A 47627-nucleotide genomic window follows, 5' to 3' on the forward strand; every position below is an offset into this window, starting at 1 on the left:
CAGCGTGGCTCCTCCCTCGACCATGAGTTTTTGAACCCCGAGTTTTGCCAGTTCATCTAAGACGATTACCAGATCTACCGAATCCGCACCCGCAGAGATCACCGTGGCTTTTTCTTTCAAGGCGTCACATCTTTCCTTCGGGGCTTTTTCCGAGACGAAGATGACCACGCGGCCAAGTCCTTTTTTGAACATGTCCCCGTCTGCAGGCATTCGTGCCATGCTGTCGATCACGACCCGCATGGGATGAGGATCTTTGCCGCCGGCTTTTCGGACCGCGGCATACTCCTCGCTTTTCAGCCGCAGCGAAGGGTCGTCGGAGAGGACTGTTCCTATGCCCACCATCACTGCGTCGGACTCGGCGCGGAGCGTGTCAACTCTGAGAAAATCGTCAGGACCGGAGATCTTGGTCTGTTTTCGTTCCCGGGTGGCAAGTTTTCCGTCAGCACTCATTGCTGCGTTGATTATCACATACGGACGCATACATACACCCGTTGGATACGTGAACGTAGACTGGTCATGGAAAATAGAATGGGGCGAAAGTCTTATACCTTCTTATAAACGTTCACACCAACGCGGACATCGGGGTGTTTGCGGTCGATGGGTTTATTTCCCATGCTGGAGCCGATGATGATCGTTTTTCCAGAGGATGAAGGTCCGACTTCCTGGGAAAGATCGACCGTAATTGTAAGAATATCTCCATCAACTGACGTTTTCACATTTTTCATATCTGTTAATGTGTATGATGAAGAGATAAATCTTGCGGGATTTTTGGAGAGATTTTCGTCTTTTTCTACAGAGTGTACTGAGTGGGCAGGGGAGGCGGACCCATAAAACCCATAAATATAATCATCCGCAAACACCAATGAGTATAACCATGCCGAACTTAACAGTCGCCGTACTTGCCCCGAATGGATATGCCCGGGATCTCGGGAAGAAGGGGACCAGTACCGATATCACATTCTATAATCTGAAAAAAGGTCACGACACCGTGACGCTTCTGGAACCGACGAGGTATCCGGACAGACTTGCTCCGTTATTTTATGTCGTTTCCATGTCTCATGAGGCGATCGTGGTGATCTCTGAGATCACGCCGATGGTCGCCGAGTGGATCCTGATGCTTGATTGTGCAGGGGTGAAGAACGGGACGATCATTCTGAAGAATTATATCCAGCCGAATCAGATCGCCCCGCTGATCAAAGGAACGGTGCTTGAGAATTATACGATAATGGAAGAGGATTTCATCGGCCTTTCCGTCGGACTTCTTGAGCGTGCGGCAAATCAGCCGGATATCGAGCCGAAGGAGGGGGCAGTCGGATCGGTTCCGATCGATCACCACTTCAATGTGCGGGGTATTGGAACGGTGATCCTCGGATGCGTCGCGGACGGGTGGATCAAGAAGCATGATAAGATGCGGGTCGAACCGCTGGATAAGACCGCTCAGATCAGGTCGGTCCAGAAGCATGATGATGATTTTGCCTGGGCGTATGCGGGCGACCGTGTGGGCTGCGCTTTGAAGGATATCGATGCTGAGGAGCTGGATCGGGGTTTCGTTCTTACGACCGATCCGAAAGTGACCCACACGACGACGGTGACGGGCGACGCACGCCTGGTGAAGTACTGGCCGGGAGAGATCAAGGAGCAGATGGTCGTGTCTGTCGGACACTGGATGCAGTTTTTGTCTGCACGGGTGACGAAGGTGGAGAACGGATCGGACTGGCACGCGCCGAAGCTGACGCTCGAACTGGATACGCCGCTTGTGTATAAGCCGGGTGATTCAGCGGTGATCCATTATCTGGACGGGGGCAAGCTGCGTATCGTCGGGACGATCAGACTTCCCTGATCTTTTTTTTACAGGGCATTTTCAGGTGTCCTCTGGCTGATTTTGCTGGAGGGCGTGTTTTGGCGATCGGATACCCGCCATTCTTTTTAATGTACCAAACCAATATCCTATCACGCAGATGACAGCATTTCACCATGGTCTCCTGAATGAGCAGCCGGTTTCCCTGACGGTGAACGGACGGGGTCTTTCGACCGTGATGATGCTGAATGAGATGGCCGAAGAGTTTGCCGCGGGGTATCTGACGACGGAGGGGATCGTGCCGTATGCGGATATCGAGTCGGTGATGCTGACGGAAACGGGCGTGAGTGTGCTGACGAAAAATCCGTTCAAGGTGCTTCTTCCAAAAAAAAGTGTGCTCTCCGGATGCGGGGGCACGGCGTCGTATCTGGATCCGGAGAAGATGCCGGTCCTTGAGTCATGCATCCCGGTGCCGAAAAATATTCTGAATCATGCATTTTCCAGCGACGTGATCAAGGCAGGCGGGTTTGGGGCGAAGGCGTTTGTCGGCGGAACGATCGCGGCATCAGCCGAGGATCTTGGTCAGTTTACTGCGCTGGACAAGGTCGTCGGTCGATTACTCATAGAGGGTATCCCGCCGGAAAGCACCGCGGTCCTTGTCTCAGGCAAGGTGACGGCGGAACTCGTCAGGAAATGCCTGCATGCAAAGATCTCGGTGCTGGCATCAAAGCAGCCGCCAACCTATCTGGCGGCCGAAGTGGCGAAGAACGGCAAGCTGACTCTTGTCTATTGAATGAACAGGGACTTGCTGATTCGCTGGATAGGACTTAAGCGGTGTTGGTGTGGATCCAATTCGAGAGAGATAGCTAGATGTGGTCGCAAGAGAAAAACCAACCGCGAATCGGCGCGAATCCCGCAAGCCTTTGGCTTGCTCCCAGAATCGGATTTGCTGATCCTCACTCTCGCTCGTCGTGTCTTTCAGCCACGACGGCTCGTCCCTTCATCGGGACCGTTCGGGCAAATCCTGTCGGTGCCCCGGCACCTCCTGAAGGAAATATTTAGGGAGTATTTTAATGAAAAAGAGGGGGAGAAATTACTATCGGGAGCCGCTGGGGCGGCGACAGGATTTGCCCGAACGATCCCGATGAGGGATGAGCAAGACAGCGAAGCTGTATTGCGAAAGTGAGGAATAGCAAATCCGATTCTTCTCGCCCGAAGGGCGGATTCGCGCCGATTCGCGGTTGGTTATTTTTATGTTTCCACACCCAAAAAACTCCTTTACGAATTAGAGTTACACAAACACCGCGTAAGTCCTATTTGAAAAAAAGGGTTAGTAGATATTCTCTGAATTATTTTCTCAGCTGCAGGATGAGTCCCGCCACATTATCGCCGAACTTCTCCAGCGTCGCCATGCCCTCTGCATCATTTGCGACATCGCCCGGTCCATGGCCGAACGCGATGTTCCAGTAAGTTGAACCGCAGACGATCATATCCGAAATGAAAAAGGACATCAGCATCTCCTGCAGCGTCGAGGTCAGACCCCCGCGTCGTGCCACGACCACCGGACCGCCGACTTTCCCTGAAAGCCAGTTCCCGTTCGACCGGGCGATCATCGAAACACGCTGGATTAAGTTCATCACATCCCCGCGTGCCGTTCCGAAATACACCGGCGCTCCGATGATAAACCCGTCTGCCGCCTTGATATCATCAAGCATATCATTCAGTCCGTCTTTCAAACTGCATTTTCCGTTTTTCTTACACTCACCGCAGGCGATACAACCCTGGATCGGATTTCCCCGAAGCGAGATGATCTTTGCCGAGAGCCCCCTCTTCTCGATCGCGTCCTTGCATACATTCAGTGCATACTCAGTATTTCCTTTCGCCCGCGGGCTTCCGGAGATCAAAACGACATCTGTCATACGTATATCTTGTAGTGCAGATGTAAAAAAGATGGATGTTAGTTCGTAACAACACGGGTGTTCTTGCCCATCAGCTTCCCGCACTGGATCTTGCCCATCACTAAAATATTGACCCCCCTCACCTCGGCGGAAATGACGCCCGGCCGAAGCAGAACGTTCCCGTCAGACCGGATCACCCGGACTTTTGCATTATCACACACAGTCAGCTGCTCTGTTCCCGCGTTCAGCTCCCCCTCGATCACCGAATCACGGCAGACGACCGCACCATTACAGGTCACATTCCCGGCAACGTGGGACTCGGGGCACAAAAAGAGTTTTCCGGTAACCACAAGATCACGCCAGAAGTACGTCCGGGGCGGAACAAGAAAGTCTCCCTCGATCAGTACAGAGCCCCGGAAGTAGGATCCTGCCTCCGCCATGTGCAGATTATCTTTTACTAATACTTTCATGCTACCCCAAGTATGCTTATTAATCCTTCAACCTCACGGATATTAATATGTTCTGAATTATCAGGCTCTTCACAGGAAAACCGCAAAGATTTCCATCAGCAGAAACACAAAGAGGGCCGCAAACATCCCGTACTTCAGATACGCCGTGCAGTTCGAAGCAGAAAGTTCGTCGGGCCGCGTAAATCCCAGCGCCCGGATCGTCACCAGAATGATGAACGCATCCACGACGCCGATCAGCACCAGATAGACGATCCCCCAGGTCAGGAACGGAACAAAGCTGAAGAGCACGGCGCACAGAACAAAAATCACGGCGAGGACTGCGGTTCCCCGGACCCCGATTCGCATCGGAAGGGTCCGTGCCCCGCCGATCCGATCCCCCTCGATGTCCTCGGCATCCTTGAGCAGTTCGCGTGCGAGCGTCCCGAAGAACGTGATGGCAAACAGAGGCAGCATCACGAGGAAGGACTCCGGCCCGACCAGAAACCCGCCGAAGAGGAAGATGCTCCCCGAAAGATAGGCTACGCTCAGATTGCCCATCAGAGGGACACCCTTGAACTTTGCCGCATAGATGATCAATAGGATCGTATTCACCAGAGCGATACCAAGACACCAGAAGTTCGTGAAACAGGCGGCGATGATCCCCGCACCAAAAAGGACACCTGCCCATACGACAGCGCCCCGCGGCGTGACCGCTCCCGACGGGATCGGACGATCCGGCCGGTTCACTTTGTCGATCTCTTTATCAAACACGTCGTTCAGTACGTTTCCTGCACCGCAGATCACAAGCACGATAAAAAACAGCAGCGCCGCAAAAAGCGGCTGCGTGCCGCTAGCGATAAAGTAGGCGATGCCTGCGGTGATACCCGAGACGCCCGCGTTCATCGGACGGATGATCTTTCCATACCCAGCCAGACTCATGTATCGTATTTGTGGGTGTGCCGCTTCGAAAAAGATATCCCCGTGAAGCCCGAATAATTATGAGAATCAGGGCATGTAGCCAAGCCAGGATATGGCGTCAGCCTCCTAAGCTGAATATCTAGGGTTCGAATCCCTACATGCCCGTTTACATTTTTTGGGGTCAATCATGGAATGCAGGGAGATCACGGAAGGGAGCACGACTTTTACCGCCCCGGTCCAGGACGAAAACACTCAGTTTCCGCCGGGCTCGGCTCCGGTCTTTTACAACACCAAAATGGAGTTCAACCGCGATATGACGGTACTCCTCACGAAGATCATACAGCCGGCTGATTATCTGGACGCGATGGCGGCAACGGGCGTTCGCGGCCTTCGGATCGCCAACGAGGCAAAAATACCGGTCACGATCAATGACCGGGACGAGCAGGCGGTCAGGATAATCCGGGCGAATGCGGAGAAACTGGGCGGCGATATCAGCGTGACCTGCGATGATGCGAACCGGCTGATGTGCACGGCCCGGTTCGATTCGATCGATCTCGATCCGTTCGGCACGCCGGTACCTTTTCTCGATGCAGCTTCACGGGCCGCAAAACATTTTCTCTTTGTCACGGCGACGGACACGGCCCCTCTCTGCGGAGCGCATTTCAAGGCAGGCTGCCGCAGATATTTTGCGACGCCGAGAAACACCGAGTATCATGCGGAAGTGGGTCTTAGGATGATGATGGGGGCGATGGCCCGGGAACTTGTGAAATACGACCGCGGCATGAAGCCGATCCTGAGTTTTGCGAAGTCCCACTACTTCCGCTCGCATGTTCGGGTCATAGGCAAAGTCACGGCCGCCGATGAAACGATCGGTCAGATGGGATTTGTGATGCAGTGCCCGAAGTGTCTCTACCGTGCCGAGCAGAAGGGGAGTCTTCTCCCGAAAACGCATATCTGCCCCCACTGCGGCGTCGAGACCATACCTGTAGGTCCCTTGTGGATGGGGCCTCTGCAGGAAAAGGAGGTCCTTGCCGACATGCAGGAAATCCTGCCCGAACTGCAGTTCGGCACAAAAAGACAGATGGAAAAGCTGCTGACATATCTCCTCGCAGAGCCGGAAACATGCACATACTATGATTATCACATCGTTTCCCGGAACATGAAGGTCTCGCCGCCGAATATGGAAGAACTGATCGCGAGCTTAAATGACGCAGGATACTACACGACCCGCACGCATTTCTGCGATACCGGGATAAAAACGACGGCGCCTCTTCATGTCATAGAAGAGATGATCCGTCTCTGGAATAAAGAAAATCTTCAGATATAATCGCCGATGTCCATCTCGCAGGAGATGAGAGAGTCGCAATACTGACAGCGGAATCCTCTGGGGTGGACGACGAAGCGGCTCTGGACCGGCTCTTTTGTGTTGGTGATACAGTTCGGATTTGGGCATTTGATGACGCCGATGATCTTTTTTGGGACCTCAACGGTTTTTTTCACCGAGACTTTGAAGTTTCTGATGATACTGATGGTCGCGTCCGGGGCGACGAGAGCGATTTTATCCACTTCATCTTTGAGGAGTTCGCGGTTTTCGATCTTGACCATGTCCTTTCGCCCGCCGCGTGAACTGGGAACATTGGATGCGACGATGACGGTGACGTTCGTTCCGTCGCGGATCCCGAGGATCCGGAGAACGGTCAGCCCTTCTCCCGGGGTGATGTGGTCGATGACAGTGCCGTTTTTGATCGGCGAGATGACGATCCCGTCTGAGATAGTGCGCACCATCAGTTCATCACCTCGCTCAGCATGGCCATTCTGATAGGAACGCCGTTGTGCGCCTGTTCGAAGTATTTGGCGCACGGGAGAGCGTCGACTGCCGGATCGATCTCGTCAACGCGGGGGAGAGGATGAAGAACGATCATGCCGGGTTTGGCAAGTTCCAGGAGTTCGGGAGTGATCCGGTAGGTGGATGCATAGTTTGCAAAAGCGACCGGGTCAGGGAACCGCTCGCGCTGGAGGCGGGTCACATACAGCACGTCGAGCTCGGAAACTGCCTCTTCTATATTGTCATGGCCGATGAGTTCTATACCGGCATCCAGCAGGTCTTCTTTGATATATCGCGGAAAATCGAGTCCGTCGGGAGCTATGGTATGGATACGGACATTATTGTATTTGGCGAGGGCAAAGGCGAGGGAGTGGACGGTCCTTCCGTATCTGAGATCTCCCTGCAGGCCGACGTCGATGTTTTCGATCCGCATGGATTCGCGGATGGTGAACAGGTCGAGCAGGGTCTGGGACGGGTGCTGGCCGGCGCCGTCGCCTCCGTTGATAACAGGGACCGAGGCGACTTCGCTTGCAAGACGGGCGGCGCCTTCTTTGGGGTGACGCAGGACGATCGCATCGCAGTATCCGGAGATGACGCGTATCGTGTCAGACAGGGTCTCGCCTTTGGTGATGGAGGTGGCTTCGACACTGCCGAGGTTGAGGATCTTGCCGCCAAGCCGCATCATTGCAGCGGAGAAGGACATGCGGGTCCGGGTGCTTGGTTCGAAAAAGAGGACGGCGAGGAGTTTGCCGTCGAGTTCGCGGCCGGTATAGTTCCCGCGGTCGAAGGCTGCTGCAGAACAGAGGAGTTTGTCTATTTCTTCACGTTCCATATCCCGTACAGATAGGATGTTTTTTTGTTCGTGTGTCATGAATGGTGCCCGGAAGTTTTCAGTGTTCAATAGTTGGACTGCCCGGGATAAATAACCCGCGGAAAATCAGAAAGGGCAGGGCGTAGCGGGTGAAGAGATGAGGCAAACGGCAGGAGTTGATCATAGACGACGACCTCAGACCTTCTCTCCTCTGCCCGAAGACCCCGACATCTCTCCCAAAACCGCACCTCCGAGAAGAAGCACCGCACCGAAGATCTGCATCGGAAACAGCACCTCGCCAAGAAGCAGGACGGAAAAAACTACCGCTGACAATGGCTCGAGATAGCCGCAGATCGCCACTGTCTGGACATCCAGCCGGCCGATAGAAGAAAAATACAGATAACATCCTATGCCTGTATTGACCGCGCCGAGAAACAGGATCGGCAGGATGTCTTCTCCTGCGATCTCAAATGCAAACCCTTTGACTATCCCGGTAAAAACGGCAACCGTCAGAAAACTGATGAACAGCTGCACCATCGAATTTTCCAGACCTGTGATGTGCGTCGCCTTCTTCGTAAAAATCACCATCACCGCATACATAACAGCCGACATAGCACCGCAGAATAAACCGAAACTGATCGTGCCGGCAAAAAGAGCCTGACCATTCACCAGAATGATGCCAAGAAGAACGGCAAAAAATCCGGCTGTCTTCTGCCGTGTCAGCTTTTCGCGGAACAACAGCGGAGCAAGCACCATTACGATCACCGGTCCGCAGTAATATACCAGAGAGGAAAGACTGACTCCTATCTGCTGATAGGCTTCATACAGGAACATCCACCCGGCTCCCATCGCTATTCCGGAGACGGCAAGATAGGCAAACTGGCGCATATGGTTAAAAACGGTGAGTTTTCCATGCAGGATGAGAAACAGCCCGATCAGCAGAATACTCCCGATAAGCGTCCGTAAAAAGACGATCTCATAACTCGAAAGGGCAATGCTGGCTGCAACGACCCCGTTTGAACCAAATAAAAGCAGTGCTGCAGTATATTTTATAAATTCCCCGTTCATGCCGTCTTTACAGATATGGTTCTATGGATATTTGAAATGATGACATTACCAAATATTTATTATGATTAGCATGACAAAAACAGATGGTTAAAGGAACCTGACGATGGACACAAATATTCTGAAATACCAGGCATTTACAAAAACAGTGGAGTCCGGAAGTTTTACCAGAGCTGCAGAACTCTTAGGATACTCCCAGTCAGGGATAAGCCGGATGATCCGTGATCTGGAAATTGAATGGAACGTATCCCTCCTGCAGAGGGGAAGGTCCGGAGTCAGACTGACCTCAGACGGTGTGATACTTCTGCCGCATGCCAAACGCGTCTTGGAAGAGTATCAAAATCTACTGGTTCAGGTGAATGAACTCCATGGTCTGGAGTCAGGCCTTATTCGGATCGGAACGTTCTCCAGCGTGGCGACCCACTGGCTGCCCAATATCATCAAGGAATTTCAAAAAGATTATCCAAACATCGACTACGAACTGCTTTTGGGAGATTACACGGAGATCGAAACCTGGATCCGCGAAGGCCGGGTGGACTGCGGATTTCTCCGTCTGCCGGCACCTTCGGATCTGGAAACCATCTTTCTGGAACAGGACAAACTGCTTGTTATTCTTCCAAAAGATCACCCACTGGCGGCTCGTGAACGTTTTCCGATCAAAGAACTGGAAAAATATCCTTTCATGCTTCTGGAAAAAGGGGGGAAAGCAGAAATCTCGGAAATTTTTGAACGGTATGACCTTAAGCCCGACGTGCATTTTACGACGTGGGATGATTATGCCATAATGTCGATGGTCGAAAGCGGACTTGGGATCAGTATCCTGCCGCAGCTGATATTAACGCGTATTCCCTACGACATCACGGCAAAAGAACTGGATGTCCCGGCATTCCGCGATATCGGGATCGCATTCCGGGATAAAAATACCGTCTCGCCTGCTGTCAAAAGGTTCCTTTCGTATCTGCAGTACAGAAATCCGCAGGGAATCTGAACCACTTTACGCAGCTTTTTTCTCAGCTCTCTTCTTCAGATACTGAAGGAGGGCAAGGATGCCGGCGCCAAGCAAAAAGAACAGGATGCTGAACGTCTCAAAACTCATCGGGGGTCTTGGCACATCCAGCGTGGTCGCCCCGAGAACGATCGCATACAGTGAGCCGATCAGAAGCCCGATACTGAGATAGATCGTCTGCGAACGGTATTTTTCGAGGCAGTATCTCAGAAGTTTTGCGATGAACACAAGCCCGGTGATCATTCCGAGCCCGAAGACGACGAGCATCGGCACATACGCCAGCTCAAGATGGATGACCGCACTCACAGCCGAGATCAGCGGGACGTACAGTCCCATGATCAGAAGCATCGTCGAGCCTGATATCCCCGGAAGAACCATCACCGAGACCGCTAACACCGCCGCAATAAAAAGAAACAGTGCAAGCTGAGGAGATATCTGCGTCAGATCCACCGAACTTTCGCGGGAGACCGGATTGAAGTACATCATCAGAGGAACCACCGCCACGCCGAGCGCGGTGAAGATGATATGCGGATAATGATTTTTCAGGCTCGAGCGCTCCTCCATCACGACGATCGGGACGGTGCATACGGTCAGACCGATAAAAAGCGAACTTATTTCATAAATATAGGTATCAAAAAGATTTGCGAGGATCACGGCGCAGATGAGAAACGCAGCTGCCCAACCGACGGCGAGTTTGAGCAGGAACGGCAGCGCGGCCTTTCTTCTCTCCATCGTCCCGGTGAGCATATCGTCCACCGAAGAGATGAACTTATCATAAAATCCAAGTAAAAACGCGATCGTTCCGCCGGAAACTCCCGGCACACTGTCGGCGACCGCCATGCACGCCCCTTTCAGAATATCCATATGTCTCTTAATACATAGGAGCCGCCTCACTAATTAGCATTCGGGCTTTGTGTGTCGCAACCATGCAATTTATTCCGATGCCCGCCGGATATATGAGGGAGAGTTTCATGAAATATATCCTTATTCTTGCTGACGGTGCGGCTGACGAGCCTCTTGAAGAGCTTGGGGGAAAGACCCCGCTCGAAGCGGCACACAAACCCAATATGGACAGGATCGCCCGTGAAGGCAGATGCGGCATGCTCAAGACCGTGGACGACTCGCTCTCCCCGGGTTCGGATGTTGCGAACATGTCGATCCTCGGCTACGATCCGCTGAAATATTACACCGGCCGGGGAGCGCTCGAGGCGCTCAGCATGGGGATCCCTTTCAGAGAGGGGGAACTCGCCTACCGGTGCAATCTGGTCACGATCGAAAACGGCAGGATGAAGGATTTTGCGGCCGGCCATATCTCGAGCGCTGAGGGAGCGGAGCTTTTCGAGGCTCTCAAAGAGAAGATCCCTGAAGCCGGCTGGTATTCGGGCGTCTCCTACAGAAATGTGATGATGCTTCCAGACGGCAAAGGTTCAGAGACGACCGCTCCCCACGACATCGTCGGCGAGGTCATCAACGACTACCTCCCGAAAGGAGAGGATGCACAGCGTCTGATGAACTATATCGTGCGGGCCTCCGATGTGTTCGAGAACCACCCGGTAAATAAAAAGCGCATCGCCGCAGGAAAAAATCCGGCGACGACGATCTGGCCGTGGAGCGGAGGACCGAAGCCTGCGATGCCGGCATTCTCTGAAAAATATCATAAGAAGGGAGCGGTCATCTCGGCAGTCGATCTGCTGTTCGGTCTTGCAAAATGTGCGGGAATGGAAGTCGTCAAGGTCCCCGGAGCGACCGGCTATCTCGACACGAACTTCCTTGGAAAAGCTCAGGCGGCAGTCGAGACCGCGAACGGCGATGCGGACTTCGTGTATATGCATGTCGAGGCAACCGATGAGGCAGGTCACCTCGGAAGTCTTGAAGAGAAGATCAAAGCAATCGAAAATCTGGATAAAGCCGTCGGCTATATCCTCGACAACTTCGACGGCTGCATCATGCTGATGCCCGATCACCCGACCCCGATCGCGAAAAAGACCCACACAAATGACCCGGTCCCGTTTGCGATCCGCGGACTCGGCGAACCGGACGAAGTCTCCGTGTACACCGAAAAAGAGGTGCAGGCGAAGGGTTCCTATGGGCTCGTCCAGGCAGTCGATCTTCTGGACATGGTCTTCAAGGAGTAGACGGATGCGGGAGGAGATCACAGCCTTCATCGAAAAGTATGTGAAAGACGCTTCCTACTTGCGAAAACCGCTGGTCGGTTTTGCCGACTGTGATTCTCTGATGTTTCCCGGTTTGAAAACCACCGTGATGCCGGGACATCTGATGCCGGCCGAGATCCTTTCCGATCCGACGGTCGTCATTTCCTATTTTTTGCCGTTTCAAAAGGAGGTCGCCCTTTCGAATGTTTCAGGGAGATACGCTTCGAAGAGGTGGGCCGAGTGTTATGTCGAGACGAATCGGCTGATCGCCTCCTTAAACACCTCTCTGATCGATTACCTCAGGGACCGCGGATTTCGGGCAGCATTTGCAGAAAACGCCGTCCATCTGGACAAACAGATTCTGATGAGCTGCTGGTCGCAGCGGCACGTCGCGGAGATCGCGGGTCTCGGGACGTTTGGTCTGAACAATCTTCTGATAACGCGTGTCGGTTCGTGCGGACGGTTCGGCTCGATCGTAACCGATCTGCCGGTCGTCGCCGATATGCCGGAGACGGAGGAGAGGTGTCTGTATAAACTGACCGGCAAGTGTTTGAAGTGCGTGAAAAACTGCCCGACGGGGGCGCTGAGCGAGGAGGGATTCGATCGCCGGGTCTGCTTTTCGCTGTGTCAGGAGAATGAGAAGAGATACGGGGCGAACGTCTGCGGGAAATGCGCTGTGGATATCCCGTGCGGGTTTTTGAAATAACACATCCGCAGTTTTGGATAAATTCTGTGGGAAAAACCGTTCGCAAATCTGAGATTTGATCTATTCGGCGTCTTTTTTATTTGGGGTGCGGGAGGGTGACTGCGGGTTGGCGACGAAGTCGACGACCTTAGCTGAGCAAATCTTTGATTTGCGATCCGGCGCGGAGCGTCCCGCGGTGGGGATATCCTAATCACAGAGATATGTTAACAATTCATCTCAAAAATTAAGATATTTCCACCGCGTCGGGCTCCGCGCCGGATCGCAAATCAAAGATTTGGTCGCAAGGCAAAGCCTTGCTCGGCTAAGGGATCTAAAGATCCCCGCCTCAGCTAAGATCGCCGTCTGCGCCGTCGACCCGCCTCACCCGAACAAAATACTCTTCGGCTCCGTATACTCATACACGAAGTCCCGCCCGTTCTCCCTGCCGAACCCCGAGTTCCCCACCCCGCCAAACGGCATCTCCGGCGGAAGCGTCAGATGCTTATTCACCCACACCACCCCGCATCGGAGCCCCTCCGCAAACTTCCGCGCCGTGCTGATCTCCGACGTCCACACCGAAGACCCCAGGCCGTACATCGTCGAGTTTGCGATATCCAAAGCCTCATCCGGCGAACCAAACGGGATCACCGACATCACCGGCCCGAAGATCTCCTCAGAAACCGCCAGCGGACTCACATTCTTCAAAAGCGTCGGCGCATAGAAATTCCCCGGCATATCCAGCCGCTTCCCCCCGTAGACAAGCTGCGCCTCGTCCCTATCCAGGACCCCCTCCACAAACGCCTCGATCAGCGCCAGCTGATTCGCATTGTTCAGCGGCCCCATATTCACCTTCTCTAGCCCGTTCCCCACAACATACCCCGAAAGCATCACCTCCGCCTTGTGCACGAACTCCTCCGCGATATGTTCATCCACTAAGATCCGCTTCGCCGACGTGCAGACCTGCCCGCAGTTGTAGAACCGGTTCCTCACCGCCGCTTTCACCGCCGCTTCGATATCCGCCGTTCTCGTCACGATGAAACTGTCGTTCCCCCCAAGTTCCAGCGTCAGCTTTTTCAGATGCGGAGCCGCCTGAAGCGAAACCGCCTTTCCCGACTGGATCGAACCCGTAAACGAGATATGCCGGACATCCGGATGCGTGATCAGGGCAGACCCCGTCTGCTCTCCTGACCCGGTCACGATCTGCAGAGCTTCTTTTGGAAATCCTCCCTCGTGAAGAGCCTCAGCGATCTTTATGATCGTTAAGGGGGCGGTCTTCGAAGGCTTTGCGAGGACCGCGTTCCCGCAGGCGAGCGCCGCTCCCGCCTTCCAGGCAAAGATCATCACCGGCATGTTCCAGGGAATGATCGCGGCGCAGACCCCGAGCGGTTTTCTAACAACGTTCAGATACCCGTATCCCGGCAGATCGCGTGCATCGCCCGGAATGCTCCCGCATACCGAAGCATAATACTCAAACACATGAGCGGATCCAAGGATCTCGTCACGCGCCTCGCGAAGCGGTTTTCCCTGTTCGGTCGTCAGAAGAGCGGCAAGCCCTTCCGCCCGTGAACGGATCAGGGACGCCGCATTAACAAACAGTACAGAACGTTTCGATGCGGCGGTCTTTTCCCAAACGGGAAGGATCTCCTGTGCCGCAGTCACGCACATATCCACATCATCAGGCGTGGTGTTTTTTATTGTGCCGATGACTTCATTCGTGGCAGGATTTCTCACGTCGAGAGATGGTTGCATGCTGGAGTATTATTCCCTGGCCTATATAGTTCTGTTCGTCGAAAGGGGAAAAGCGGAAATCTCTTGTTCCCCAAGAGAGAATCTATTCCCATGCATGAATACGCTGAAAAGATCGCATCGGTCGGCGCAGAGGCAAATCCCACCTTCATGACGCTTGGGATCAGCCCCGTTTCCTGGGGCGGCGGGACGGCCGTTTTGAAAATGACAGCGAAAAAAGAGTTCCACAACGGGATCGGATTTCTTCAGGGCGGCTTTTACGTCATCCTTGCCGACGAGGCTATCGCGCTTGCGATTTTAGCCGAGCTCGATACCGGATCAGGGACCACGACGATCTCGGAAACGACAGAGTTCATACGCGGAACAAAAGACGACGAGATCTTCGCCGTCGCAAAGATCATCCGGAAAGGAAGACGCATCATCTTCGCCGAGGCGGAGGTCAGACGCGGCAGTGTCGACGGCGATCTTCTCTCGAAGACCTCGACCTCCTATCTGATCACCCAGTGCTGAACCGGATGACATCTTCATATCTCCTCACGCCAAAGTATAACGATTATGGAGGAACATGGCAGTTGAACTGGAAGTTGTAGACCGGGTCGAAGAGTGGACCGGGTTTCTCAAGAAAAAATACAAAAGCGAACTCAATAAGATCTCGCGTGAATACCCAAGCGAGCGCTCTCTGGAGATAGACTACGGGGTCCTCGAAAAATACGGAAAGATCGGGGTCGTTCTCGCTGATGAACTGCTCGAACACCCGGGAAAGACCTTAGAGGACGTCAAAGACGCGATCCGGACCTCACGGCTCATCACCGGAAAAGATGTCGAAGGAAACGACATCTCCGATACCATAATCGGAAAAGTCAATATCAGATTCTTCCACCTCCCGCGAAAGACCCAGATCAGGGACATCCGGGCAGAAGACATCAATAAATTCGTCAGCATCGACGGGATCGTCCGCCGGGTGACGGAAGTCCGCCCGCGGCTCGTCACCGGAGCGTTCCGCTGCGTGAACGGGCATATCACCTACAAAAAACAGGAGTACGGCTCCTACTCCGAGCCGGACATGTGCGGGCACGCCGAGTGTACGCTCAAAAAGCTCGAACTCGTGCAGAGCAAATCGACCTTCATCGACTCGCAGAAACTCCGTGTCCAGGAGACCCCCGAAGGACTCCGCGGAGGCGAGCAGCCGCAGAACATCGACATCGACACGATCGACGATCTCTGCGGCAGAGTCTCGCCGGGTGACCGCGTTATCGTGAACGGTATCCTTCGAAGCGTGCAGCGGGTCGTCGGCGGCCAGAAAAGCACCGTCTTCGACCTCTACATCGAGTGCAACTCGATCGAGATCTCCATCAAAGAGTTCGAAGAGGTCAACATCTCCGAAGAGGATGAGAAGGCCATCAAAGAGATGGCCTCTGATCCGGGTGTCTACGGCAAGATCTCGCGGTCTATCGCCCCGACCATCTACGGAAACGACGAGGTCAAGGAAGCTATCGCTCTCCAGATGTTTGGCGGCATCCCGAAAGAAATGCCCGACGGCTCGAATCTTCGAGGCGACATCCATATCCTTTTAGTCGGTGACCCGGGTATCGCCAAGTCCCAGCTGCTTCGGTATGTCATCAAACTTGCTCCCCGCGGTATCTATACGTCCGGAAAATCCGCGTCCTCGGCAGGTCTGACGGCCGCCGCGGTCAAAGATGATCTGGGCGACGGGCGCTGGACGCTTGAAGCCGGAGCGCTCGTTCTCGCGGACAAAGGTATCGCCGCGGTCGATGAGATGGACAAGATGCAAAAAGACGACCGTTCCTCGCTCCACGAAGCGATGGAGCAGCAGTCGGTTTCCATCGCAAAAGCCGGCATCAACGCGACCTTGCGGACCCGCTGTTCGCTTCTTGGCGCCGCGAACCCGAAGCTCGGCCGCTTCGACGAGTATGCAAACATCTCCGAACAGATCAACATGCCCCCGTCCCTTCTCTCCCGTTTCGATCTGATCTTCATCATGAAGGATCAGCCGGACGCGGTGAGAGATCTCAACATCGCCCGCCACATCATCAAGGCCCACTCGGCAGGTGAAAAACTGATGCGGCACAAGAAGTACCCGATCCCGGGAGCGGACGATGAGTACTTCAAACGCGAACTCGCCCCGGTCACGCCGGAGATCGATGCCGCGATGCTTCGAAAGTATCTGGCCTACGCAAAACGAAACTGCTTCCCTCTTCTGAAAGAAGAAGCGAAGGATGTTCTCGTCCAGTATTATCAGAGCCTTCGAAGCGTTGCCTACGAAAACTCCGACAAACCGGTCCCGATCACCGCCCGTCAGCTGGAAGCGCTCGTCCGGCTCGCAGAAGCGAGCGCACGCGTGCGTCTTGCCGATGAGGTCGAGCAGGAGGATGCGGAGCGTGTGGTCAAGATCGTGGATACCTGCCTGAGACAGGTCGCCTACGATGCGAAGACCGGCGCTCTCGATATCGACAAGATCACCACCGGCACGTCCAGATCGGGCCGTGCGATCCGCCGCGAACTTAAAGAGACGATCGAGACGCTGATCCAGGCAAGCGACGACCGGGTCGCGAAGGTGGAGCAGATCATGGAGACGATGGAGAACAAATATCATTATAAGAGGGATGAGGTCGAACACATTCTCGAAAGAATGCGGATGGACGGCGAAGTGTTCCAGCCGAGGAACGGCCTGATCAAGTTCACCGCACCCATGAGGTAATAAAATGGCAACAGACAGAGAAAACGCCGTGTTCGAAGCGGCGATCAAACTCGGGGCGCTCTACCACCAGTTTGTGGGAACGCCCATCTCACGTTCGACCGCAGAGATCGTGGAGGCCGCTATCGAAAGTGCGGTCTCTCTTCAGCCGTATGTGACGAAGATCACGGTCCGGCTGGACAAAAACCTGATGAATGAAAATCCGTTCGGGTACTCGGAACTTACCGGGGCGATGTACGATGCCGTTATCGAAACGAAGTACGGCGACGCGGTCTGCCGTGCAAGCCTGAAGTTCGAAGACGGCTATCCGCTGATGAAGATCCTTGAGTGATGGAAAAATTTCCGATCCTCGACGATCATTTTCATATCAACCGGAGGACAGGCGTCGGCCCGTCGGTCGTCAAAGAGTTCATGCGTTCCGGCGGGACGCACATCGTTTTAGTCTCGCTTCCCTCCTGGTCGTGCGGCGTTACGCCCCATACGCCTGCGGATTACCGTCAGGTATTCGATGAACTGCTGACGGTTTCGACGATGGTGAACGAGCTTGGGTGTATCTGTTATCCGGTCGCGGGCGTTCACCCGGCCGAGATCGGGCGGCTTTCGGAAAGGCTCGGCCTAACGGCTGCCGAGGAGCTGATGTGCGGGGCTCTCGATATCGCCGCCGAGTATGTCAGTGAAGGCAGATGTATCGGGCTGAAGTCGGGCAGGCCGCATTATCCGGTGACGCCGGAGGTGTGGGAGGCGTCAAACCGCATCCTTGAAAGAGCCCTTACGCTTGCAGGCGAGCTTGGTTGTTCACTGCAGATCCATGCGGAGTCCGGACCGTGCGGGGACGTGCCGGCTCTCGCAAAATCCTGCGGGATGGATCCATCAAGGGTCGTGAAGCATTTTGCGACCTGCGAGACGCCGCTTCATCCTTCGATAACGGTCAGAGAGCCGTTTCTGGATCAGTGGTTTGCCGAAAAACGGGAGTTCACGCTCGAGAGTGATTACATGGACGATCTTTCACGGCCGGGTGCGGTGAACGGTCCGCGTTCGGTCCCCAGAAGGATGCAGAAACTTCTCCAGGAGGGCGCAGTGACTTTTGAGGATATGCGGCGTGTTCACGGCTCGGTGCCGAAACGGATATACGGCGTCGATTTTGAAATTTGATTGTCTGAACACAAATGATGATTATTTTTCTCGATTTTTCAGGTATGTATCATATTGTTTGATAATAAATTTTAATTTTGTTCACAAAGGATAGTATTATCTAGTTGTGGGTCTATTAGTCAATTGGAGATAAAATGTTTGGCATGTGCTCTTGAGTTATGCCTAAACGGTTTACGCCCGGAGAAATGCCGGGCGGTCAAAAAGCAATGATGCCCCTTCATTTGTTGTTTGATTGCGATAACCGCGCCTGAAAAGAAGGCGATAGATTCAAAACTTATAACGGATGGATAAAACATTTACGGGTGGGCCAGCCCAATGGGGGGAGGGTAACACCCAATCTCCACGTTTTGCAGATTTATTTACCGTTTCAACGACTATTTTTCTTCACAGTTACGTTTTGTAACACCTGAATCTCCTGGAAGTTACAATTTGTAACAGCCCCGCACTATTCTGTTACGATATGTTACTTATATATTGCCGTGGAGATATACAGTAAAGTATGGCAACGAAAGTCGTTCGCATATCCGAGGATGCGATCGGGATCGCAAATAAATATGCGAAGGATCTCAGCGAAGCGATCAGAATGATGGACCGGCTCATCGAAGAAAAAAGCACGCCGCCAATCGATATGAAAGCTCTGGAAAAGATGATGCGAAACTGCATCGCAGAAGAGTTCGAAAATCTTCAGCGGGGGTACTGAATGCAGCTTACCGGCTGGATAGAAGAGAGCGGCCGGCTGCTCGACCGTGCCGGGATCGAAACGTTTGCAACATCCCGGCTCGCTGAATGCGGCGGCGAGTTCATCATCGAGACGGACGACTGCTTAATCCGGGACAAGTATCATATCATGCCCGGGCTCACCGAAGGAAAACGCGTCATCACGGCCGAGCCGTGTGTCCCTGATATGCCGCTTTGCGAGGCTATCGAAACGGCCGTCTCGCTCCGCACCGCGAAGGATGCCGTCACTACACTTTCCGGAGGCGTGGACTCCTCGCTCGTCGCGGTCCTCGCGGGACTTCCCTGTATCGCGGTCGGCGTGCCGGGTTCGCATGATCTTGCGGCGGCTGAAAAAACCGCGGAGATCCTCGGTCTCCCCCTTACCGTAAAAGAGATCGGCACGGATGATATCAGGGCTGCACTCGAAGAAGTCATCACGGTCATCCCGCGGATCACGCCGCTCGACGTCGAGATCGCGATAACCGGATACTTCATCGCCCAAACTGCCAAAGAGGCCGGCGCGTCACGTGTCCTCACCGGTCAGGCAGCCGATGAACTTTTCGGGGGGTATGCACGCTACGGCCGATCGACCGATCTCCGTGCTGATCTGGCGGCCGACTTTGCCGGCCTTGCTCAGCAAAGGGAAAGGGATGCCGCGGTCGCGGCGCTGTTTGGTGTCTGGTATTCCCTGCCGTTCATGGATGAGCGGGTCGTGCGTGCCTCGCGGAAATTCTCTGCTGAGGAACTGGTCTGCGGCGACCTGCGCAAAATCGCTCTTCGGACCGTTGCCGCCGAGTATCTTCCGGAAGAGATCGCCTGGAAACCCAAAAAAGCCATGCAGTACGGCAGCGGTGTTTCAGCAGCGCTTGAAAAAATCGCAAAACGCGAGGGCTGCCGGCGCTCCGGCGAGCTGATCGAAAAACTCGCCGCCGGCAAAATATAAGAAGGCCGGGTCCAATAGGTATAAGAAATGACAGAAATATCCGGATTCGCACCTGACGGCTGGCTTCTTTTCATTGGCTTCATCCTCCTCTGTTTCATCATCATCATACTCTCGGCCGGACTCGAGAGGAGACTCCGCAGAGCAAAAAAAGAAAAGGAACAGGCAAAAGGCGGGGAAAGTCAGCCGGCTTTTGTTGAGGGGCAGGTGTATCAGATGGAAGACGGCTCCCTTGCCAAGTATGCAGGAAACGGCAAATTCCTCAAGATCAAGCGGGACTGAGATCAGATCCTGCTTTTAACTTTTTCTCGCCGTGGTGTTGTACAGCTCGGCGATGATCCCGTCCTTAAAGACCCCGACGACCGACACCGCATATTTTCCGTCCCCTATATCCGGCGGTATCTTATAGGTCAGCCGTACTCCCGGGGTGTAGACTCCCGGAGGATTCACGGGTTCGGCAGGAACGCCGTTGACATATACCTGAAGTGAAACGATATCATCGAGATCTTTGCCGCTCACGAGTTCCAGCTCGATATGCTGATTGTCTGCGGCGGTCGTCGTGAGGCCGACGATTTTTATGATAAACGAGGGTGTGCCGTACATATCGAGAAAGAAAAGCGCTACGATAAGCGTTATCGTGACCGCTATGGCCAAACCTAGCGTGAATCCGATCAGTGCCGGCGCGGGCAGCGTCTTGCCGGAAAAATACTCCCAGAAGATGTCAAGAAAGGTTGCCACTGATTGGAAATTGGCGTTGATGAGGGATAAATATTCTCTAACAGAATTTTTTTTCTATGGTCCGGCGCCGGAAAAAAAGAGGGGAGATTTTGGATGCTTCACTCGGCCAGAGTCGCCCGGATAGCGCGGCGGACACTCTCCTCAGACGTGATTGCCGGATCCCAGCCGAGTGCTCTGAGTTTGTCGACGCCGAGTCTCATCAGCGGAACATCGCCCACCCATCCGCGGTCGCCGCCGGTGAAGTTGAACCTGACATTTTCCAGCCCCATCTCTTCCACGATCAGCTCGGCGATCCGCTTTACGTTGACCCAGTCTTCCGAGCCGATATTGAAAAAGTTGAAGGTGTCGTTTGAGACTTCAGGTGCAAAGATCATCGCCTTCACGCAGTTTTCGACCGCAAGATAGGATTTGCTCTGCCGCCCGTCGCCGAGGATCTCCAGCTCCTTTGGGTTCGCGCGAAGTTTCTGCACGAAATCATAGATGATCCCGTGCGTGCTGCGTGCGCCGACGATGTTTGCGAACCGGTAGACCCAGGCTTTCCAGCCGTAGGTCGCGGCATAGGATGAGATCATTGCTTCGCAGGCGAGTTTGCTCGCGCCGTAGACCGAGATCGGGATCATGGGTGAGTAGGTCTCGGGCGTCGGGATCACCGAAGCTTCTCCGTATACGGTCGAGGTGGAGGTGAAAACGATCTCTTTTACGCCGTGTTCTTTCATAGCTTCAAGAACCCGGATCGTGGCGGTGACATTGTTTTCATACACCTCAAAGGATTTTCGTGCGGATCCGCGGACATCCGGATCGGCGGCGATATGATAGACCCTGTCTGCGCCGGCAAAATGCTTCTGCCAGCCGTCTTTGAGAAGATCGGCGGAAACAAATGTTATCTTGTCAAGATTTTTTTCGATATTGCTCATCCTTCCGGCAACCATCGAGTCGATCACGGTGACGTTATGCCGGCCGGCAGCAAGAAGATCCACCAAATGCGAGCCGATGAATCCCGCTCCTCCGGTGACGATACAGTTCATACAGTTCTTTTGGTTTTTTTCCATGATAAGGGGAACGGAAATCTCTTCGGCACAGCCGCAGATACCGAATGCCGGATACGAATCGAAAATTGGTAAAACTATAAAATCTTCCCACTCAATAGTATTAACCAATGTTACTGCAGGGACGAAGCATTGCAAAAGGGACCGGAACCGGCCCTCTCCTGATAACCGATACACCCATATCCTTCCTCGGAGGTGTCGATCCGAAAACCGGTATCGTCATCGATGAGTCCCATCCGCTCTTCGGTAAGTCGATCACCGGAAAAGTTCTCGTCTTTCCGTACGGAAAAGGTTCGACCGTCGGCTCCTATGTCTTATATGCCCTCGCGAAAAACCACGCGGCCCCCGCCGCGATCATCAACACCGAGTGTGAAACGATCATCGCGACCGGAGCGATCATCGCGGAGATCCCGACGATCGACCGCCTAAATGGCGATCTTCCAACGGACGGGGTCGTCACCGTTGACGGGACAAGCGGTACGGTCTCTTTCGCATAATGCGGGTAACCTGGCGTTTCATCGCAGCGGCCAGAAACTCCTATGCCGCCCTGTATGCCGCGTCCGAAAAATACGGATACATCCTCGAACCGGTCGATTCACCCGCTGACGGCGGGGATGTGATCTGTTATAGTCTGAATAGTCTTGACTATCCCAAATATGTCGACGAGATCCGCTCCGCAAAGCAGATCACGATCGTCGGCGGGCCGCACCCCTCGGCCTGCCCGGAAGAGGTCTCTCTTATCGCGGACTATGTCGTGGTCGGCGAAGGAGAACGGACCCTCCCTCGGCTTCTTGCCGCTCTCGAGGCGGGAGAGGATGCTTCAAAGATCCCGGGAGTCACCTCCCGGGGTTCCGTTTTCGTTCCAATCGACCATGCGGTCAGACTGGATGCATTCCCCTCGTTTTCGCGGATGAAAGGCTATATCGAACTCTCCCGCGGCTGCCCGTTCTCCTGCGCCTACTGCCAGACGCCATGTCTGCACGGAAGGCGGATGCGTCACCGTTCGAGGGAGGCGATCGTTTCCATGGCAGAAAAATATCAGGATGCCAGGTTCGTAACCCCGAACGCATTCGCCTACGGTTCGGCGAACGGCCGCGTTCCGGATGTGGAAAAACTCCGCCGCCTTCTGTCTTCGATGCCGAAGAACAACATCTATTTCGGGACGTTCCCGTCCGAGGTCAGGCCCGAGTTCGTTATTCAGGAAACGGCCGAACTGGTGACGGAGTTCTGTTCGAACACGAAGCTCCATTTCGGGGCGCAGTCAGGATCGGACTCCGTTCTCTCGAAAATGGGCAGGGGTCATACGGTCGCTGATGTCTATTCGGCGCTCGAGATCTGTAAAAAAGTCGGGCTGACTCCCGTGGTCGACGTGATCTTCGGCTTCCCGTTTGCGTCAGACGAGGACGAAGAGGCGACCCTCTCACTCGTTTCTGACGTGACCAGATACGGAACGGCCCATGTCCATTACCTGACGCCGCTTCCGGGAACGCCGATCGAAGGGGCCACGCCCCGTGACATCCTGCCGGAGGTCGATAAACGACTCGGGCAGCTCGCGTTGAGCGGACGGGTGACAGGTTACTGGCACGACAAATTCTAAGTTGTCCCTGTTTCTAACTTCGAGAATGCCAGCTCATCGGGCGATAAATAGGTCCAATAGGCCTTACCCTTATGCAGGCCGTCTTCATACTGCCCGAGGATCGTCACCTCTTTCATCTCGAATGCGTCCGCGTACTTGGCCGCGTGATATTCTTTGACAGCAGCGAGTGCTTCTTCGCTCTTCGCTTTCCAGTCCTTCTCCGGGATGACTCCTTCGCTAAAATTGATTCCGTAGATTACTTTATCTTCCGTCTCAATGATGTACTCCCACATGACGAAGTCATCGTAGGCGTACATGTTGAAGACCCCGCCGATCTCCGGCGTATTCGATGAGTAAGGTTTTTTGTCCGTGTCGAGATGTATGGCCTGATGTGTGCATCCTGCGGTTGAAATAACGGCAAAAATCAGGATAAGTATCAAGAGAAATGCAGATTTCCTCATACGTGTAGAGTTGCCTGCAGGCACCTTATATGTATCGCGAATCCGGGTTTTCGAAATCCCGCAGTCTAAAAAAGTATTTTGGCTTCAGACCATTTTTTCGGGAGCTGCCTGCATGAACTCTCTCGCAACCGTCGTGGCGTAATGGCCGGGCGGCAGAACGAAGCTCAGCTCCACATTGTTTTCAAAGACCGCGGTCTTAACTTCGGTCGCAAGAGAAATTCTCCTGTGGGCTCCGTCGAAGTTGGTTTTTACAAACTCTGCTGCGTCTGCGAAGCTCTGCATGGAGATGGTGTCCTTGTCCATCTGGGCAGTCATCGTCTCTTCGAGGGGTCCCGGAGCGACCGGGAGGGTCTTTCCGGGCATCCAGCCGACGACGAAGCATCTTCCGCGTTTCATGTGCTGGCGGGCGGTCGCGATGTTTTTCTCGGTGACGGTGTCGATCCGCCCGTTCGTGAACTCGAGATGTTCGCCGATCTGTGGTTCATTGAGCGGAGTTCCGTCTTCGCATCTCCTGGAAAGGGCGATGTTGAAGAGCCAGGACTGGTATGCCGAGACGAACATGGAGAGGAGTTTCGGCGGCATTGCCTGAAGGGCCGCTCCGTAGTCGCCAGGATTCTTGGCAAGAGAGTCGAGCATGATCCTCTCATAAGAGAGCCAGTAGGGGAGTTCATACAGAGCGGTTTTTGCGTCTCCGGTTTCGGCGAATGCTCTGCGGGCATTCTGGACCTGTTCGGATTCGTGCGGGAAGCAGCCTCCGACGTAGAGGTCGACGGCTTCTTTGAACTCGTTTCGAAGGATATGGTATCCCATTTTGTGGGTGACGGGTTTGAGTGCGCCGAATCTCTGGAGTCCGTAGTAGTTGGGGATACCGGCCGCTATTTCGCCTGCGATCGCGGCGGTGGTTTCTGCGAGATTTTCTTCTTCGCAGTCCCGGAGAGTGATCTTGAAGGTATTGCCCAGGAGCTGCCCGAGGCCGAGGGAGAACTGGTGGGTGGCGACCGGTTCAATGATCATGTCTTTGATGTTGAGGTTCTCGAGGATTTCTACCGGGACGTTGTAGAGGGAGATGTACTGGGTGGTGACGGCGTTTTTGTCTTTGGTGCCTGCCCATCCGATGCGTTTCTGGCTGATCCTTAACCGGTCGGTGATCTCGTGCATGGCGTGCTGGTGTTCCCAGGAGCGTTTGGTGAGTTTGCAGATGGTGTAGGGTCCGGTGTTGGTGAAGGTGATGGGCAGTTCTTCGACGACGAAGTCTTCGGGCGTCGTTCGCAGACGTCCGCCGACTCCCGGCTGGCTGGTGGCGTAGTACCGCATGCCGAGGTCGATTTCGAGTGGGTGGGTGGATGGTTTCATGTCAGAGGAGGGGGAGGTGCCCGGTTATTTTATTGATGAGTTCGGCTTTTGCGGGCCCGATGCCAAGCGCCGTGATGGTTCCGGGGGGGATCTCGGTGTAGCCGGCGTCGATGATGAGGGAGGCAGGGACGCCTGCCATTTCTGCAGCGAATTTGAGTTCGTAGAGGGCCCGTTCGCTTGGGGCTTTGAGGGCGACTTTTTTCTGGCCTTCCCGGAGCCATTCTTTTTTGTCAGCAAGGGAGGCTTTTTCGTAGGCGCCGATGGAGGCATGGGCTGCCTGGGCACACATTTTTCCGCAGCTGAGTTTTATGTCGCTGCGTAAGATGAGGCACTGTTTATATTTGAATACTTCTTCTCCGCCGGTCATTGGTGTGGGTACTATTTGGGGTGAAGGGGGATAAAGGAGTTTATTGGCGGACCGCTCCATAGGAGCGGTCTTAGCCGAGCAAGGCTTTGCCTTGCGATCAAATCTCTGATTTGCGATCCGGCGCGGAGGCGGATCGACGGCATAGCCGGCGATCTTAGCTGAGCAAGTCGTTAGACTTGCAAGTCGGCCCGCGGTGGAGATATCCTATTTACTGAGGACCCTATCTGTTTTCAGGTGGTCCGTATTCATTTTGCGGCCCCCCTGGTGAACAGAATCGGATTTGCTCAAGCGAGATTCCTTGTATGATACTTTTCATCACACGAAATTCACGAAAAAATAACGCAAATCAGAGATTTGCTCGCAAGTCTATCGACTTGCTCAGCTGAGGGACCTAAAGGTCCCCGCCTCGGCTGAGGTCGTCGACTTCGTCGCCAACCCGCCAACGAAATTCACGAAAAGGGGAGCAGGGGCGGAAGGACAAAAGTATGGATTGAAGACGGTATCGTCTGTGTCAAACTCAAAAACAACAATTGGTATCACTATACAGATTCATACACTTGGTATTAGAGGAGAGGTGTACTGTGGTATAATTAAATAAAGAGAGATAAAATATTAATTTAATGAGGTCAAGAATATGGATTTGAAGCTAGTTGAAATGCTGCATCTGGATTTAGAACCCGTAGGTATATTCTTTGGAAATACGGATGCAAAAATTGATTTGGAAGCTTCTCCGGAAAAGAGGAATTGTGTAATTCCTTTTGTTCTGGCCGCCGCAAAGGGTAAAGTCACGTCAATGAACGAGGACAGCTGTACCTGTCCGGGAGGAGCAGTCGGTGCCTGCTTTGGAGATGGTTTTACCAGATTGAATCCGAATATCCATAAAATGCTTTCTCAAGGGTTAGGGGAGCGCGCGCCGCAAGGAGCTCCGCCGATGGTGAGAGAAGGCGAGAGATTCTTCTGCGATGAAGAAATTGCAATGAGGTGGAGGCAGAATATGCCTTATTCAGATAAGGCATATCCACGAATTGTTTTTGCACCGCTTAGTAAATGGGCAGAAGTCGGCACTCCGGATTTAGTATTTATCTTTGCAAATGCAGACCAGATGTCAGCACTTGTTACTATGCAGGGCTTCTATAATGGAAAAGCTGTGAATACTCTTGCACCATTTGGAGCAGCGTGCCATTCTATCGTATATGCGGCAGAGCAGATAGATAAAGAAGAACCTTATGCGATCATGGGCCTTTTTGACATTTCCCAGAGAAGTGCCGCTATTAAAGACTACTTGTCAATGACTATACCGTATAGGCTTTGGGAAAACATGACGAAGGATTTAGATAAAAGTTGTCTGAGTACTCATAGCTGGAAGAATATTGAGAAACGGTTATAAGGGACAAATTTCAGTTCGATTGGAGAAGGTACTGTCAAGAGACAACATGAACGAAGCGTAGAAAAGAGTCAAAGCTAATAAAGGCGCTGGCGGGGTGAGCCGGAGGGGGTCTCAGGCACACACAAAAATGTCAGCATCAAAAAATCAATCATTCGTGTAACTCAAGTGCTGTACGCAGGGCAGATATCTGCATATAATACAGCGGGATAATCGTTTACTGCAAGATCCCAGACGTATTTGAGATCGACATTTGCATATGCATGGATCAGACGGTCTCTCATTCCGGCTATTTTTCTCCAGGGGATCTCAGGATATTGCGTGCGGATCTCTTCTGGGATATATTTTGCCGCTTCACCGATGATTTCAATGAAACGGATGATGCCTCCGCTGCAGAGCGGATCGGTTGAGAACTCAGATGATCCATGCGGCCGACAGCAGCCATGATGTCTTCGGATCGTTCACAGATCTCTTTTCAAATAAATCATATCAATCAGCTGCTGTCCGTCTTCATACATAGCATGGTCGTAATTATCTACAAAAAAATTTTTAACAATGTGCGACTTTACAAATCCGCATTTTTCGTAGAAACGAAGTATCGCAGGACTATCGCCCGTTCCAACATATAATTCGCCGCCAGACTTATTGTAGTAATCAACAATAAAGGCAATTAGATTTTGTCCATAGCCTTTACCTTGATATTTGGGAACGGTAACAATATTCTTGAGTTCAAACGTATCTGCCTGCTCTTGTGTAATAACGCAAATTGCCCTAACATCATCATCCTCATCATCATACAAAGCGAACATATCACCGCGATATAAGTATTTTTCTATCATACTTACCTGTTCATCTGCAATAAGCAGCAGGTCCAGATATTTTGTCTTGTCGTTATCGTTGATTTTTACAATGTTCATTTGACATTTTCCCTTTCCATTTTTTCTCCTCTCCGCATATCTATTATATCATTTCCAATTTTAAATAGGTGAACATACATCTTTGTAAAAAATATGTGAGGATATCCGATGTTTTCATACAGCAGCTTGTCCCGGACCGCAGAAGATGACATCTTTTTGTATGCTGGATCGGATCCGCTGCCTGTATTTCCTTATCACGTAAACTCAATGCCATGTCTACACTTCACCACGCTCAATGGTCCATTGTTCGTAACGCTCAAGCATATAGTTTGTTATAAATCAGCAGGAGATCTCATCGCCAAAATTCTACTTTTCAGTCCGTAAATGAAGAATCAGCTATATTAAAAGAAAAAACACAAGAGTGTTTCATCAGCTCATCTCTCCGGGGAAGGATGTGGAGGGAATCTCCCAGCGCAAAAATACGAAAGCCTCCCCTCTGCTCTCTGCAAAGGAATTTCGCTTGTTATTAAAACGGAGATGAATATAGGTGGGGATTTGACCCCCTCCCCGTTCTGTTTCTGAAAAAAGCGGATCAGTTTTCCTTGCCGGGCTGCAGACTCTGCATCAGAGCAAAGAAATGTTCCGGCTTACCGGTACTAAAATATGCATACCAGGATTCCAGCGTGTTTGACTCAAAAACACCTAAATGCTCAATGATCTGTTTTGCCCACAACAAACCTCCGGTGGAACCTGCAGTAATAAGGTTGTTATCCGCTACAGACGGCTCGTCTATATAGAAATTCTGCCCTTTATACCCGGGGGAAAACATCTCAAGAAATCCCGGTCCGTTACTGGTATGCAAACGCGTATCCAACATCCCAACATTGGCAAGAGCCGCAGTAGCTCCGCAGATCGCACACACCAAAGCGCCAGAAGAGAGAAGTTCGCCTGCTTTTTCAATAATAGCGCAATGCTTTGGGTCGTCCCATGTATTTGCGCCCGGCAGGATCAGCACGCTTTTTCCGCTCACAACGATATCATCGATCAGGCAGTCCGGCACTATTTTCATCCCGCCCATTGTAGTGATCGGCTCGTTTGAATAACTAACCGTTTTGAGCGATACACGCTCCGCGCCCTTTTTGAAAAACCGCCCGGAATTCAGCTCTGAAGTAACATGCCCCAGTTCCCAGTCGGCCAAAGTATCAAGAACATAAACATAGATTGTAAACATACATTTCCTCTATTTTCACTGTATCTATATTTGTATGTCCTGAAACTATTTCGCTTTGTTTCATTATATTCTCCAGCCGTTTTGACCTCACCTCCCAAACCTCCTCCCGCGGACAATTGGATACTATGCTCAATATATTTAAGGCACCTCTCATCCTATATGAGATTCATGAAACGGATCGCTGCGTTTCTCCTGATTCTCGCCGTCATCCTCTCCGCCGGCTGCCTCATTCCCCTGGAAAACGACACGCATCCGGAAGAAAATCTCGAGACCCTGATCCTGCCGGCCTCGGTCATGAACGGAAAAATACAGGAAACCCAGACGACCGCATCCTTTCCGGCTTCATCCGTCCTTGTCCCCTACATGACGCTCGAAGGCACCTCCGGGAAATACGACATATCCGTTGCAAAAATACTCAGGCCGCACGACCCAGTCATCCTTCTCAAAATCGACTCCGCCGAATATATCGCCCTCATCACCCACGTTCCTCCCGACCGGGTCATGATCCCGCTGAAAAATATCTGCAACTATGGAGAAGACCTTTCGACAACGCTCGAACGTCTCGTCCCGGCGTATGTCCAGTACACCGGAGATGAAAATCCCGCGATCACCATTCTCTTCCCGGCCGAAGGCGGCGAAGCCTCTTACGGGGATGTCGTCCCGCCCTGGGGAGTCGTCCGGGCGTTCATCACATCCAGGTATCAGATCGCCGATGTCTTCGTCCGGTCGGAAAGTTACGGTGAGGAAAAAATCACGCCTCTCGATCCCTACCCCTGCGTCGCCGGCGAGTATCCGACAACAGCGGGCAATACCAGTATCACTCTCGTCGTCACCGATATTTTTGGAAACACCGCGGAGAAAATGGTGAACTTCACGATGGTCCGCGTGGTCCCGGAGCCGCCGCGCCCAGTGTCCTGATCATGATCATACAGGTATGCCCAGGCAAATACCATTATTCTTCAGATAATTTTCTTCAAATAGATGCAAAATACCCGACCGGGTAAGCACGACCCCTTCAGAAAAAAAAGCACCGGGGAAAATCCCCGAAAAATCCATAATTAATGTCTGAAATGCCGGGTCCCGGTGAAAACCATCGCGATACCCAGCTCATCGGCCTTCTCGAGGACCTCGTTGTCACGGATAGATCCTCCCGGCTGGATAAGCGCCGTTGCTCCGGCTGCGGCCGCCACTTCCAGCGTATCGGCAAACGGCAGGAACGCATCGGACCCGATCACGGTCCCTTTCATCGTCCTGTCGAACTCCGCAGCCTTCTGGATCCCGAGCTTCGCCGAGTCCACGCGGTTCATCTGACCGACGCCGATTCCCACCGTCTCGGTTTTGTTCGCATAGATGATGGCATTGCTTTTCGCGTACTTGACCACTTTCCAGGCGAGTTTGAGTGCCTCGACCTCGTCTGCGGTTGGAGCACGCTTGGAAACGACCTTCCAGTCCTCGGTGTATGCCGGGGTCCTCTGGACGAGAATACCGCCGTCGATCGTGCGGATCTCATCAGCAGGAACAACCGGCGGGAGAATTAAGAGACGCATATTCTGTTTCGTCTTCATCATCTCGCGTGCCTCGTCGCTGAACGACGGAGCGATTAAAACCTCAACAAAGGTCGAACAGATCTCCTTCGCGATCTCGGTATCAACGTGCGTGCTCATCGCAACGACCGAGCCGTAGGCCGAGACCGGGTCGACATCCCGCGCCTTGAGATAGGACTCAAGCTGGTTTTTCCCAAGCGCGACCCCGCAGGGGTTGTTGTGTTTTACGATCACGGTCGCAAATCCGTCAAGTTCTCTGCAGAGACTTACCGCTGCGTGGACATCGAGATAATTGTTGTAGGACATCTCTTTGCCCTGCAGAGCGGTCTGACCGGCGATGCCGGATGTTCCGTAAACGGCGGCCAGCTGGTGGGGGTTTTCTCCGTATCTGAGTTTTCTGCCGTTGCCAAACTGGACGGTGTACACATCAGGGAACTCCTTGTCGATCCCATTGAGATAGTTGGAGATCGCAGCATCGTAGGCGGCCGTACGGGTGAATGCTTTGGCTGCCAGACGAAGTCTCTGCTCTTCAGTGAACCCGCCGGATTTTACCGCTTCGATCGCCAGCGGATAATCAGCCGGATCGGTCAATACAGCAACATCCTTGTAGTTTTTGGATGCCGCGCGGATCATCGCGGGGCCGCCGATATCGACGAACTCGATGAGTTCTTCGAGCGGGAGATCCTTTTTCGACATCTCCTCGAACGGATACAGATTGACACAGAGGATGTCGATTCTCTCGATGCCGTGTTTCATCATAACATCGTCATCGGTGCCTCTGCGGCCGAGAAGACCGCCGTGGACTTTCGGGTGAAGGGTCTTTACGCGGCCGTCCATCATCTCGGGAAAACCGGTGTAGTCTGAAACGTCTTTTGCAGGAATGCCCGCTTCACGCAGAGCTTTGGCAGTCCCTCCGGAACTTAGGATTCCAATGTTGTTTGCAGTCAGGACGCGGGCGAGATCAAGGATCCCGGTCTTATCCCAGACTGAGAGCAATGCGAGAGTCATTATCTATTACTATAGACGCGGGGGTTAATTAAGGGTGGCACTTTCTGTTTTGATCTGGGCGGTGAAAGGCATAAAAAAAGAGTGTGATCGGGAGTACGCTCCCTTGCAAAGAGCACCGGTCCCGGGGTGTTTGTGAATATATTGTGTGGAGGGATTTCGTTTCGGGTGCAGTGAAGGGAAATCCTCACTTGGTCGCAAATCAAAGATTTGCTCCCCGCTTCGGATTTGGTGACGGTTTTATCCTCACTTGGTCGCAAACCTTTGGTTTGCTCAGCTGAGGTCGTCTGCTTCGCATCCGACCCGCAGTCGCAAATCAAAGATTTGCTCCCCGCTTCGGGTGGAGTGAAGGGAACCTTCACTCCACCCTCGCTTACTTAAAGATCCCGCGCTTTTTGCGGCCTTCCTTCTCCTCATCCTTCGACGAAGAAGAGCCGGCGTTTCCTTCAGCCTTCAGAAGCTTTTCATACAGTTCCTTCTCTGCAGAAGAGATCTTCTTTGGCACAGAGATCACGACCCTGACCAGCAGGTTTCCGTAGTTTCCGCGTCTGCGCACGCCCTCTCCCGCGATCCGGAGACGGGTCCCGTAGGCGATACCTGCCGGGATCTTCAGCACGACCTTCTTCTTATCGATCGTCTCGATCTCCACCTCGCATCCGAGAACTGCCTGTGCCGGCGAGATCTCATACTGCGTGATCAGATTATCATCCTCACGGTCGAACTTCGGATTCGACACGACATAGACTTCGATATACAGATCGCCGTTTCTCGCTCCGTAATCTCCTGCCTCGCCGTATCCTTCCATACGCAGACGCATGCCGCTGTCGATACCTGCCGGAACATTGACCGTGACCTTTCTGCGGATCTTGGTCCGTCCCGTTCCGTTGCATTTCTTACACGGAGACTCGGGGATCTTCCCTCTTCCGCCGCAGTTTGGACACGGAGACTGGGTGACCATCTGGCCGAAGATCGAGTTCTTCACCTGTTTGACCTGACCCGTTCCGCCGCATTTGCTGCAGGTCGTGGTCTTCTTCGTTGAACTGCCAGTCCCGTCACAGTCAGGACAGCTCTCCGTATGCATGACCTCGATCTCCTTCTGCGTCCCGAACACCGCCTCTTCCAGCGTGATCTGGATCCGCATCAACAGATCGTCGCCTTCTCTTGGCCCGCTCTGTCTGCGTCCTCCTCCGCCGAAGAAATCGAAGATATCTCCAAATCCTGAGAAGTCCGCATTGAATCCTGCACCTCCTGCACCGGAATAATTACCTTTCGATGCATTCGTGAAATTATCATGTCCGAGCTGATCATACTGCCGGCGTTTGCTCTCGTCAGAAAGAACATCATACGCCTCGTTGATCGACTTGAACTTCTCCTCAGCCCCGGCTTCTTTGCAGACATCCGGGTGATACTTCTTGGCGAGGTTTCGGTAAGCCTTTTTAATGTCTGTCTCCGTAGCGTTACGGGGCAAACCCAAGACATCATAGTACGATTCCGAACCCATTTCTTACATTCCCAAAAAAAGGAGGTTTAGTCCTTTTTGACTTCGTAGTCTGCGTCTACGACATTGTCGTCGGTTTTGCAGGAGTCACAGTTGCCTTCACATCCGGAACCGGCCGCATTGCCTGCCGCCTGCTGTTCTTCCTGGATCTTCTGGTACATCTTGGAGGTCGCCGCGAAGACGACTTCCTGAAGGGCGTCCATCTTCTCTTTGATCTCCTCGGAGGATGCATCCTCTTTTGCAAGGACGTCTTTGAGAGCTGCAGCGCCGGATGAGATCTTTTCCTTGTCTTCGGCGTCGATCTTGTCAGCGGTCTCTTTGTCGTTGACGAGTTTTTCCGCAGCGTAGACGGCGTTGTCGGCGTTGTTTCTGAGTTCGATCTCCTCACGGCGTTTCTTGTCCTCTTCCTCGAACTGTTTTGCGTCGCGGACCATCTTTTCGATCTCGTCATCTTTGAGATCTTTTCTGCCGGAGATGGTCATCGACTGTTCGTGGCCGGTTCCAAGATCCTTTGCGGAGACATGGACGATACCGTTTGCGTCGATATCGAAGGTGACCTCGATCTGCGGCATGCCGCGGGGTGCTGACGGGATGCCGGTGAGCTGGAATCTGCCGAGACTGAAGTTGTCGCGGGCGAACTGACGCTCTCCCTGGACGACATGGATCTCAACAGAGGTCTGGTTGTCTGCCGCGGTCGAGAAGATCTGACTCTTTCTGGTCGGGATGGTGGTGTTTCTCTCGATGAGTTTCGTGGCGATGCCGCCGAGCGTCTCGATACCAAGCGTCAGCGGGGTGACATCGAGTAAGACAACGTCCTTTGCTTCGCCGGTGAGAACTGCTCCCTGAACTGCCGCGCCGAGCGCGACACACTCGTCAGGGTTCAGGGTCTTGTCGGGTTCTTTGCCGAGAAGGTTTTTGACGGTCTCGATGACGGCCGGGACACGGGTCGATCCGCCGACAAGGAGAACATGGTTGATGTCAGAAGCGTTAAGGCCTGCATCCTTTAATGCCTGCTTGACGGGCTCGACGGTCTTCTGGACGAGGTCGCCGATGAGCTGCTCGAACTTTGCACGGGTCAGATCAACATCCAGGTGTTTGGGTCCGTCGGAGGTGGCGGTGATGTACGGGAGGTTGATGTTTGCCTTCTGGAGTGAGGAAAGTTCGATCTTTGCCTTCTCTGCGGCATCCTTCAGTCTCTGGTGGGCGACCGGGTCCTTTCTCAGGTCGACGCCTTCCTTCTTCTTGAACTCGTCGGCAAGGAAGTCAACGACGCGTGCATCGAAGTCGTCTCCGCCGAGACGGTTGTTTCCTGCGGTCGATTTGACTTCGAAGAGTCCGTCGTCAAGAGTGAGGATGGAGACATCGAAGGTTCCTCCGCCAAGGTCGTAGACAAGGACGGTGACTTCGTTTTCTTTGTCGAGGCCGTATGCCAGAGCCGAGGCGGTCGGCTCGTTGATGATACGAAGGACCTCAAGTCCGGCGATCCGTCCTGCGTCTTTGGTTGCCTGACGCTGAGCGTCGTTGAAGTAAGCAGGGACCGTGATGACGGCTTTGTCGACTTTCTCGCCGAGGTATGCTTCTGCATCCATCTTGAGTTTCTGCAGGATCATTGCAGAGATCTCCTGCGGGGAGTATTTTTTGCCGTCGATCTCGGTCGGGTGGTCGGTACCCATGTACCGTTTGATCGAGCTGACGGTTCTGGTGGGGTTGATGATCGCCTGACGTTTTGCAACGTTGCCGACGAGTCTTTCGCCTTCTTTGGAGAAGCCGACAACAGACGGGGTTGTTCTGAATCCTTCTCCGTTTGCGATAACGACCGGACTGCCGCCTTCCATAATAGCAAGGCAGGAGTTGGTGGTTCCAAGGTCGATTCCGATTACTTTGTTTGATGCCATTTTTAGTACCTGTATTATTCTTTTTTCTTCGCTACGGCCACTTTTGCGTGACGGAGCACCTTGTCCCGGATCATGTATCCGGGAACGGCGGTGTCGATGATCGAACCTTCAGGAGCGTCTGCGGGGATGCAGGCGACGGCTTCGTGGAATGCGGGGTCGAACGTCATTCCTTCGATGATCATTGGTTCAATGCCGTTTCTTGAAAGGATGGAGAGATACAGTTTGTGGATCTGCTCGAGTCCGTCACGAAGATGTTCGTCGTCGCTTTTGAGCGCACGTTCGAAGTTGTCGAGGATGTCGATGATGTCGAGAGCAAACTTTTCGTTTGCATATCTGACAGCATTTTCCTGTTCGCGTATCACACGCTTTTTGTAGTTTTCGAATTCGGCTGCGAGACGAAGATGTTTGTCATTGAGTTCATCGTATTTTTTTGTGAGTTCGTCAACAACAGTGGTTTCAGGAACGGGATTTTCATCCTGGTTAGTGGTTTCTGCCTTTGAAGACGCAGTTTTTCTGGCCTCCGCAGGCTCGGTGTGTTTGTCCATGGCTTTTCCTGTTTCGCTTGTTGCACATATTTGTTGTATTGCAGTTCTATATATTGTTTCCTATCGTGGACCACTAAATGCTGATGTCGCTGAATGACGGATTTTTTTTGGGCTGATGTCGCCCTGTCAGGAGAAAAGTATCAGAAAATCCGGCATTTTTTCTGATATGCGCCGGTGAAGGACCGGGCGGTGTCTTTTTATCCTGACGGGTGTCCTGTTTTTGGAGGGAGCAGACTGGAGGGTTTGTATCCGGATGCACAGCAAAAAAGCGCGGAGAGTTCCAGGCGGGATCCGGCAAAAAAAAGATTTGGGGCCGGCAGATCACTCGAAGAGGTTTGCAAGGTACTTGGATGCCCAGAAGTACAAAAACGGCAGGGCGAAGATCAGAACGATCCAGCCGATGATCGGGATCAGCATGCAGATGAAGACGATCACGCAGAAGATGATCCAGAGGAGGATGAGTGAAACGATGTATTTGAGCAAGCCGGCTTTGCCGATCATGCGTACCAGTTCACCGATCCGGAATGCTGCGCAAAATCCTTTGCGGGCAAAGTTGACGACCGCCGGTGTGGCGAGCAGGGAGAACAGGAACGCCACAACGAAACTGAGGATGATCAGACCGGACATGACAGCAAAGCCCGCTATTTCGGACATTCCCGAAACGGAGGGATCTCCCGGGGTCACGGTTACGGAGCCGAAGGTGAACATGCCGACTGAGACAACGATGATCAGGATGATCGGCACGATCATATAGATAAGGCCGATGATGAGGGCGAGAAGCCCGTCGATGAAGGTTTTTCCCAGATTCTCGAGATCAGGTTCCTCGCCGCGCAGAACTTTGACATACACCCCGTAGACGATCCAGTCGACGATCGGGACGAGGTTCAGGATCGAAAGGATGAGCCAGGTGACCGGGCTGCCGCCGAGTTTATCTTTGGCAAACCCGAAGGATGCGGTTAAGTTTTCTCCAATTCCTATTGACATATGATTTTCCTCTCAATGAATGAGACAGATAGTTGAAGGATGCAGAGATATATAAAACGATTCGCTTAAAGGAGGAGGAGGAATTGAGCCGGGGTGGTGAGGTTTGGGGTCACACACATACCGCGTAACTCCCATATGTGTCAAAACGACTCCCATTCACGAAAACGACGTGCAGCCCATAATTACCTCAGTTATCCCGCTTTCCGGCCAGTTGATTTTTTGCACACGCTTTTATATCATGTGAGGTAATTTTGATCCCGCAGCCGGACTGCGTGCCCGGGTTTTTTCCAGAACCATGGGACGGGCAGGAAGTTACCGGGTTGGATCTTTATATTCCTTCAGCAGAGCTTTCTCATACTCTCTTGTCTTTTTTGTGGGAACATAGTTCAGCACCTTTGTCCGTTTGAGCAGTTCTTCGGTGATGGCGGTGTCATCGGTAAGATGTAATTTTTTCACCTCGGCAATGATCCAGTCCAGTTTGTCGATCCCGGTTGCTTTGCCGTCTACGAGGATCTGCCGGATGTGGATCTTGTCCGGAGGGATACCGCCGCAGATGGTGCAGTAATATCCGTCGTTATCATTCCCGCCCATCTGAAGTTACCCCCGGATCATGGTCAGTGTCATTTTGAATTTTGTTATGGCGCTGAGCGCATGGGGGGCGTTTGCCGGGAATATGATGGTGTCGCCCGTTTTCATCTGGAGAGTGTTGCCGGCGATCCATACCTCGCATTCGCCGTCGATGATCGTGACCACGGCGTCATACGGAGCGGTGTGTTCGGAGAGTCCTTCGTCTTCATCAAACGAAAAGACGGTGATGCTCCCAGATTTATTGCTGACGATCATCCGGCTCGAAACCGCCCCGTCCTGATAGGAGACCAGTTCTTTGAGGTCGAGGACTTTTCCCAATAATTCTTCCCGCTTTTTGACGGGTTTGTTTGTCATTTCAAGATCAAAATCTGCCATTGTTCCTTCCTGTTTTCTGCAATATCATATCTGTTTTTCTGTTCCGTCAGCATTTCACCGGCAAAGCGCCGTCGTGTGTTTTTTTCCAGGCCGGTTTTTGCCGGGCATCATAGTATCTTTGGAGCGGGATGGGATAAATCTGAGGTACGGGGACCATCAGCCGGCTGTGTGCCGGCTTTTCCGATCCTTTTTTAATAGGAGGTACGCGGGGTGATCTCAGGCGAACCAAACTGACGGGCCAATCAACAGGGTGTACGTCGATTTCGTGTACAGTATTTGTGCAGACACACGAGAAAAGCCGGTAATGCCCTTGATGAATCGGATCAGGGATAACGCCGCATAACTCCTGTTAAAAAAAGAAAAGTGAGTTATGTTCTTACTCGAACAGGTTTGCGTAGAACTTTGCTGCCCAGACGATAAGGAACGGGTAGATGATCAGCATGATGAGCCAGCCGATGAAGGGGATCATGCCGAGAAGGCCGATGATGCCGAAGATGATCGCAAGTAAGATGATTGAGATGATGTACATGAGCCAGCCGGCTTTGCCGATCATGCCGAAGATCTCACCGAACTTGAATGCTGCGCCGAATCCTTTGCGGGCAAAGTTGACGATCGCCGGGGTCATGACGAGAGCAAAGAGAAGGTAGAGAATGAAAGCAAGGACGAGAACGCCTGCTCCGACGCCTGCAACTGCGGCAGTCGATCCTGATGTAGCGGCAGCAATGAGACTTCCTCCGCCGAGAATCCCTACGATGATGGTCGGGATGAGCATGTAAAGGAAGGCGATGATCAAAACAAGCAGACCGTCAACGAAGGATTTGCCGATGTGTTCAACTTTCGGGTCTTCTCCGCGGTAGACCTTCAGATAAGTTCCCATTGCGATGAAGTTCACGATCGGGATAATGGTCAGGATGATCAGAAGGATCCAGTTGCCAATACTTCCCATAAGTTTGTCTTTTGCATAACCAAAAGATCCGGTTAAATTTTCTCCAATTCCAATTGACATAATAATACCATCTCCTTTTTTTTGAGATAGTTTATAGAAGAACGTTCTAGTATATAAAATACACGCCGACTTCCTTCAGATATCTCAGGATAAACGGGTTTTTTTGCACGGATGGGTGAAAATTGTCCGGGAACACGCTCCAAAGACCGGGAATGATCATCCTCCCGCATGAAAGTCTTTCCGGCAGCAGATACCTCGCGGCAAAAAATATGCCCGGTCTTGCCCACGCAAAAATCGGCTCTGCCCAGTCGCAAACCTTCGGTTTGCTCCGCCGAGGAACCTAAAGGTTTCCGCCGCCGAGGAACCTAAAGGTTTCCGCCGCCGCGTAAAGACACCTGCTCTGCGCGGGACCGGAACATGAACAAAAACCGACCGAATCACCCGTTCACGACGCAGAATATAAATTGCAGGCATCCTTACTAATATAGATACAGACATCATTTGCGACGTATGGGTCTGTACAAAATCATGTATGGAGATAAAGTGATAATTTATCATGAGAAATAAGAGTAAACTCAGAGGTGCAGCGTGAAAAGCATTTTTCCCGCAATACTCGCTGGCATCGCAGCATTCATCATCTATCTGATACTGTCTGCAGGCTCGGCGCTGCCAAACGACGGGATCCTTCTCTGGTCATCTGCAGAACTCATCATTGGACTAATTCTTTCGATTATAACCGGGTTGATATGTCGGAAAATCTGGGTTGGAACAAGCTATAAAATGGCAAACCCGCTTCGCTGGCTCCTCCTGATCGTCTATATCATTCCGTTTCTAATCGAACTTATTATTGCAAATCTGACCGTTGCCTGGAAAGTCATCACCGGCAGAAACATCAGACCAGGGATCGTCAAACTCACGCCGGGAATGAAAACCGACGCAGGAGCGCTTCTTCTTTCCGCATCCATCACCTATCAGCCGGGAACGGCCAGTGTGGACGTGGATGAAGAGACCCGGGAACTGTATGTCCACTGTCTCGATATCGGTGAAGACCCCAAAGGCGCCATACCTGCAGACAAGATCTTTGCAAAGCTCAACCTCGCCAAATGGATCCGGAGGATCACTCAATGAACGATATATTCATGGTCGCGGCGATCATCTTCGTGCTGCTCATCTTCGCGTGCGGGGTCCGTATCTGGCGCGGCCCGACGAACGCAGACCGTATGCTCGCTCTTGATGTGATCAACATCCTCGTCGTCATCGTCATGATCACCCTCTCGCTCTGGTTCGAGCAGCCGGTGTTCATCGACGTGGCGATCGTCTATGCTCTTCTCTCCTTTGTCGGAACACTCTACGTCGCCAAACTCATCATGGGAGATCTGGAATGATCGACATAATCGTAACCGTCTGCGTGCTGATCTCACTCATATTCAGCATCCTCGGGGTGATCGGTCTTTTCCGGTTCCCTGACTTCTACACCCGCATCCATGCCGCAGGACTTGTCGGAAGCTTCGGTCTCCTGTTCATGGGAGCCGCCGTCCTCATCTATGCCGCCGGTCTTTTGCTTTCCGGCGATGAAGCCTGGCTCAACTACGGAGCACATGTTCTTCTTGCCTTACTCGTCGCGGTGATAACGGGGACCACCTCCACCCACGCGATCGCACGCAGCGCGTACCGGTCGGGAAACGCTCCGATCGCCAAAAACGACGCGCTGAAAGAGGACATACAATCCATGAAACGCCGGGAGGAGAAAAGACGATGATCGAACTGTTTCCGGAAAGTTATGTGGTATTGCATCTCCTGTTCCTCTCAGCGATCCTCTTCTGCGCAGTAACGGTGTTTTTCTTAAAGGATCTGATCGCTGCCGCGATCGCTTTTTCAGCATTCAGTTTCCTGCTCGCCCTGGAGTTCTTCCTTCTGCAGGCGCCTGATGTGGCGATCGCAGAAGCAAGTATCGGGGCAGGAATCTCGACGGCGATCCTGATGATCGCCATACGCGGAACAAAACGCAAGGAAGGTGATGAGGAATGAAGGAGGCAGGCTCCGTCTTCCAGCCAAGATTTGTGATCGTGCTGATCGTTCTTGTAACACTCATCCTTCTCCTGCCGGCGGTCGGTCTGACCTTCGGCGATCCGAGCATCTCGTCAACGGACCAGTATTACATCGACCACTCGCAGACCGAGACCGGCGCAAACAACGTGGTCGCCGCGATCGTCTTCGACTATCGTGGTTTCGATACGCTCGGTGAAGCGACCGTCCTCTTTATCGCGGTCCTTGGGGTCGCGATGGTTTTCAGGAGGCTGCACAAATGACGATCGGTCTTATCGGACGAGGCGCCGGCCGGCTGCTCGTGCCGTTCATCTTCATCTTCGGCTTTTACATCGTTGTCCACGGCCACCTGACGCCTGGCGGCGGATTCCAGGGAGGCGCGGTGATCGCGACAGGCGTGGCGCTGATCCTCGTCTGTTATTATTACCGCGAGTGTATGGAGCGGTTCATCCCGGTGAAGAGCTTCAAACTCATCGAATCAGCGGGTCTCATGCTCTTCATCTGCACGGCGCTCGCCGGACTCGTGGCCGCATCGGGATTCCTCTTCAACTGGCTGAATGCCTCGGGAGGACTCTTCGGCCATGCGGTCGCCTACGGAATAAATCCCGGCGATCTCTACACAGCCGGCATCATCCCGGTCCTGAACTTCGCGATCGGGATCGAGGTGTTTGGCGCACTCTCGGCCGTGCTGATGTTCATGTTCGCCGGCCTGAAAGAACCTACTCAGGAAGAGGACGATGCAGAATCATCTGTCCTGAATATCGATACGGATAAAAAAGGAGGGAGAAAATGATAGCAAATCTGCCGTTCATCGCGGTGGCATTACTTATAGGCATCGCGCTCGCCACCATTCTTCTCAAGAAGAATATGATAAAAATGGTGATGGGACTCGCGATGCTCGAAGGAGCGGTCAATCTGTTCCTCGTATCCCTCGGATACCGGGAAAACGGGATCGCCCCGATCTTCACGAACGCACCGGAAGGCGCCGATATGGTCCTCCCGACGGTCCAGGCGCTCACACTCACAAACATCGTTATCGGGGTCGCAACGACCGCCCTTATGCTTGTTCTCGTGATGGTCATCTACAAAAAATACGGAACGGTCAATTCGGATAAGATACGGAGGCTCAAGGAATGAACGTTCTTTTCGATAATCTGCCGGCACTGCTGATCGCAGTACCGCTGTTCTCTGCATTCCTTCTCCCGGTCATCGGAAGATTCGTGCCGAAGATCAGGGATGCCTGGATCGTTCTTGCCTCGCTTGCTTCAAGCCTTGTCGCCGTTTTTACGGCGATAATGGTCTATACGAAAGGAACGATCGTGTATGTCTTCGGAGCGGCGGCGGGAACGCCCGCAGCCCCGATCGACTCGGGCGGGATCCCTTTCCGGATCATCTTCACGATCGACGGATTCGGCGCATTCATGCTGCTTTCCGCGGCGATCGTTTCGTTCGCGGTCGTTTTGTATCTCATCTCCTCACAAAAGGAACGGAGCGGCAAATCCGAGTTCTACGCCCTGTATCTCCTGCTGACAGCCGGCATCTTCGGCATGGTCTCGACCGGTGATCTGTTCAACTTCTTCGTGTTCCTCGAGATCAACTCGCTTGCAGGCGCAGCGCTCGTCTCCTATCACAGGAGAGGAGGTCTCGCCGCCGAAGGAGCACTCAAATACCTGATCGTCAACACCGTCGGCGGCCTTATGGTCCTGTTCTCGATCGGCATCCTGTATGCCCAGTATGACTCCCTCAATATGGCAGTCATCGCATCGCAGATCAGCTTCTCGACCTTAAACATCGTCGCCCTCGTCCTCTTCATCACGGCTCTTGCCATGAAAGCAGGCTCGGTGCCTTTCCACTTTGCGACGCCGGACGCTTACTCGGTCGCCCCATCGGGGATCACCGCGGCGATGATCGTGGCGAGCCAGGCGGGTCTTTACGGACTCTTCCGGATCGTTTTCACGCTCTACGGCGATATCTTCAACACTGTTACGATCGGCTGGGTCGTCATCATCCTTGGTGTTTTGTCGATGGTGATCGGCGTTACGATGGCAATCCCCCAGAAGGATGTCAAACGTCTGCTCGCCTACCATGCTGTTTCGCAGACCGGATACATGCTTCTCGGCGTGGGCGTGGCCTTGGCCGTTTTGGGCGATCCGCTCGCAATGGCCGCATATGGTCAGACCGCCATGGAAGGAGGTCTCTTCCATATCATCAACCATGCGATGTACAAGGGTCTTTTGTTCCTCGCGGTCGGCGCAGTAATTTACCGGACAGGCGTCTGGAGTCTGAACAAGATGGGAGGTCTCGGCCACAACATGAAATGGACGATGATCTTCTTTTTGATCGGAGCATTGGCAATCGCGGGAATCCCGCCGTTCAACGGCTTCGCCTCGAAGCTGATGATCTACGAGTCGGTCTTTGCGTTCAACCCGGCCCTTTCGATCATCGCGATGGTCGTCTCGATTCTGACGCTCGCCTCCTTTATGAAAGTGTTCCACTCGATGTTCATGGGGCCGCAGCTTCCCGAGTATGCAGAAGTGAAGGAAGTCCCGAAACTCATGATCGCCGGCATGGTCATTCTGACGATCTTCGTCATCGGATTCGGTCTTTTCCCGGATCTTGTGGTGAACAATCTCATTACTCCGGCGGCTGATGCCCTTATTAATAATGGTGCATATATCACCGCGGTCCTTGGAGGCGGATTATGATCGGCGATCTTATTACCGGATACGGATTCTGGAATCCGCTCGTCTGGGTCGCCGTTATGGCCACGGGACTTCTCTTCGCCTGGCTGATCTGGCGCTGCGGCGAGTCGGACTACGACAAAGGAACCGAACAGACGAAACCCTACCTCTCCGGAAACGACGAGCCTGAAAAAGGCGCGGTCCACATCAGAGGCGGGAACATGTACTGGGGATTCACTCAGGCCCTCAAAGGATACTACGACAAACTCGTTCCCCTTCATTCCGGCGTGGTGAACGACTACCTCGCATGGTTCCTGATAGGGGTCATCGTGATCTTCGTGGTGGTGATCGTCTTATGAAACTCACACCATCCTTAAACAGATCGCTTTGGGTCTTCCACTTCAATGCGGGTTCGTGCAACGGCTGCGATATCGAGATCGTGGCGACCCTGACCCCCAGATACGATCCGGAACGCTTCGGCGTGAAACTCGTGGGGTCTCCCCGCCATGCGGACGTTTTACTCGTAACGGGACCCGTCACGAACCAGATGGCCGACAGACTCCGCAGGGTCTATGCCCAGATGGCCGGACCAAAAGTGGTGATGGTCGTTGGAACATGCGGCCAGTCAGGCGGCGTGTTTTCGACATCATACAATCTGGCAGGTCCTGTCGATCAGATCATCCCGGTGGACGTGTATGTCCCGGGATGTGCCCCAAGACCTGAGGCAATTATAAACGGCGTGGTTACGGCGATCGCGAAGCTCGAACGACTCGAAGGAGGAAAATAATGGACGAAATATATACACCCGCGGAAGTGGCGGAGAAACTCAAAGCCGCACTCGGCGATTCTATGCTGGACTCCTCCATCAGGGTCAGAGCCGAGGGCGTAAAGAAACGGGAAAACAGCAATATCTGGATCACGATCAAAAGAGAAGCGATCCATTTCGCAGTCGAAGAGCTGATGAAGATCAGATATCCTCATCTTTCCTGCATCTCAGGATACGACAAAGGAGCAAAAGATCCAAACCTCCGCATCCAGTACATCTTCTCGCTCTACGGCGGGATCGAAAACACCGAATGCATGGTCATCATTTCTTTTGATCTCCCGAAAGCTGATCCGCATATCCCGACGATCACCGATCTGATGGAAGGCGCGGCCTTCACCGAACAGGAGAAGCGGGAGTACCTCGGCATCATCGTCGACGGACTGCCGGAAGCAAAACACAGATTCTTCCTGCCGCAGGACTTCCCCAAAGATGTCTATCCTCTGAGAAAAGACGAGAAGAGGATCCCCGACTCGATGATCAAAGATCTCTGGGCATGCGGAAGACCGGAAAACCGGCCGCCGGCACCTCTGGAGGATGAGTAAATGGCCGGAAAAGCACCCTACATCGTGCCGGTCGGTCCGATCCACCCGGCCTTAAAAGAGCCGGTCCACATCGAACTGACCGTGGTCGGCGAAGAGGTCATCTCGGCCGACTTCACGCCGGGCCAGACCCACCGCGGCATCGAGTGGATGGGTCTTTCAAGAAACCCTGTCCAGATCGTGCATCTCACGGACAGGATCTGCGGTATCTGCGGCGTGACCCACTCGCTTTCCTTTGCGAGAGCGGTCGAACAGATCGCCGACATCACGGTCCCGGAACGCGGCGATTACGTCAGAACGATCATCGCCGAGTTCGAGCGTATCCAGTCCCACCTGCTTTGGGCAGGAGTCGCCGCTCACGAACTAGGATTTGACACGCTGTTCTATCTTGCGTGGAGGGTCCGCGAAGAGGCAATGGACGCAATCGAACTGATCACCGGAAACCGGGTGAACTACGATATCATCCAGATCGGCGGGACCCGCCGGGACATCACCGAGGATCAGCATGCAAAGATCCGCAAATGTCTGAACACCTACAAGGACCTGTTTGCAAAACTCAAAAAGCTCTTCCTCGAAGACGCGGTGATCAAATCCCGCTGTGTCGGAACAGGCCTTCTCTCATTTGAGACCGCGATGGCATATTCCGCCGTCGGTCCGACCTCGCGGGCATCCGGTGTGACAGCCGATCTCCGTGTGGATTATCCATACTGCGCATACGGGGATCTGGACATAAAGCCGGTCATCCCCACTATCTACGGAAGCGACGTGAACGGCGATACGTATGACCGGATCGTGGTCCGCATCTTCGAGGTCGCCCAGTCGATAGAGATCATCGAGACATGTCTCGACAACATGCCGCAGGGCCCCGTTATCTGGGAAGAGAAGGTCGCAAAGATCCTCTCGACCTGCAAAAAGGCATCGGGCGAAGCGGTCGGACGGCACGAAGCCCCGAGAGGGGAAGCGGTCCATTATGTCGCGATGGACGGAGCGGAAGCTCCAATTGCCTGGAAGGTCAAAGCCTCCTCATACAGTAATCTGCATGTCTGGCCGATCATTCTGAAAGGCGCCCAGCTCGCCGACATCCCGGTCATCGTGGCCTCGGTCGATCCGTGCATGTCGTGCACCGACCGGGTCGCCGTCACCGATAACGGATCCACGAAGATCTTTACGAAAGAGCAGCTCGCAAAGATGTCGTATGAAAAGTCCCGGAGGATGATGCAATGAACATCATCCTCTCAGCCGTCGGCGGAACGGTCGTCCTCGCGATCATTGCGATATTCGCCGGTCTGTTCCTTGCGGGAATCGACCGGCGGATCGCCGCCCACATGCAGGCACGCATGGGCCCGCCCCTTTCCCAGCCGTTCACCGATGTGAAAAAACTGTTCGCCAAACAGAGCATCGTTCCGGCGAACGCGATCCCCTGGCTTTTCAATCTGATGCCGGTCGCCGCCCTCGCCTCCTCGATCGCAGTACTTCTGTATCTGCCGTTTGGAAGCCTTGCCCCGATCCTTGGAGAGGCGGGAGACATGATCCTTGTCCTCTATCTCCTGATCGTTCCTTCGCTTGCCCTCGTTATTGGAGGATTTGCCTCGGGCTCGCCGTATGCAACGGTCGGCGCCCAGCGTGAAATGGTCTCGATGATCGCCTACGAATTACCGCTCGCGGTATCCGTGATCATCATCGCCTGGAGACTGATGGCCGCAAACATCGCGAACCCGTTCTCCTTTATGACCTTGATGGAAACATCCGTCTGGGATGTCGTCGGACCTCTCGGGATCATCGGTCTTCTGATCCTTCTGATCCTGTTTGCCTGGATCACTCCCGGAGAGCTCTCGAAGGTCCCGTTCGATACGCCCGAAGCGGAAACGGAACTTGCGGGAGGAATTCTCGTCGAGTATTCCGGCAGAAACCTCGGGGTCTTCTCCCTTGCACAGGCAGTGAAAACGGTCGCGATGATCGCGTTCGGCGTGATCATCCTCTTACCCTGGAATCTTTCGCCGGCCCTCGGCCTTACAGGTTTCGGAGCCGCGGTTGTTGATCTCGTCTTTTTCTTTGCGAAAGTTGTCCTCGTCTCGATCTTTTCGGTGACGGTGGTCAGGACGATGATGGCACGATTCCGTATCACGCAGGTCGTGAAGGTCTACTGGTTCATCTTCGGCGGTCTCGGGATCGCGGCGATCATTCTTCTGATGCTGGACGCTTTTCTGATGGGAGGTCTCTGAGATGTTCCCAATGTTAAAAGAGATCCTCGTCCAGTCGGTGAAAAAGCCGGTCACAAATCTCTTCCCGGCGGCTCGTCTCCCAAAAACCATCACCGGATTTCTGGGTCAGGTGAGCGAGGGAAAGGCCGCGCTTATCCCGCCGGTGGAGACGCCGGCCGCGATGCGGGGCAAACTGCTCTATGACAGAAATCTCTGCAACGGCTGCGGCCTGTGTATGAAGGTCTGTCCGGCGCATGCGATCGAACATGTCGTGTACCCGGCCCCTCCCGCAAAGGATGCCGAGGACAAGCCGCGTGCCCAGAAGAGAGTTAGAATTTATGTCGGAAACTGTATTTTCTGCAGTCAGTGCATCGATATCTGCCCGAAGGGAGCGATCTCCCAGTCGCCGGAGTTCCTGCTTGCAACGGAAGACCGATTCGCTGAAAGCCAGATTATAGAGTGAGAGCTTTGCAGATCGGCCTTCGACCCTGGGAGGAGCGGGATGCCCCTTCCCTTGCTTTTTTTGCAAACGAACCTTTGATCGCGAAGAATCTGCGGGCAGGATTTCCTTCGCCGTACGGCCTTGAGGATGCGAAAGCTTTCATCGCTTTTTGCCATCAGCAGGATCCGGCGGAAAATCTCTGTCTCGCGATAACCGATGACGATACAGCAGTCGGCAGCATCGGCGTATTCTGCCGGGGGAATGGCCTGGCAGAGCTCGGCTACTGGCTCGGCAAACCCTACTGCCTGAATTTGACAGTTAGTGGAAATGCCACATAATGAATGCCCCTAAGCATTTTTCAAAAGCCATGATAAACTCTCTCGCGAATCACTTACTTTTCAGAATAAATCTTCAATGTATCACATATTTTTCTAATTATGGGGTGCGGGAGGGCGACTCCGGCGCGGAGGCGGGTTGGACGCGAAGCGGACGACCTCAGCCGAACAAGGCTTTGCCTTGTGACCCGACGCGGTGGAGATATCCTATATTCCGTGGCCCCCATATGTTTCCGGGTAGGTCGATGGAAATGGAATATTCAGATATTACGTATGCGGTGTTGG

Annotated in this window: 59 protein-coding genes and 1 tRNA gene (1 of these 60 cut by a window edge); 34 read left to right on the forward strand and 26 right to left on the reverse strand. The window is 53.2% G+C overall.

The annotated features are described in order from the left end of the window. Both H575_RS02705 and H575_RS02710 read right to left on the reverse strand, forming a co-directional pair. A protein-coding gene (locus tag H575_RS02705; RefSeq protein ID WP_042697497.1) for a 2,5-diamino-6-(ribosylamino)-4(3H)-pyrimidinone 5'-phosphate reductase crosses the window boundary here: on the reverse strand, positions 1 to 480 show its 5' portion. Its footprint begins 198 nt before the window's first position; the window shows 480 of its 678 coding nt (coding positions 1-480); the start codon lies at positions 478 to 480; its stop codon lies off the left edge, out of view. 62 nt (positions 481 to 542) lie between these two features. Beyond that, a complete protein-coding gene (locus H575_RS02710; protein ID WP_042697501.1) occupies positions 543 to 725 on the reverse strand; it encodes a hypothetical protein in 183 nt (60 codons plus the stop codon). 149 nt (positions 726 to 874) lie between these two features. Here H575_RS02710 and H575_RS02715 point away from each other — a divergent pair, with 149 nt between their 5' ends. Beyond that, entirely contained in the window at positions 875 to 1840 is a 966-nt protein-coding gene (locus H575_RS02715; protein WP_042697505.1) for an EF-Tu/IF-2/RF-3 family GTPase, read from the forward strand. 118 nt (positions 1841 to 1958) lie between these two features. Next, positions 1959 to 2591, forward strand: coding sequence for a formate dehydrogenase accessory sulfurtransferase FdhD (locus H575_RS02720; protein ID WP_042697719.1), 633 nt, complete (start codon positions 1959 to 1961; stop codon positions 2589 to 2591). Positions 2592 to 3147: 556 nt separating this feature from the next. On the opposite strand, the gene H575_RS02730 is transcribed toward H575_RS02720, so the two are convergent. From H575_RS02730 to H575_RS02740, 3 genes are all read right to left on the reverse strand, one after another. After that, a complete protein-coding gene (locus tag H575_RS02730) occupies positions 3148 to 3717 on the reverse strand; it encodes a flavodoxin family protein (RefSeq protein WP_042697511.1) in 570 nt (189 codons plus the stop codon). A 38-nt stretch (positions 3718 to 3755) separates the two neighbouring features. After that, complete coding sequence (locus H575_RS02735) at positions 3756 to 4166, reverse strand: hypothetical protein (RefSeq protein WP_042697514.1); 411 nt, start codon at positions 4164 to 4166, stop codon at positions 3756 to 3758. Between the two features lie 69 nt (positions 4167 to 4235). Next, positions 4236 to 5084: a geranylgeranylglycerol-phosphate geranylgeranyltransferase gene (locus tag H575_RS02740; protein WP_042697518.1), complete on the reverse strand. Its 849-nt coding sequence runs from the start codon at positions 5082 to 5084 to the stop codon at positions 4236 to 4238. A 69-nt stretch (positions 5085 to 5153) separates the two neighbouring features. Between H575_RS02740 and H575_RS02745 the strand changes: the two genes are divergently transcribed. After that, positions 5154 to 5228, forward strand: a tRNA-Arg gene (locus tag H575_RS02745). Between the two features lie 22 nt (positions 5229 to 5250). Next, positions 5251 to 6390: a tRNA (guanine(10)-N(2))-dimethyltransferase gene (locus H575_RS02750; RefSeq protein WP_042697520.1), complete on the forward strand. Its 1140-nt coding sequence runs from the start codon at positions 5251 to 5253 to the stop codon at positions 6388 to 6390. On the opposite strand, the gene pyrI is transcribed toward H575_RS02750, so the two are convergent. From pyrI to H575_RS02765, 3 genes are all read right to left on the reverse strand, one after another. Further along, the gene (gene pyrI / locus H575_RS02755) at positions 6381 to 6848 is read right to left on the reverse strand and encodes an aspartate carbamoyltransferase regulatory subunit (RefSeq protein WP_042697523.1); all 468 of its coding nucleotides are present in this window, start codon (positions 6846 to 6848) and stop codon (positions 6381 to 6383) included. The two genes, H575_RS02750 and pyrI, sit on opposite strands and share 10 nt — an antisense overlap. Further along, entirely contained in the window at positions 6848 to 7759 is a 912-nt protein-coding gene (gene pyrB, locus H575_RS02760) for an aspartate carbamoyltransferase (protein ID WP_042697527.1), read from the reverse strand. The genes pyrI and pyrB overlap by 1 nt, the downstream gene beginning before the upstream one ends. Positions 7760 to 7894: 135 nt before the next feature. Then, positions 7895 to 8767, reverse strand: coding sequence for a DMT family transporter (locus tag H575_RS02765; RefSeq protein WP_042697530.1), 873 nt, complete (start codon positions 8765 to 8767; stop codon positions 7895 to 7897). Positions 8768 to 8870: 103 nt separating this feature from the next. On the opposite strand from H575_RS02765, the gene H575_RS02770 reads away from it, so the two are divergent. Beyond that, the gene (locus H575_RS02770; RefSeq protein WP_042697534.1) at positions 8871 to 9752 is read left to right on the forward strand and encodes a LysR family transcriptional regulator; all 882 of its coding nucleotides are present in this window, start codon (positions 8871 to 8873) and stop codon (positions 9750 to 9752) included. Positions 9753 to 9758: 6 nt separating this feature from the next. Here the strand turns inward: H575_RS02770 and H575_RS02775 are convergent, their stop codons facing one another. Continuing rightward, positions 9759 to 10634, reverse strand: coding sequence for a DUF368 domain-containing protein (locus tag H575_RS02775; RefSeq protein ID WP_245241132.1), 876 nt, complete (start codon positions 10632 to 10634; stop codon positions 9759 to 9761). A 107-nt stretch (positions 10635 to 10741) separates the two neighbouring features. Between H575_RS02775 and H575_RS02780 the strand changes: the two genes are divergently transcribed. Together H575_RS02780 and H575_RS02785 are read left to right on the forward strand one after the other, a co-directional pair. Next, entirely contained in the window at positions 10742 to 11905 is a 1164-nt protein-coding gene (locus H575_RS02780) for a cofactor-independent phosphoglycerate mutase (protein ID WP_042697541.1), read from the forward strand. 4 nt (positions 11906 to 11909) lie between these two features. Further along, positions 11910 to 12629: an epoxyqueuosine reductase gene (locus H575_RS02785; RefSeq protein ID WP_052319928.1), complete on the forward strand. Its 720-nt coding sequence runs from the start codon at positions 11910 to 11912 to the stop codon at positions 12627 to 12629. A gap of 360 nt (positions 12630 to 12989) precedes the next feature. Here H575_RS02785 and H575_RS02790 read toward each other — a convergent pair whose 3' ends face one another. After that, positions 12990 to 14357: an aldehyde dehydrogenase family protein gene (locus tag H575_RS02790; protein WP_042697545.1), complete on the reverse strand. Its 1368-nt coding sequence runs from the start codon at positions 14355 to 14357 to the stop codon at positions 12990 to 12992. Between the two features lie 90 nt (positions 14358 to 14447). Between H575_RS02790 and H575_RS02795 the strand changes: the two genes are divergently transcribed. The 7 genes from H575_RS02795 to H575_RS02825 all read left to right on the forward strand — a co-directional run bounded on the left by H575_RS02795 (position 14448) and on the right by H575_RS02825 (position 20161). Next, the gene (locus H575_RS02795) at positions 14448 to 14864 is read left to right on the forward strand and encodes a PaaI family thioesterase (protein ID WP_042697548.1); all 417 of its coding nucleotides are present in this window, start codon (positions 14448 to 14450) and stop codon (positions 14862 to 14864) included. A 55-nt stretch (positions 14865 to 14919) separates the two neighbouring features. After that, on the forward strand, positions 14920 to 17073 hold the full coding sequence (locus tag H575_RS02800; protein ID WP_042697551.1) for a minichromosome maintenance protein MCM: 2154 nt from the start codon (positions 14920 to 14922) through the stop codon (positions 17071 to 17073). Between the two features lie 4 nt (positions 17074 to 17077). After that, entirely contained in the window at positions 17078 to 17401 is a 324-nt protein-coding gene (locus H575_RS02805) for a dihydroneopterin aldolase family protein (RefSeq protein ID WP_042697554.1), read from the forward strand. Then, positions 17401 to 18222: a TatD family hydrolase gene (locus H575_RS02810; RefSeq protein WP_042697556.1), complete on the forward strand. Its 822-nt coding sequence runs from the start codon at positions 17401 to 17403 to the stop codon at positions 18220 to 18222. The genes H575_RS02805 and H575_RS02810 overlap by 1 nt, the downstream gene beginning before the upstream one ends. Before the next feature lie 499 nt (positions 18223 to 18721). After that, positions 18722 to 18922 (forward strand): hypothetical protein, encoded by a 201-nt coding sequence (locus H575_RS02815; protein ID WP_042697559.1) that lies wholly within the window; start codon positions 18722 to 18724, stop codon positions 18920 to 18922. Next, complete coding sequence (locus tag H575_RS02820; protein WP_042697562.1) at positions 18923 to 19882, forward strand: asparagine synthase C-terminal domain-containing protein; 960 nt, start codon at positions 18923 to 18925, stop codon at positions 19880 to 19882. A gap of 27 nt (positions 19883 to 19909) precedes the next feature. Beyond that, complete coding sequence (locus H575_RS02825; protein WP_042697565.1) at positions 19910 to 20161, forward strand: hypothetical protein; 252 nt, start codon at positions 19910 to 19912, stop codon at positions 20159 to 20161. A 15-nt stretch (positions 20162 to 20176) separates the two neighbouring features. On the opposite strand, the gene H575_RS02830 is transcribed toward H575_RS02825, so the two are convergent. Next, positions 20177 to 20617 carry a hypothetical protein gene (locus H575_RS02830; RefSeq protein WP_042697567.1) on the reverse strand — a complete coding sequence of 147 codons (441 nt, stop codon included), beginning with the start codon at positions 20615 to 20617 and terminating at the stop codon, positions 20177 to 20179. A 98-nt stretch (positions 20618 to 20715) separates the two neighbouring features. Continuing rightward, positions 20716 to 21642, reverse strand: a complete 927-nt coding sequence (locus tag H575_RS02835; RefSeq protein ID WP_042697726.1) for an NAD-dependent epimerase/dehydratase family protein — start codon at positions 21640 to 21642, stop codon at positions 20716 to 20718. Positions 21643 to 21773: 131 nt separating this feature from the next. On the opposite strand from H575_RS02835, the gene H575_RS02840 reads away from it, so the two are divergent. Together H575_RS02840 and H575_RS02845 are read left to right on the forward strand one after the other, a co-directional pair. Beyond that, positions 21774 to 22160 (forward strand): DUF126 domain-containing protein, encoded by a 387-nt coding sequence (locus tag H575_RS02840; protein WP_042697569.1) that lies wholly within the window; start codon positions 21774 to 21776, stop codon positions 22158 to 22160. Next, positions 22160 to 23260 (forward strand): TIGR04013 family B12-binding domain/radical SAM domain-containing protein, encoded by a 1101-nt coding sequence (locus H575_RS02845; RefSeq protein WP_042697572.1) that lies wholly within the window; start codon positions 22160 to 22162, stop codon positions 23258 to 23260. The genes H575_RS02840 and H575_RS02845 overlap by 1 nt, the downstream gene beginning before the upstream one ends. On the opposite strand, the gene H575_RS02850 is transcribed toward H575_RS02845, so the two are convergent. From H575_RS02850 to pth2, 3 genes are all read right to left on the reverse strand, one after another. Beyond that, positions 23257 to 23700 (reverse strand): hypothetical protein, encoded by a 444-nt coding sequence (locus H575_RS02850; RefSeq protein WP_042697575.1) that lies wholly within the window; start codon positions 23698 to 23700, stop codon positions 23257 to 23259. The two genes, H575_RS02845 and H575_RS02850, sit on opposite strands and share 4 nt — an antisense overlap. A gap of 84 nt (positions 23701 to 23784) precedes the next feature. After that, positions 23785 to 25053, reverse strand: coding sequence for a tRNA pseudouridine(13) synthase TruD (gene truD / locus H575_RS02855; RefSeq protein ID WP_042697578.1), 1269 nt, complete (start codon positions 25051 to 25053; stop codon positions 23785 to 23787). Between the two features lies 1 nt (position 25054). Further along, positions 25055 to 25420: a peptidyl-tRNA hydrolase Pth2 gene (gene pth2, locus H575_RS02860; RefSeq protein ID WP_042697581.1), complete on the reverse strand. Its 366-nt coding sequence runs from the start codon at positions 25418 to 25420 to the stop codon at positions 25055 to 25057. Positions 25421 to 26054: 634 nt separating this feature from the next. Here pth2 and H575_RS02865 point away from each other — a divergent pair. After that, complete coding sequence (locus H575_RS02865; RefSeq protein WP_042697585.1) at positions 26055 to 26807, forward strand: DUF169 domain-containing protein; 753 nt, start codon at positions 26055 to 26057, stop codon at positions 26805 to 26807. 161 nt (positions 26808 to 26968) lie between these two features. Here H575_RS02865 and H575_RS09085 read toward each other — a convergent pair whose 3' ends face one another. The 3 genes from H575_RS09085 to H575_RS02875 form a co-directional block, all read right to left on the reverse strand. Next, the gene (locus H575_RS09085) at positions 26969 to 27262 is read right to left on the reverse strand and encodes a HepT-like ribonuclease domain-containing protein (RefSeq protein WP_081406630.1); all 294 of its coding nucleotides are present in this window, start codon (positions 27260 to 27262) and stop codon (positions 26969 to 26971) included. Positions 27263 to 27265: 3 nt separating this feature from the next. After that, positions 27266 to 27721 (reverse strand): GNAT family N-acetyltransferase, encoded by a 456-nt coding sequence (locus tag H575_RS02870; RefSeq protein WP_042697588.1) that lies wholly within the window; start codon positions 27719 to 27721, stop codon positions 27266 to 27268. 532 nt (positions 27722 to 28253) lie between these two features. Then, positions 28254 to 28892: a type 1 glutamine amidotransferase family protein gene (locus H575_RS02875; RefSeq protein WP_042697592.1), complete on the reverse strand. Its 639-nt coding sequence runs from the start codon at positions 28890 to 28892 to the stop codon at positions 28254 to 28256. Positions 28893 to 29060: 168 nt separating this feature from the next. On the opposite strand from H575_RS02875, the gene H575_RS02880 reads away from it, so the two are divergent. Continuing rightward, positions 29061 to 29810, forward strand: coding sequence for an LPS-assembly lipoprotein LptE (locus H575_RS02880; RefSeq protein ID WP_042697594.1), 750 nt, complete (start codon positions 29061 to 29063; stop codon positions 29808 to 29810). Positions 29811 to 29950: 140 nt separating this feature from the next. Here H575_RS02880 and purH read toward each other — a convergent pair whose 3' ends face one another. The 8 genes from purH to H575_RS02925 form a co-directional block, all read right to left on the reverse strand. Beyond that, positions 29951 to 31444 carry a bifunctional phosphoribosylaminoimidazolecarboxamide formyltransferase/IMP cyclohydrolase gene (gene purH, locus H575_RS02885; protein ID WP_042697597.1) on the reverse strand — a complete coding sequence of 498 codons (1494 nt, stop codon included), beginning with the start codon at positions 31442 to 31444 and terminating at the stop codon, positions 29951 to 29953. Between the two features lie 370 nt (positions 31445 to 31814). Further along, the gene (gene dnaJ, locus H575_RS02890) at positions 31815 to 32942 is read right to left on the reverse strand and encodes a molecular chaperone DnaJ (RefSeq protein ID WP_042697600.1); all 1128 of its coding nucleotides are present in this window, start codon (positions 32940 to 32942) and stop codon (positions 31815 to 31817) included. 26 nt (positions 32943 to 32968) lie between these two features. Continuing rightward, a complete protein-coding gene (gene dnaK, locus H575_RS02895; RefSeq protein ID WP_042697603.1) occupies positions 32969 to 34834 on the reverse strand; it encodes a molecular chaperone DnaK in 1866 nt (621 codons plus the stop codon). A gap of 14 nt (positions 34835 to 34848) precedes the next feature. Beyond that, a complete protein-coding gene (locus H575_RS02900; protein WP_042697606.1) occupies positions 34849 to 35379 on the reverse strand; it encodes a nucleotide exchange factor GrpE in 531 nt (176 codons plus the stop codon). Positions 35380 to 35700: 321 nt separating this feature from the next. Further along, entirely contained in the window at positions 35701 to 36363 is a 663-nt protein-coding gene (locus H575_RS02910; protein WP_042697609.1) for a DUF4013 domain-containing protein, read from the reverse strand. Positions 36364 to 36675: 312 nt separating this feature from the next. Continuing rightward, positions 36676 to 36954 carry a hypothetical protein gene (locus H575_RS02915; protein WP_042697612.1) on the reverse strand — a complete coding sequence of 93 codons (279 nt, stop codon included), beginning with the start codon at positions 36952 to 36954 and terminating at the stop codon, positions 36676 to 36678. Positions 36955 to 36960: 6 nt separating this feature from the next. Then, positions 36961 to 37326: a cupin domain-containing protein gene (locus tag H575_RS02920; protein ID WP_052319929.1), complete on the reverse strand. Its 366-nt coding sequence runs from the start codon at positions 37324 to 37326 to the stop codon at positions 36961 to 36963. Positions 37327 to 37702: 376 nt separating this feature from the next. Then, positions 37703 to 38332 (reverse strand): DUF4013 domain-containing protein, encoded by a 630-nt coding sequence (locus H575_RS02925; RefSeq protein WP_042697615.1) that lies wholly within the window; start codon positions 38330 to 38332, stop codon positions 37703 to 37705. Between the two features lie 122 nt (positions 38333 to 38454). Between H575_RS02925 and H575_RS09250 the strand changes: the two genes are divergently transcribed. The 16 genes from H575_RS09250 to H575_RS03000 all read left to right on the forward strand — a co-directional run bounded on the left by H575_RS09250 (position 38455) and on the right by H575_RS03000 (position 47345). Further along, on the forward strand, positions 38455 to 38616 hold the full coding sequence (locus H575_RS09250) for a hypothetical protein (protein ID WP_155897838.1): 162 nt from the start codon (positions 38455 to 38457) through the stop codon (positions 38614 to 38616). 244 nt (positions 38617 to 38860) lie between these two features. Then, positions 38861 to 39400 (forward strand): Na+/H+ antiporter subunit E, encoded by a 540-nt coding sequence (locus H575_RS02930; protein WP_052319930.1) that lies wholly within the window; start codon positions 38861 to 38863, stop codon positions 39398 to 39400. Further along, positions 39397 to 39657, forward strand: a complete 261-nt coding sequence (locus tag H575_RS02935; RefSeq protein ID WP_042697617.1) for a cation:proton antiporter — start codon at positions 39397 to 39399, stop codon at positions 39655 to 39657. Before H575_RS02930 ends, H575_RS02935 begins: the two co-directional genes overlap by 4 nt. Next, the gene (gene mnhG / locus H575_RS02940; protein ID WP_042697621.1) at positions 39654 to 40031 is read left to right on the forward strand and encodes a monovalent cation/H(+) antiporter subunit G; all 378 of its coding nucleotides are present in this window, start codon (positions 39654 to 39656) and stop codon (positions 40029 to 40031) included. Before H575_RS02935 ends, mnhG begins: the two co-directional genes overlap by 4 nt. Beyond that, a complete protein-coding gene (locus H575_RS02945) occupies positions 40028 to 40300 on the forward strand; it encodes a Na(+)/H(+) antiporter subunit B (RefSeq protein WP_042697624.1) in 273 nt (90 codons plus the stop codon). The genes mnhG and H575_RS02945 overlap by 4 nt, the downstream gene beginning before the upstream one ends. Continuing rightward, the gene (mbhE, locus tag H575_RS02950) at positions 40297 to 40581 is read left to right on the forward strand and encodes a hydrogen gas-evolving membrane-bound hydrogenase subunit E (RefSeq protein WP_042697626.1); all 285 of its coding nucleotides are present in this window, start codon (positions 40297 to 40299) and stop codon (positions 40579 to 40581) included. The genes H575_RS02945 and mbhE overlap by 4 nt, the downstream gene beginning before the upstream one ends. Beyond that, positions 40578 to 41111 carry a Na(+)/H(+) antiporter subunit B gene (locus H575_RS02955; RefSeq protein WP_052319931.1) on the forward strand — a complete coding sequence of 178 codons (534 nt, stop codon included), beginning with the start codon at positions 40578 to 40580 and terminating at the stop codon, positions 41109 to 41111. Before mbhE ends, H575_RS02955 begins: the two co-directional genes overlap by 4 nt. Further along, positions 41108 to 41455 (forward strand): sodium:proton antiporter, encoded by a 348-nt coding sequence (locus tag H575_RS02960; RefSeq protein ID WP_042697627.1) that lies wholly within the window; start codon positions 41108 to 41110, stop codon positions 41453 to 41455. The genes H575_RS02955 and H575_RS02960 overlap by 4 nt, the downstream gene beginning before the upstream one ends. Beyond that, positions 41452 to 43023 (forward strand): proton-conducting transporter transmembrane domain-containing protein, encoded by a 1572-nt coding sequence (locus H575_RS02965; protein WP_042697629.1) that lies wholly within the window; start codon positions 41452 to 41454, stop codon positions 43021 to 43023. Before H575_RS02960 ends, H575_RS02965 begins: the two co-directional genes overlap by 4 nt. Further along, the gene (locus H575_RS02970; protein WP_042697632.1) at positions 43020 to 43358 is read left to right on the forward strand and encodes a hypothetical protein; all 339 of its coding nucleotides are present in this window, start codon (positions 43020 to 43022) and stop codon (positions 43356 to 43358) included. The genes H575_RS02965 and H575_RS02970 overlap by 4 nt, the downstream gene beginning before the upstream one ends. After that, entirely contained in the window at positions 43355 to 43786 is a 432-nt protein-coding gene (locus H575_RS02975; protein ID WP_042697635.1) for an NADH-quinone oxidoreductase subunit B family protein, read from the forward strand. The genes H575_RS02970 and H575_RS02975 overlap by 4 nt, the downstream gene beginning before the upstream one ends. After that, positions 43786 to 44367 carry an NADH-quinone oxidoreductase subunit C gene (locus H575_RS02980; protein ID WP_042697638.1) on the forward strand — a complete coding sequence of 194 codons (582 nt, stop codon included), beginning with the start codon at positions 43786 to 43788 and terminating at the stop codon, positions 44365 to 44367. Before H575_RS02975 ends, H575_RS02980 begins: the two co-directional genes overlap by 1 nt. Next, positions 44368 to 45588: a hydrogenase large subunit gene (locus tag H575_RS02985; RefSeq protein WP_042697641.1), complete on the forward strand. Its 1221-nt coding sequence runs from the start codon at positions 44368 to 44370 to the stop codon at positions 45586 to 45588. Next, on the forward strand, positions 45585 to 46586 hold the full coding sequence (locus H575_RS02990) for a respiratory chain complex I subunit 1 family protein (protein ID WP_042697644.1): 1002 nt from the start codon (positions 45585 to 45587) through the stop codon (positions 46584 to 46586). The genes H575_RS02985 and H575_RS02990 overlap by 4 nt, the downstream gene beginning before the upstream one ends. 10 nt (positions 46587 to 46596) lie before the next feature. Next, positions 46597 to 47028, forward strand: a complete 432-nt coding sequence (locus tag H575_RS02995) for a 4Fe-4S binding protein (RefSeq protein ID WP_342664206.1) — start codon at positions 46597 to 46599, stop codon at positions 47026 to 47028. Continuing rightward, positions 47025 to 47345, forward strand: coding sequence for a GNAT family N-acetyltransferase (locus H575_RS03000; protein ID WP_081406631.1), 321 nt, complete (start codon positions 47025 to 47027; stop codon positions 47343 to 47345). The genes H575_RS02995 and H575_RS03000 overlap by 4 nt, the downstream gene beginning before the upstream one ends. Positions 47346 to 47627: the final 282 nt, after the last annotated feature.

This window comes from Methanocorpusculum bavaricum DSM 4179, assembly GCF_000430905.1.
GTDB lineage: Archaea > Halobacteriota > Methanomicrobia > Methanomicrobiales > Methanocorpusculaceae > Methanocorpusculum > Methanocorpusculum parvum.

Bases quoted from the DNA above. Each gene is read 5' to 3' on its own strand.
- H575_RS02710 (WP_042697501.1), bottom strand. From the start codon at position 725: ATGAAAAATGTGAAAACGTCAGTTGATGGAGATATTCTTACAATTACG.
- H575_RS02715 (WP_042697505.1), top strand. From the start codon at position 875: ATGCCGAACTTAACAGTCGCCGTACTTGCCCCGAATGGATATGCCCGG.
- H575_RS02720 (WP_042697719.1), top strand. From the start codon at position 1,959: ATGACAGCATTTCACCATGGTCTCCTGAATGAGCAGCCGGTTTCCCTG.
- H575_RS02730 (WP_042697511.1), bottom strand. From the start codon at position 3,717: ATGACAGATGTCGTTTTGATCTCCGGAAGCCCGCGGGCGAAAGGAAAT.
- H575_RS02735 (WP_042697514.1), bottom strand. From the start codon at position 4,166: ATGAAAGTATTAGTAAAAGATAATCTGCACATGGCGGAGGCAGGATCC.
- H575_RS02740 (WP_042697518.1), bottom strand. From the start codon at position 5,084: ATGAGTCTGGCTGGGTATGGAAAGATCATCCGTCCGATGAACGCGGGC.
- H575_RS02750 (WP_042697520.1), top strand. From the start codon at position 5,251: ATGGAATGCAGGGAGATCACGGAAGGGAGCACGACTTTTACCGCCCCG.
- pyrI (WP_042697523.1), bottom strand. From the start codon at position 6,848: ATGGTGCGCACTATCTCAGACGGGATCGTCATCTCGCCGATCAAAAAC.
- pyrB (WP_042697527.1), bottom strand. From the start codon at position 7,759: ATGACACACGAACAAAAAAACATCCTATCTGTACGGGATATGGAACGT.
- H575_RS02765 (WP_042697530.1), bottom strand. From the start codon at position 8,767: ATGAACGGGGAATTTATAAAATATACTGCAGCACTGCTTTTATTTGGT.
- H575_RS02770 (WP_042697534.1), top strand. From the start codon at position 8,871: ATGGACACAAATATTCTGAAATACCAGGCATTTACAAAAACAGTGGAG.
- H575_RS02775 (WP_245241132.1), bottom strand. From the start codon at position 10,634: ATGGATATTCTGAAAGGGGCGTGCATGGCGGTCGCCGACAGTGTGCCG.
- H575_RS02780 (WP_042697541.1), top strand. From the start codon at position 10,742: ATGAAATATATCCTTATTCTTGCTGACGGTGCGGCTGACGAGCCTCTT.
- H575_RS02785 (WP_052319928.1), top strand. From the start codon at position 11,910: ATGCGGGAGGAGATCACAGCCTTCATCGAAAAGTATGTGAAAGACGCT.
- H575_RS02790 (WP_042697545.1), bottom strand. From the start codon at position 14,357: ATGCAACCATCTCTCGACGTGAGAAATCCTGCCACGAATGAAGTCATC.
- H575_RS02795 (WP_042697548.1), top strand. From the start codon at position 14,448: ATGCATGAATACGCTGAAAAGATCGCATCGGTCGGCGCAGAGGCAAAT.
- H575_RS02800 (WP_042697551.1), top strand. From the start codon at position 14,920: ATGGCAGTTGAACTGGAAGTTGTAGACCGGGTCGAAGAGTGGACCGGG.
- H575_RS02805 (WP_042697554.1), top strand. From the start codon at position 17,078: ATGGCAACAGACAGAGAAAACGCCGTGTTCGAAGCGGCGATCAAACTC.
- H575_RS02810 (WP_042697556.1), top strand. From the start codon at position 17,401: ATGGAAAAATTTCCGATCCTCGACGATCATTTTCATATCAACCGGAGG.
- H575_RS02815 (WP_042697559.1), top strand. From the start codon at position 18,722: ATGGCAACGAAAGTCGTTCGCATATCCGAGGATGCGATCGGGATCGCA.
- H575_RS02820 (WP_042697562.1), top strand. From the start codon at position 18,923: ATGCAGCTTACCGGCTGGATAGAAGAGAGCGGCCGGCTGCTCGACCGT.
- H575_RS02825 (WP_042697565.1), top strand. From the start codon at position 19,910: ATGACAGAAATATCCGGATTCGCACCTGACGGCTGGCTTCTTTTCATT.
- H575_RS02835 (WP_042697726.1), bottom strand. From the start codon at position 21,642: ATGAACTGTATCGTCACCGGAGGAGCGGGATTCATCGGCTCGCATTTG.
- H575_RS02840 (WP_042697569.1), top strand. From the start codon at position 21,774: ATGTTACTGCAGGGACGAAGCATTGCAAAAGGGACCGGAACCGGCCCT.
- H575_RS02845 (WP_042697572.1), top strand. From the start codon at position 22,160: ATGCGGGTAACCTGGCGTTTCATCGCAGCGGCCAGAAACTCCTATGCC.
- H575_RS02850 (WP_042697575.1), bottom strand. From the start codon at position 23,700: ATGAGGAAATCTGCATTTCTCTTGATACTTATCCTGATTTTTGCCGTT.
- truD (WP_042697578.1), bottom strand. From the start codon at position 25,053: ATGAAACCATCCACCCACCCACTCGAAATCGACCTCGGCATGCGGTAC.
- pth2 (WP_042697581.1), bottom strand. From the start codon at position 25,420: ATGACCGGCGGAGAAGAAGTATTCAAATATAAACAGTGCCTCATCTTA.
- H575_RS02865 (WP_042697585.1), top strand. From the start codon at position 26,055: ATGGATTTGAAGCTAGTTGAAATGCTGCATCTGGATTTAGAACCCGTA.
- H575_RS02870 (WP_042697588.1), bottom strand. From the start codon at position 27,721: ATGAACATTGTAAAAATCAACGATAACGACAAGACAAAATATCTGGAC.
- H575_RS02875 (WP_042697592.1), bottom strand. From the start codon at position 28,892: ATGTTTACAATCTATGTTTATGTTCTTGATACTTTGGCCGACTGGGAA.
- H575_RS02880 (WP_042697594.1), top strand. From the start codon at position 29,061: ATGAAACGGATCGCTGCGTTTCTCCTGATTCTCGCCGTCATCCTCTCC.
- purH (WP_042697597.1), bottom strand. From the start codon at position 31,444: ATGACTCTCGCATTGCTCTCAGTCTGGGATAAGACCGGGATCCTTGAT.
- dnaJ (WP_042697600.1), bottom strand. From the start codon at position 32,942: ATGGGTTCGGAATCGTACTATGATGTCTTGGGTTTGCCCCGTAACGCT.
- dnaK (WP_042697603.1), bottom strand. From the start codon at position 34,834: ATGGCATCAAACAAAGTAATCGGAATCGACCTTGGAACCACCAACTCC.
- H575_RS02900 (WP_042697606.1), bottom strand. From the start codon at position 35,379: ATGGACAAACACACCGAGCCTGCGGAGGCCAGAAAAACTGCGTCTTCA.
- H575_RS02910 (WP_042697609.1), bottom strand. From the start codon at position 36,363: ATGTCAATAGGAATTGGAGAAAACTTAACCGCATCCTTCGGGTTTGCC.
- H575_RS02915 (WP_042697612.1), bottom strand. From the start codon at position 36,954: ATGGGCGGGAATGATAACGACGGATATTACTGCACCATCTGCGGCGGT.
- H575_RS02920 (WP_052319929.1), bottom strand. From the start codon at position 37,326: ATGGCAGATTTTGATCTTGAAATGACAAACAAACCCGTCAAAAAGCGG.
- H575_RS02925 (WP_042697615.1), bottom strand. From the start codon at position 38,332: ATGTCAATTGGAATTGGAGAAAATTTAACCGGATCTTTTGGTTATGCA.
- H575_RS02935 (WP_042697617.1), top strand. From the start codon at position 39,397: ATGAACGATATATTCATGGTCGCGGCGATCATCTTCGTGCTGCTCATC.
- mnhG (WP_042697621.1), top strand. From the start codon at position 39,654: ATGATCGACATAATCGTAACCGTCTGCGTGCTGATCTCACTCATATTC.
- H575_RS02945 (WP_042697624.1), top strand. From the start codon at position 40,028: ATGATCGAACTGTTTCCGGAAAGTTATGTGGTATTGCATCTCCTGTTC.
- mbhE (WP_042697626.1), top strand. From the start codon at position 40,297: ATGAAGGAGGCAGGCTCCGTCTTCCAGCCAAGATTTGTGATCGTGCTG.
- H575_RS02955 (WP_052319931.1), top strand. From the start codon at position 40,578: ATGACGATCGGTCTTATCGGACGAGGCGCCGGCCGGCTGCTCGTGCCG.
- H575_RS02960 (WP_042697627.1), top strand. From the start codon at position 41,108: ATGATAGCAAATCTGCCGTTCATCGCGGTGGCATTACTTATAGGCATC.
- H575_RS02965 (WP_042697629.1), top strand. From the start codon at position 41,452: ATGAACGTTCTTTTCGATAATCTGCCGGCACTGCTGATCGCAGTACCG.
- H575_RS02970 (WP_042697632.1), top strand. From the start codon at position 43,020: ATGATCGGCGATCTTATTACCGGATACGGATTCTGGAATCCGCTCGTC.
- H575_RS02975 (WP_042697635.1), top strand. From the start codon at position 43,355: ATGAAACTCACACCATCCTTAAACAGATCGCTTTGGGTCTTCCACTTC.
- H575_RS02980 (WP_042697638.1), top strand. From the start codon at position 43,786: ATGGACGAAATATATACACCCGCGGAAGTGGCGGAGAAACTCAAAGCC.
- H575_RS02985 (WP_042697641.1), top strand. From the start codon at position 44,368: ATGGCCGGAAAAGCACCCTACATCGTGCCGGTCGGTCCGATCCACCCG.
- H575_RS02990 (WP_042697644.1), top strand. From the start codon at position 45,585: ATGAACATCATCCTCTCAGCCGTCGGCGGAACGGTCGTCCTCGCGATC.
- H575_RS02995 (WP_342664206.1), top strand. From the start codon at position 46,597: ATGTTAAAAGAGATCCTCGTCCAGTCGGTGAAAAAGCCGGTCACAAAT.